Origin of the sequence: Hafnia sp. HMSC23F03 (assembly GCF_001816025.1) — a bacterium.
Lineage (GTDB): Bacteria > Pseudomonadota > Gammaproteobacteria > Enterobacterales > Enterobacteriaceae > Hafnia > Hafnia paralvei.
Genome location: NZ_KV824222.1, coordinates 57,672 through 106,880 on the forward strand (window position 1 = coordinate 57,672; position 49,209 = coordinate 106,880).

General features: G+C 49.7%; 41 protein-coding genes and 1 pseudogene (1 of these 42 cut by a window edge). 27 read left to right on the forward strand and 15 right to left on the reverse strand.

Features of this window, described 5'->3' with window-relative positions; all coding sequences use genetic code 11:
- Positions 1–249, forward strand: the 3' portion of a protein-coding gene (gene pldA, locus HMPREF3091_RS10285) for a phospholipase A (RefSeq protein ID WP_004089309.1). Its footprint begins 630 nt before the window's first position; the window shows 249 of its 879 coding nt (coding positions 631–879); its start codon lies off the left edge, out of view; its stop codon occupies positions 247–249.
- 95 nt (positions 250–344) lie between these two features.
- Entirely contained in the window at positions 345–2,183 is a 1,839-nt protein-coding gene (gene recQ, locus HMPREF3091_RS10290; RefSeq protein WP_004089311.1) for an ATP-dependent DNA helicase RecQ, read from the forward strand.
- Positions 2,184–2,255: 72 nt separating this feature from the next.
- Here recQ and HMPREF3091_RS10295 read toward each other — a convergent pair whose 3' ends face one another.
- Positions 2,256–3,098, reverse strand: coding sequence for a 23S rRNA (adenine(2030)-N(6))-methyltransferase RlmJ (locus HMPREF3091_RS10295; RefSeq protein WP_008815858.1), 843 nt, complete (start codon positions 3,096–3,098; stop codon positions 2,256–2,258).
- 222 nt (positions 3,099–3,320) lie between these two features.
- Between HMPREF3091_RS10295 and prlC the strand changes: the two genes are divergently transcribed.
- The gene (prlC, locus tag HMPREF3091_RS10300; protein ID WP_070715671.1) at positions 3,321–5,363 is read left to right on the forward strand and encodes an oligopeptidase A; all 2,043 of its coding nucleotides are present in this window, start codon (positions 3,321–3,323) and stop codon (positions 5,361–5,363) included.
- Entirely contained in the window at positions 5,347–6,117 is a 771-nt protein-coding gene (gene rsmJ / locus HMPREF3091_RS10305) for a 16S rRNA (guanine(1516)-N(2))-methyltransferase RsmJ (protein WP_193763986.1), read from the forward strand. Before prlC ends, rsmJ begins: the two co-directional genes overlap by 17 nt.
- A gap of 55 nt (positions 6,118–6,172) precedes the next feature.
- On the opposite strand, the gene HMPREF3091_RS10310 is transcribed toward rsmJ, so the two are convergent.
- Positions 6,173–6,451 (reverse strand): hypothetical protein, encoded by a 279-nt coding sequence (locus HMPREF3091_RS10310; protein ID WP_004089325.1) that lies wholly within the window; start codon positions 6,449–6,451, stop codon positions 6,173–6,175.
- 186 nt (positions 6,452–6,637) lie between these two features.
- Here HMPREF3091_RS10310 and HMPREF3091_RS10315 point away from each other — a divergent pair, with 186 nt between their 5' ends.
- The 3 genes from HMPREF3091_RS10315 (at position 6,638) to rhtC (ending at position 9,519) form a co-directional block, all read left to right on the forward strand.
- The gene (locus tag HMPREF3091_RS10315) at positions 6,638–7,354 is read left to right on the forward strand and encodes a response regulator transcription factor (RefSeq protein WP_083321407.1); all 717 of its coding nucleotides are present in this window, start codon (positions 6,638–6,640) and stop codon (positions 7,352–7,354) included.
- The gene (locus tag HMPREF3091_RS10320; protein ID WP_070715673.1) at positions 7,355–8,824 is read left to right on the forward strand and encodes a sensor histidine kinase; all 1,470 of its coding nucleotides are present in this window, start codon (positions 7,355–7,357) and stop codon (positions 8,822–8,824) included. It abuts the gene before it with no gap.
- Between the two features lie 71 nt (positions 8,825–8,895).
- Positions 8,896–9,519 (forward strand): threonine export protein RhtC, encoded by a 624-nt coding sequence (gene rhtC / locus HMPREF3091_RS10325; RefSeq protein ID WP_070715675.1) that lies wholly within the window; start codon positions 8,896–8,898, stop codon positions 9,517–9,519.
- Between the two features lie 109 nt (positions 9,520–9,628).
- Here the strand turns inward: rhtC and HMPREF3091_RS10330 are convergent, their stop codons facing one another.
- The 6 genes from HMPREF3091_RS10330 to HMPREF3091_RS10355 all read right to left on the reverse strand — a co-directional run bounded on the left by HMPREF3091_RS10330 (position 9,629) and on the right by HMPREF3091_RS10355 (position 17,178).
- The gene (locus HMPREF3091_RS10330; RefSeq protein WP_070715676.1) at positions 9,629–11,749 is read right to left on the reverse strand and encodes a tetratricopeptide repeat protein; all 2,121 of its coding nucleotides are present in this window, start codon (positions 11,747–11,749) and stop codon (positions 9,629–9,631) included.
- Positions 11,736–12,995, reverse strand: a complete 1,260-nt coding sequence (locus tag HMPREF3091_RS10335) for a DUF3142 domain-containing protein (RefSeq protein ID WP_246839977.1) — start codon at positions 12,993–12,995, stop codon at positions 11,736–11,738. The genes HMPREF3091_RS10330 and HMPREF3091_RS10335 overlap by 14 nt, the downstream gene beginning before the upstream one ends.
- Positions 12,996–13,197: 202 nt before the next feature.
- Entirely contained in the window at positions 13,198–14,535 is a 1,338-nt protein-coding gene (gntU, locus tag HMPREF3091_RS10340; RefSeq protein WP_004089336.1) for a gluconate transporter, read from the reverse strand.
- Positions 14,535–15,074, reverse strand: a complete 540-nt coding sequence (gene gntK, locus HMPREF3091_RS10345; protein ID WP_070715679.1) for a gluconokinase — start codon at positions 15,072–15,074, stop codon at positions 14,535–14,537. The genes gntU and gntK overlap by 1 nt, the downstream gene beginning before the upstream one ends.
- A gap of 188 nt (positions 15,075–15,262) precedes the next feature.
- The gene (gene gntR / locus HMPREF3091_RS10350; protein WP_004089340.1) at positions 15,263–16,258 is read right to left on the reverse strand and encodes a gluconate operon transcriptional repressor GntR; all 996 of its coding nucleotides are present in this window, start codon (positions 16,256–16,258) and stop codon (positions 15,263–15,265) included.
- 224 nt (positions 16,259–16,482) lie between these two features.
- Entirely contained in the window at positions 16,483–17,178 is a 696-nt protein-coding gene (locus HMPREF3091_RS10355) for a pirin family protein (RefSeq protein WP_004089341.1), read from the reverse strand.
- Positions 17,179–17,458: 280 nt separating this feature from the next.
- On the opposite strand from HMPREF3091_RS10355, the gene HMPREF3091_RS10360 reads away from it, so the two are divergent.
- The 5 genes from HMPREF3091_RS10360 (at position 17,459) to HMPREF3091_RS10380 (ending at position 24,415) form a co-directional block, all read left to right on the forward strand.
- On the forward strand, positions 17,459–19,789 hold the full coding sequence (locus HMPREF3091_RS10360) for a zinc/cadmium/mercury/lead-transporting ATPase (protein ID WP_070715681.1): 2,331 nt from the start codon (positions 17,459–17,461) through the stop codon (positions 19,787–19,789).
- Positions 19,790–19,979: 190 nt separating this feature from the next.
- Entirely contained in the window at positions 19,980–21,101 is a 1,122-nt protein-coding gene (locus HMPREF3091_RS10365) for a hypothetical protein (RefSeq protein ID WP_070715682.1), read from the forward strand.
- Entirely contained in the window at positions 21,101–22,243 is a 1,143-nt protein-coding gene (locus tag HMPREF3091_RS10370) for a BamA/TamA family outer membrane protein (RefSeq protein ID WP_070715684.1), read from the forward strand. Before HMPREF3091_RS10365 ends, HMPREF3091_RS10370 begins: the two co-directional genes overlap by 1 nt.
- Positions 22,237–23,376: a DUF4056 domain-containing protein gene (locus tag HMPREF3091_RS10375; protein WP_139146209.1), complete on the forward strand. Its 1,140-nt coding sequence runs from the start codon at positions 22,237–22,239 to the stop codon at positions 23,374–23,376. Before HMPREF3091_RS10370 ends, HMPREF3091_RS10375 begins: the two co-directional genes overlap by 7 nt.
- A 172-nt stretch (positions 23,377–23,548) precedes the next feature.
- Positions 23,549–24,415: a carboxylate/amino acid/amine transporter gene (locus tag HMPREF3091_RS10380; RefSeq protein WP_070715686.1), complete on the forward strand. Its 867-nt coding sequence runs from the start codon at positions 23,549–23,551 to the stop codon at positions 24,413–24,415.
- Here the strand turns inward: HMPREF3091_RS10380 and metR are convergent.
- Positions 24,327–25,334 (reverse strand): HTH-type transcriptional regulator MetR, encoded by a 1,008-nt coding sequence (metR, locus tag HMPREF3091_RS10385; RefSeq protein WP_004089354.1) that lies wholly within the window; start codon positions 25,332–25,334, stop codon positions 24,327–24,329. The genes HMPREF3091_RS10380 and metR overlap by 89 nt on opposite strands.
- A 271-nt stretch (positions 25,335–25,605) precedes the next feature.
- On the opposite strand from metR, the gene metE reads away from it, so the two are divergent.
- The gene (gene metE, locus HMPREF3091_RS10390; protein ID WP_070715689.1) at positions 25,606–27,882 is read left to right on the forward strand and encodes a 5-methyltetrahydropteroyltriglutamate--homocysteine S-methyltransferase; all 2,277 of its coding nucleotides are present in this window, start codon (positions 25,606–25,608) and stop codon (positions 27,880–27,882) included.
- 265 nt (positions 27,883–28,147) lie between these two features.
- Positions 28,148–29,002 (forward strand): AraC family transcriptional regulator, encoded by an 855-nt coding sequence (locus tag HMPREF3091_RS10395; RefSeq protein ID WP_035502141.1) that lies wholly within the window; start codon positions 28,148–28,150, stop codon positions 29,000–29,002.
- A 13-nt stretch (positions 29,003–29,015) separates the two neighbouring features.
- Here the strand turns inward: HMPREF3091_RS10395 and HMPREF3091_RS10400 are convergent, their stop codons facing one another.
- From HMPREF3091_RS10400 to HMPREF3091_RS10420, 5 genes are all read right to left on the reverse strand, one after another.
- Entirely contained in the window at positions 29,016–29,360 is a 345-nt protein-coding gene (locus HMPREF3091_RS10400; RefSeq protein ID WP_070715691.1) for a PTS fructose-like transporter subunit IIB, read from the reverse strand.
- A gap of 23 nt (positions 29,361–29,383) precedes the next feature.
- Entirely contained in the window at positions 29,384–30,271 is an 888-nt protein-coding gene (locus tag HMPREF3091_RS10405; RefSeq protein WP_070715693.1) for a [formate-C-acetyltransferase]-activating enzyme, read from the reverse strand.
- Complete coding sequence (locus HMPREF3091_RS10410; protein WP_070715695.1) at positions 30,237–32,534, reverse strand: formate C-acetyltransferase; 2,298 nt, start codon at positions 32,532–32,534, stop codon at positions 30,237–30,239. The genes HMPREF3091_RS10405 and HMPREF3091_RS10410 overlap by 35 nt, the downstream gene beginning before the upstream one ends.
- A 68-nt stretch (positions 32,535–32,602) precedes the next feature.
- Positions 32,603–32,923, reverse strand: coding sequence for a PTS fructose-like transporter subunit IIB (locus tag HMPREF3091_RS10415; RefSeq protein ID WP_004089362.1), 321 nt, complete (start codon positions 32,921–32,923; stop codon positions 32,603–32,605).
- 21 nt (positions 32,924–32,944) lie between these two features.
- Positions 32,945–34,027: a PTS fructose transporter subunit EIIC gene (locus tag HMPREF3091_RS10420; protein ID WP_070715697.1), complete on the reverse strand. Its 1,083-nt coding sequence runs from the start codon at positions 34,025–34,027 to the stop codon at positions 32,945–32,947.
- Between the two features lie 328 nt (positions 34,028–34,355).
- Between HMPREF3091_RS10420 and ptsP the strand changes: the two genes are divergently transcribed.
- Entirely contained in the window at positions 34,356–36,857 is a 2,502-nt protein-coding gene (gene ptsP / locus HMPREF3091_RS10430; RefSeq protein ID WP_070715700.1) for a phosphoenolpyruvate--protein phosphotransferase, read from the forward strand.
- 16 nt (positions 36,858–36,873) lie between these two features.
- Positions 36,874–37,536: a fructose-6-phosphate aldolase gene (fsa, locus tag HMPREF3091_RS10435; protein WP_070715701.1), complete on the forward strand. Its 663-nt coding sequence runs from the start codon at positions 36,874–36,876 to the stop codon at positions 37,534–37,536.
- 75 nt (positions 37,537–37,611) lie between these two features.
- Here fsa and udp read toward each other — a convergent pair whose 3' ends face one another.
- Positions 37,612–38,373: a uridine phosphorylase gene (gene udp / locus HMPREF3091_RS10440; protein ID WP_004089366.1), complete on the reverse strand. Its 762-nt coding sequence runs from the start codon at positions 38,371–38,373 to the stop codon at positions 37,612–37,614.
- Between the two features lie 338 nt (positions 38,374–38,711).
- Here udp and HMPREF3091_RS10445 point away from each other — a divergent pair, with 338 nt between their 5' ends.
- The 11 genes and pseudogenes from HMPREF3091_RS10445 to tatC all read left to right on the forward strand — a co-directional run.
- Positions 38,712–39,548, forward strand: a complete 837-nt coding sequence (locus tag HMPREF3091_RS10445; RefSeq protein ID WP_070715704.1) for a dienelactone hydrolase family protein — start codon at positions 38,712–38,714, stop codon at positions 39,546–39,548.
- A gap of 127 nt (positions 39,549–39,675) precedes the next feature.
- A complete protein-coding gene (locus tag HMPREF3091_RS10450) occupies positions 39,676–40,461 on the forward strand; it encodes a tyrosine-protein phosphatase (RefSeq protein ID WP_008815888.1) in 786 nt (261 codons plus the stop codon).
- Positions 40,462–40,618: 157 nt separating this feature from the next.
- On the forward strand, positions 40,619–42,427 hold the full coding sequence (locus tag HMPREF3091_RS10455; RefSeq protein ID WP_004089370.1) for a carbon starvation CstA family protein: 1,809 nt from the start codon (positions 40,619–40,621) through the stop codon (positions 42,425–42,427).
- 120 nt (positions 42,428–42,547) lie between these two features.
- Positions 42,548–43,078, forward strand: a complete 531-nt coding sequence (locus tag HMPREF3091_RS10460; protein WP_008815889.1) for a DedA family protein — start codon at positions 42,548–42,550, stop codon at positions 43,076–43,078.
- Between the two features lie 121 nt (positions 43,079–43,199).
- The gene (gene rmuC / locus HMPREF3091_RS10465) at positions 43,200–44,732 is read left to right on the forward strand and encodes a DNA recombination protein RmuC (RefSeq protein ID WP_070715705.1); all 1,533 of its coding nucleotides are present in this window, start codon (positions 43,200–43,202) and stop codon (positions 44,730–44,732) included.
- 102 nt (positions 44,733–44,834) lie between these two features.
- Entirely contained in the window at positions 44,835–45,590 is a 756-nt protein-coding gene (gene ubiE / locus HMPREF3091_RS10470; RefSeq protein WP_004089375.1) for a bifunctional demethylmenaquinone methyltransferase/2-methoxy-6-polyprenyl-1,4-benzoquinol methylase UbiE, read from the forward strand.
- Between the two features lie 13 nt (positions 45,591–45,603).
- Positions 45,604–46,221, forward strand: coding sequence for a ubiquinone biosynthesis protein UbiJ (locus HMPREF3091_RS10475; protein ID WP_070715707.1), 618 nt, complete (start codon positions 45,604–45,606; stop codon positions 46,219–46,221).
- The gene (gene ubiB, locus HMPREF3091_RS10480) at positions 46,218–47,852 is read left to right on the forward strand and encodes a ubiquinone biosynthesis regulatory protein kinase UbiB (RefSeq protein ID WP_004089378.1); all 1,635 of its coding nucleotides are present in this window, start codon (positions 46,218–46,220) and stop codon (positions 47,850–47,852) included. The genes HMPREF3091_RS10475 and ubiB overlap by 4 nt, the downstream gene beginning before the upstream one ends.
- Before the next feature lie 134 nt (positions 47,853–47,986).
- Positions 47,987–48,256, forward strand: a complete 270-nt coding sequence (gene tatA, locus HMPREF3091_RS10485; RefSeq protein WP_004089379.1) for a Sec-independent protein translocase subunit TatA — start codon at positions 47,987–47,989, stop codon at positions 48,254–48,256.
- Between the two features lie 3 nt (positions 48,257–48,259).
- Complete coding sequence (gene tatB / locus HMPREF3091_RS10490) at positions 48,260–48,814, forward strand: Sec-independent protein translocase protein TatB (protein WP_070715709.1); 555 nt, start codon at positions 48,260–48,262, stop codon at positions 48,812–48,814.
- A gap of 42 nt (positions 48,815–48,856) precedes the next feature.
- Positions 48,857–49,209: pseudogene (tatC, locus tag HMPREF3091_RS22875) on the forward strand (twin-arginine translocase subunit TatC); the annotation flags it as partial.

Sequence of the window (49,209 nt, forward strand, 5' to 3'; positions counted from 1 at the left end):
ATCACCAAATATATGGGCTATTACGAAGCCCAGATCGGTTATCAATGGGGGGAAAGCGTTTTGACGGCGAAGGGGCACTATAACTGGAATACCGGTTATGGCGGTGGTGAGTTGGGCTGGAGCTATCCGTTGACCAAGAGTGTCCGTTTTTATACTCAGCTATTTAGCGGCTATGGTGAGTCAATGATTGACTATGACTTCAATCAAACCCGCTTCGGCGTCGGTATTATGCTCAACGATTTTATGTAATTTGTAATCAGCACACATCCGCTAACGACAAAACCGGTGCATACGCCTAAAATAGCGCCGGTATTTACTATCACCCCCTTTGGTTGAGGAGCAGCGTGGCAACGGCAGCAGTTATCAACGCAGAAATGCTGGCAGAACAGGTTTTGCGCGATACGTTCGGGTATCAGCAATTCCGTCCTGGACAGCAAACGATTATCAATGCTGCGATCGCTGGCCGGGATTGTCTGGTTGTGATGCCAACCGGAGGCGGCAAGTCTCTGTGTTATCAGATTCCTGCGTTAGTCATGGAAGGTTTAACGCTGGTGGTTTCGCCGTTGATTTCTCTGATGAAAGATCAGGTCGATCAGCTACAGGCCAACGGTGTGAGCGCTGCGTGTCTTAACTCCACGCAAAACCGTGAACAGCAACAGGAAGTTTACGCTGGGTGTCGTAGCGGAGCGATAAAGCTGTTGTATATCGCGCCAGAGCGGTTGATGATGGATAACTTCCTCGATCAGCTCCCCCACTGGAACCCCGCGCTGCTTGCGGTCGATGAAGCGCATTGTATTTCGCAATGGGGACATGATTTCCGCCCTGAATATAGTGCGTTAGGCCTGATAAAACAGCGTTTCCCTGATATTCCGGTTATCGCGTTAACCGCGACCGCCGACGATGCAACGCGGAATGATATTGAGCGTTTGCTGTCGCTCAACGATCCTCTGGTGCAGGTCAGCAGCTTTGATCGCCCAAATATTCGTTACACCCTGATTGAAAAATTCAAACCGCTCGATCAACTGATCCGCTTTGTTCAAGAGCAGCGTGGTAAATCCGGCATTATCTACTGTAACAGCCGTGCGAAAGTGGAAGACACCACCGCCCGTCTGCAAAGCCGTGGTTTCAGCGTCGGAGCCTACCATGCAGGGCTCGATCACGAGCACCGCTCTTCCGTGCAAGACGCTTTTCAGCGTGATGACTTGCAGATTGTGGTGGCGACGGTGGCGTTTGGCATGGGGATCAACAAGCCTAACGTGCGCTTTGTGGTTCATTTTGATATTCCACGTAATATTGAAGCTTACTATCAGGAAACCGGTCGTGCTGGGCGCGATGGTTTACCTGCTGAAGCCGTGTTGCTTTACGATCCTGCCGATATGGCGTGGTTACGTCGCTGTTTAGAAGAGAAACCTGAAGGGCAGCAAAAAGAGATTGAGCGTCATAAACTCAATGCGATGAATGCGTTTGCCGAAGCACAGACCTGCCGTCGCTTAGTTCTGCTGAATTACTTTGGGGAAGGGCGACAGGAATCGTGCGGAAACTGTGATATTTGTCTCGATCCACCCAAGCGTTACGATGGTTTGGAAGATGCGCAAAAAGCGCTGTCGGCCATTGCCCGCGTTGGACAGCGATTTGGTATTGGTTACGTGGTGGAAATTTTGCGCGGTGCAAACAATACCCGTATACGCGAGTTTGGGCATGACAAACTCAAGGTTTATGGGCTAGGGCGCGATCACACCACCGAGCACTGGGTTAGCGTATTGCGTCAGCTCATTCATTTAGGATTAGTGACACAAAATATTGCTATGCATTCCGCGCTACAGCTGACGGAGTCTGCTCGTCCGGTGCTACGTGGTGAAGTGCCTTTACAGCTTGCTGTTCCGCGTGTGATAAATCTCAAATCACGCAGCAGCAGTAGCCATGCCAGTAAAAATTACGGCGGAAACTATGACCGCAAGCTGTTTGCCAAACTGCGTAAGCTACGTAAAGCCATTGCCGATGAGGAAAATATTCCACCATACGTGGTTTTCAACGATGCAACATTGTTAGAAATGGCAGAACAGATGCCGATTCGCGCCAGCGAATTGCTGAGTATTAACGGTGTGGGACAGCGTAAACTGGATCGTTTCGGTGCACCGTTTATGACGCTGATTCGAGAGCACGTCGACGGTGATGATGAGTAGTTTTGAGGGGTAATTTTGTCTCCCCCAGTTCTTCCGAGGGAGACTTCCGTTATTTCTTACGTCTTTCTTTTCTTACTCAGGCACAATCCATTCCACTTTCGCGTGGCCAGTACCTTCAGGCACCAATACCTTGTGTAGCCAAGGCAGCACGTCGCGCATTTGCTGTTCCAGCTTCCACGGTGGGTTAATGACAATCATGCCGGAAGCGGTCATGCCGCGCTGATCGCTGTCTGGGCGTACCGCGAGCTCAATTTGCAGAATGCGACGGATACCGGTGTCTTGTAAATCGCGCGTCATTCGTTTGATCTGCTGACGCAGGACAACGGGGTACCACAACGCATATACGCCAGTAGCGAAGCGCTTATAGCCTTCCTGAATGCCTTTCACCACGTCCTGATAATCGGTTTTCATCTCGTACGGCGGATCGATTAGCACGAAACCACGGCGCGACAGGGGTGGCAGCTGTGATTTCAACTGTTGGTAACCGTCAGCTTTCATCACTTTTGCGCGCTCGTCTTTAGCGAATTCATTACGCAGGAGAGGGAAATCGGTCGGATGCAGTTCGGTCAGATGAATTTTGTCAAAATCGCGCAATAACTGGCGAGCAATCAACGGCGAACCAGGGTAGTAACGCAGTTGCTCTCCGCGGTTAAAATGTTTTACCGCGCTAAGATAGGCTTCCAGCTCGGCGGGAATATCGTCGCGCTGCCAGATACGAGCAATACCTTCTAGGTATTCGCCCGTTTTTTCAGCATGCTCACCACTGAGCTGATAACGCCCTGCGCCGGAATGCGTGTCCAGATAAAGGAAAGGCTTATCCTTTTCTTTCAGCGATTCAATGATCAAACTCTGAACGGTATGCTTGAGGACATCGGCATGATTGCCGGCGTGAAAACTGTGGCGATAACTTAACATGTGAGGCTTCTCCTGCTCTGGGGTGGCATTATCTATCAAAGCGATTGAACCTGCCAGCCATTGATTTTCGCTACACTTAACCTCATCTTAGATCTAACGCGTATTTTATACCGGTTGCCCGTAGAATTGGGGGGCTGGTTGAATCTATTCATATGCCGCGTTGCTGCGGCTAAGACCGTTAACCTTTGTTGTTAATGGCAAAACTATACAGGACGCTTCCTTATGACCAATCCGTTACTGACGCCGTTCGAACTGCCACCCTTTTCTAAAATCAAACCTGAAGACATCGTTCCTGCGGTGAAAGCTGCACTGGCAGATTGTCGTGCTGAGGTGGAGCGCGTGGTTGCACAAGATGCGCCATTTACGTGGGATAACCTGTGCCAGCCACTGGCTGAAGTTGATGACCGTTTGAGCCGTATCTTTTCTCCGGTCAGTCATTTGAACTCCGTACAAAATAGCCCAGAGCTGCGCGAAGCCTACGAACAGTGTTTACCTTTGCTGTCTGAGTATGGCACGTGGGTTGGCCAACATGAGGGGCTATACCAAGCCTACCGTAGTCTGAAAGAGGGTGCTGGCTTTGCGGTACTCACCAAGCCGCAGAAGAAAGCGGTAGAAAATTCACTGCGCGATTTTGAACTGTCCGGCATCGGTTTGCCGAAAGAGAAACAGCAGCGTTATGGTGAAATCATGGCGCGTTTGTCCGAGCTGGGTTCAGCATTTAGCAATAATGTGTTAGATGCCACTATGGGTTGGAGCAAGCTGATTACTGACGAAAAAGAGCTGTCAGGCCTGCCTGAAAGTGCGATGGCTGCGGCGAAAGCGTTAGCAGAATCCAAAGAAAAGGAAGGGTGGCTACTTACTCTGGATATTCCAAGTTATCTGCCGGTCATGACCTATGCCGATAACCGTGAACTACGTCATGAGATGTATCAGGCGTTTACCACGCGGGCATCCGATCAAGGACCAAATGCAGGTCAGTGGGACAACAGCGAAATCATGGCTGAAACGCTGCAGTTGCGTCATGAACTTGCACAGCTGTTGGGCTTTAAATCCTATGCCGATAAATCATTGGCGACCAAAATGGCAGAGAGCCCACAGCAGGTTCTGGCATTCCTCAATGATTTAGCTGAACGTGCTCGCCCACAGGGTGCTCAGGAATTAGCTGAGCTGCGTGAGTTTACCCGCAAGCACTATGATGTGACTGAGTTGGAAGCGTGGGACATCACTTACTACAGCGAAAAACAGAAACAGCATCTGTATTCCATCAGCGATGAGCAACTGCGTCCTTACTTCCCTGAGCAGCGCGTATTAAGTGGTTTGTTTGAAGTAGTAAAACGCATTTACGGTATTACCGCTAAAGAACGCCATGATGTCGATGTGTGGAATCCTGAGGTTCGTTTCTTCGAGCTGTATGATGCGACGGGCGAACTGCGCGGTAGCTTCTATCTTGACCTCTACGCGCGCGAACACAAGCGCGGCGGGGCATGGATGGATGACTGCGTTGGGCGTCTGCGTCGTGCCGACGGCAGCTTACAAAAGCCGGTTGCTTATCTAACCTGTAACTTTAATCGCCCAATCGGTGATAAACCTGCGCTGTTCACTCACAATGAAGTGACAACGCTGTTCCATGAGTTTGGCCACGGTTTGCACCACATGCTAACCACCATTGAAACCGCTGGTGTTTCTGGCATCAACGGGGTGCCGTGGGATGCCGTCGAGCTGCCAAGCCAGTTCATGGAAAACTGGTGCTGGGAGCCAGAGGCGCTGGCGTTCATCTCAGGTCACTATCAGACCAATGAACCGTTGCCTCAGGAAATGTTAGATAAAATGCTGGCAGCGAAGAACTATCAGGCGGCGTTGTTTATTCTGCGTCAGCTAGAGTTCGGGATGTTCGACTTCCGTCTGCATACCGAGTTTGATCCTGCGCAGGGCGCTCGTATTCTTGAGACGTTGAAAGAGGTAAAAGCGTTGGTTGCAGTGATGCCATCGCCGAGCTGGGGACGTTTCCCACATGCCTTTAGCCACATTTTCGCCGGTGGTTATGCTGCGGGGTATTACAGCTATCTGTGGGCAGAATTGTTATCGGCTGATGCTTTCTCTCGTTTTGAAGAAGAAGGGATTTTCAACGTCGATACCGGTCGTGCATTCCTCGACAATATCCTGTCGCAAGGCGGCTCAGATGAGCCAATGAATCTCTTCAAAAACTTCCGTGGCCGTGAGCCTAAAATTGATGCGATGCTGCGTCATTATGGCATCAAGGGCTAATTCGTTGAGTATTCAGTTATTGTTGGAAGAGGGCGCCGATAGCGGCGCCTTATCGCATTTAGCCGAACGCTGGGGACTGGTTCACGATCCTGAAGCGGTGATGGCGTTGGTATTAACGCCGGAACATTTAGAACTGCGTAAGCTGGATGAACCTAAGCTAGGCGCGATTTTTGTCGATTTTGTCGCGGGAGCCATGGCTCATCGCCGCAAATTTGGCGGTGGTCGTGGTGAAGCCGTCGCCAAAGCGGTAGGCATCAAAGGTAGCTATGTGCCGAGCGTTGTGGATGCCACAGCAGGCTTAGGCCGTGATGCCTACGTGTTAGCTTCCGTGGGTTGCCACGTACGCATGCTAGAGCGCCATCCCGTGGTGGCGGCTTTGCTCGACGACGGCTTGCAGCGTGGCTATGCCGATCCAGAAATTGGGGGGTGGCTACAAGAGCGTTTAACGCTGCTGCATGCGTCCAGTATTGATGCGTTGAAAGATCTCACGCCCGCGCCGGAAGTGGTTTATCTCGATCCGATGTATCCGCACAAACAGAAAAGTGCGCTAGTGAAGAAAGAGATGCGGGTGTTTCAGTCATTGGTCGGGGCGGATTTGGATGCTGACGCATTGTTGGCGCCGGCGCGTGCTCTGGCCACGAAACGCATTGTGGTGAAGCGACCAGATTATGCGCCTCCGCTGGCAGATGTTCCTGCGCATGCGGCGACCACAACCAAGAACCATCGCTTTGATATCTATACGCCGCTAAAGTGAATCTGGCGATCATCTTTCTGCCTAGCCCCTTAATCGGGGCTAGGCCATTTCAGTTTTAGTATCCTGAACTCGTTTTTTTCATTGTATCTCCCGATTTCATCGGTTGCTTATCCATCTGTTCTTTACTCATTTCATCATGCTTTGGCGCTTCGCCTTTTTGCATGGCGTCCAGATGTTGCTTTTTCATTTCCTGCGGCTTTTTGCTGGTGTGATCCATTTTATGCGGATCGCTATGCGTGCTTTTGTCTGACGTGCTGGTTGAATCAGCGGCGAAAGCAAATCCAGTACCCATCAGCAAAGCGCTACACATCACGGTGGTAATGATTTTTTTCATGGTCAGATCCTTATCCAATTAGGGGCGAAGCCAGTATTGCCTTCACGTGTTCATTAAATCCTCACCGAGTTATAAATTATTTGTGATAACTCAGGACACAAACCCTGTGTAGACTGAATATATTCCCGTAGTCCTTCAAGATGCAGGTACTTGGGTATAAACCATCCAGCTTGGAGTGAGAACGCGATGGAAGGAATGAAGCGAATTCTAATTGTAGAAGATGACTCACATATTGCCGATCTACTGGCTTTGCATCTGCGCGATGAAGGCTATCAGATCGAACACGCCGCCGATGGTATTGCCGGGATGTCCATGTTAGAGCAAGGCGGCTGGGATGCGCTGATTCTGGATTTGATGTTGCCGGGAATTGATGGGCTCGATATTTGTCGCCGAGCCCGCAGTATGACGCGCTATACGCCGATCATTATGATCAGCGCACGTTCTAGCGAAGTTCATCGCGTTTTGGGGTTAGAACTGGGTGCTGATGACTATGTGGCTAAGCCTTTCTCCATGATTGAACTGGCTGCGCGAGTAAAAGCGCTATTTCGCCGTCAGGAGGCGATGAGCCGTAATCTCCAGATAGATGTAGGGCGTTTGGATATTGCCGGTCTAACAATCGACCCTATTGCGCGCGCGGTATGGATGAATCAGCAGCCTATCGATCTTACTCCGCGTGAGTTTGATCTCTTGTATTTTTTCGCCAAAAATCCAGACAAGGTGTTTTCGCGTTTGCAATTGCTTGATCAGGTCTGGGGTTATCAACATGATGGCTACGAACATACGGTGAACACCCACATCAACCGCCTACGAATCAAGATCGAAGCGGATCCCTCAGAGCCGCAATATATTCTGACTGTTTGGGGTTCTGGCTATAAATTTACGGCGTCGGGTGCGGGTAACTAAATGAATCGATTGAGTCTCTCTCAGCGTTTAACGCTCGTTTTTGCGCTGTTGCTGGTGGCTTGCTGTGCGGTATCTGGCTGGCTTCAGGTTCGCAGCAATACCCAATACAGTCAGCAGGTGATCCAGCGCTTATCGGTCAATCTTGCTCAGCACATCACTGAAAACAATACGCTTTTGGGACCACAAGGGCTGAACCCTACCTCGGTGAAAAAGCTGTTTGATCAGCTTATGTCGGTAAATCCGAGCGTAGAGGTTTATTTGTTAGATAAACAAGGGCACATCATCGGAGATGCCGCGCCGGAAGGGCGGATTAAACGCCGAGATGTGAATCTAGAACCTATCAATGCGCTGATGCAGGGGCAGAGCATGCCCGTTTTGGGTGATGATCCGCGCAGCATTGATGGGCAAAAAGTCTTTAGCGTCGCGCCACTGCAAGTCGATGGCAAAACCGAAGGATACTTATATGTTGTGTTACTTGGGGAAGACTATGCTCGACTAGCCGATGATGCCCGAATGGGATCGGCGGCGCTTACTGCGTTTTGGTCGATGGGGTTGATTATGCTGTTTGGTTCTCTGGCGGGGTGGCTGGCTTTCCGCTGGGTGACGAAGCCGGTGCGTCAACTCACCCGTCAGGTGATCAAACTTGAACAGGAAGGGTTGGATTATGCGCGGGTCATGGCGCTAAGCGTGCCAGACGCTGACGTAAAAAGTAATGAAGTTACTCAGCTTAGACGTGCATTTGTTTTGATGGCCAAACGTATTGCCGAGCAGTGGAAAACCTTGGCGGAACAGGATCAACAACGCCGTGAATTTATTGCCAATATTTCACATGATTTGCGTACGCCGCTGACGTCTTTACATGGGTATTTAGAAACCCTGTCGGTCAAGTCATCCAGCTTGAGTGACGCTGAACGTAAACGCTATTTAGATATTGCACTCGCGCAGAGCCTGAAAGTAGGTCGCTTGGCGCAAGAGCTGTTTGAGCTGGCGCGCTTAGAATATGGCGTAGTGAAGCCACAAAAAGAGCGCATGTCGTTTAGTGAGCTGTTGCAGGATGTTTTCCAGAAATTTGAGCTTACCGCTGAAACTCGCCAGATTAGGCTTAGTGCGGATGTCCCCAAAGGTTTACCTCTGGTCAACGCCGATATCTACATGATGGAGCGCGTATTGACCAATCTTTTGGATAACGCAATCCGCCATACGCCTTCAGGCGGGTATATTGCGGTGAAACTTTGGCATCAAGACGGACAGATGTGGGTTCAACTGACCGACAGTGGCACCGGTATTCCTGAAGAGCTAAAAGCGGGATTATTTGAGCGTCCATCGTTGCTTTCAGGCGTGCGTCGCCAGTCGGCTGGCGGGCTTGGCCTAATGATCGTGAAACGCATGTTGCAACTGCATGATGGGGACATCATGTTGGTCAATGAGAATGAGCAGGGCGCTTGTTTTCGTTTAATGCTGCCAGTGTGAATTGCTCCCTTAATTATTAACACACTTGGTGGTAGCATGAATTTCCCTTCTAATTATAAGAGTTCACTCCGATGATGTTGTTTTTGACGGTGGCATTGGTTCATCTGGTGGCCTTGATGGCTCCAGGTCCCGACTTCTTTTTTGTTTCTCAAACGGCGGTTAGCCGCTCTCGCGCTGAAGCCATGCAGGGTGTTGTAGGGATTACACTGGGTATTGTTATTTGGGCTGCGGTGGCGCTGATGGGGCTGCATTTGCTGCTCATGAAAATGGCGTGGCTGCACAGCATTATTACCGTTGGCGGGGGCTTGTACCTTACATGGATGGGGTATCAGCTCTTAAAATCTGCGCGAGCCAAAGGACAGATGGATAACAGTGATGAGGTCAACGTGACTTTACCTGCGCGTGGAAAAACCTTTTTACGTGGCTTCCTAACCAACTTATCTAACCCAAAAGCGGTTATTTATTTTGGCTCGGTGTTTTCCCTGTTCGTTGGTGACAACGTCAGCACGCCTGAGCGCGTGGGGCTGTTTGTGATGATTGTGGCAGAAACCTTCGTATGGTTCAGCATTGTGGCCTCCGTGTTTGCCCTGCCGGTAATGCGTCGTGGCTATCAGCGTTTAGCTAAGTGGATCGACGGCGTTGCGGGCGTTCTGTTTATCGGTTTCGGTCTACATCTAATTTTCTCGCGTTCATAATTCCATTGATTAATACATATAAAAAGGCGGGCTGATTGATCGGCCCGCCTTTTGTAGTTTCTATTGAATAGAAAATTGATACTCAAGAAGTTAAGCCCACGTAGTGCGATTATCCCTGATGGGTAAAGTCAGGCTTCGGGCACTTGAAGCTAGATTGAGAATGCACCACTTGGCTGTAATAAGTCCCCGTTTTTGTATAGCGACGATAGAGTTTTGCCCCTCCTTCGCGGTCTCGGTTCTTAATCCAACTCCGTGCGTGACATAATACTGCCGTATAAGCTTGGCTTTTTGGCGATAAAAGATCTGCGGACTTTGACGCTAACTCAGCAGCCTTCCAGCGGTAATGCAAAAATTGATTATTGGTTTTAGGCAATGCCGCTTTAGCCCTCGCAGCTTCATTTGGGGTAATCCAGCTTTGGGGCTGAATTCCATCATTCGGAATATTTTCATCCTGTTGCCAGCTAAGATCGTAGGTATCACCGACATAGGAATAGATAGAACGATAAATTGCATAGTCGGGCGTCATGGCATAGCTGGTTAATTCCAATCCCTGGTCTCGCAATATTAGCGCAGACTGATAATAAGCTTGAGCACGGACACGTTTTTCTATCTTTGGATTCTGAGCAGTATTGAGATTATCGATAAACTGCTTTGCCCACTGGCGATGTTGGGCTGTTTGGAAATAAGGTAGGGCTTCATCATAGCGTTTAGCGCGCATCAAGCGACGGGCTAAGACTTCACGCAGTTCAGCATCTGGCGTCATTATCGGACCGATATAATAGATTTTCTCATCCTCATTTATAGGTCTGGGCAAGATGTCAGCAGTGGTATGTACGTTCTTATCAACAAATCCTTTTAGCTCATCAAGGGTTAATACCCGCTCAGCAATATCCAGAAGATCCGCACGGTAAATATATTTTCCGCGATAAAATAGCGCCATTGCCTGCAAATAGTCACCGCGATTAAGAGCGAGAACACCTTGCTCACCAGATACCAGACATACTCGCCTTTCTAGAAGCGAAGGTTCATCAGCAGTCCCGCGATCTGACGGCGGGAAACTTTCTACCGCTTTAGCGTAGGCCGCAGCTGCGGCTTTCATGTCGCCGTTGCGCAGCGCCATTTTTGCCCGAAGCCACCAGCTTAACGCGCTGTCACCGGAGTTTTTCAGCAGTGTAGCTGCCATATCATATTTGCCAGAACGATAGGCTATCGCTGCCAGACTGTCACTGCCTTTAAAACCCGTTCCAGCCGATGAGTTTATTAACGCGAGTATTTTGGTGGTAATTTGCGATTTCTCATTACTATGTTCATCGTCCAGCCAGCTCCCGCTATCACTAAATAACTGAATAGCCAGTAGCTGCTGCACCAATGGGTCTTTAATCGCTTTTTTCAGTAATTTTTCATTCTGCGGTTTCATCAATATATTGGCGATAATACGCAGCGATGCGCTACCACTGGGATCGCCTTGCACAGACTGTTGGGCATAAAGATGTATTGAAGTAGCAATATCTCCCAGCCAGAAATAAATCTCTGCCTGTTGACCAAGGCTGCTGAGTGACAAGAGCGCATCATCAGGCTCGCCGCTCTTAACGCGATCGATCACTTTTTGGAATGCGGCTAGCGCAAGTTTGAGCTGAACGTGATCGGCAGAATCAGCTCTAGACAAAAGGGAGCTTTCTTGGGTGTCGGTGATGTAGTCATCCATCAGAGCTCGACCTAAAGAATATTGCGCAGCCAGTCCGTAAACCCGTTGTTCATTTTCCGGTAGAGCCAGTACCTGGGTGAAATAATCAGCAGCACTTGAAGTATCCACCAGGCTGAAGGCTACGGCACCGAGGGTATATAGCCGCTCTTCGGGGGTTAATCCTTTGCTGAGAGCGTCAGCTTGCTCAAGGCTAATACTGGCTCGCATTTGGGCGATAATATTAGCCGTGCGCAGCTCCTTCTCGCTCATCTGGGCTTTGATTTCTTCCTCTGTGGCGATCTCTGCGGTTTTTTTCCAGATGGGGAGCGTTTTATCAAAATCGGCGAACAAACTAGTCTCAAAAGCAAAATTCCCTTCGGGCATATCAAGCAACGTTTTATTGCGTTCGACTAATAAGCGGTTATAAAAATGAGGGCCGCAGGCATTCGCAGGGGCGAAAGGCATCAGCGTGGTTGCGAGTGCCAGACTTAAGGAAAGCAGGGTTTTGCAACGCCTTTGCCGAGCAAATAGCCTAAGGTGCAACATGAATATCTCCTTGATCCAATAGAGTACAACGAGCCCATCCTATAGCCTGACTCCGGCTTGCTCGCAGTTGCTGAGAGTGAATACGAATAAAACGTAGCGGCTGATCGCCGCTGTCTAAACGATAATTTCCGATGGCGTCCGCTATCTGGCAACGATCGCTGGAAATGGTAATCTCTTTGGGCATAACGCTATCTATTTGCCCCTTGTTACGCAGTACCAAATTATATAAAGCGTCAGTCTGACCAGGCTCCGCAGGTTGGGGCTGCACATCAATAATCCATTGAACGGTCAACGGCTGTTGCAGGATCACCGCTTTCAGCGTTGGCATGGACCAAGCTCTACGGTCGCCCTCGAGAGGCAAGCGAAACCAGATTAGCCCTTTTAAATGGGGGGTATGCTGCAACTTAAGCTGAGATAAAAAATCAGCCATAGTCTGAGGCTGCACCGAGATCTCTTGCATTTGGCCTGCAATGTAGAGGGAACTTTCACTCTCTACCACGGGCTGTTGATCCTGAAAACCCGCCAGTCCTATGCCATAGGCCGGTAATGCGACATAAAATGGTTTTTGTGTCACTTTGCTATAACGTTTGATCCAGCTAGCCGCTAATTCAGCATCGAATAACCCTTTCTCTGGCGAAAGGACGGCATGCACCTGTAACACGGATAGGTCCGCCTGCTGAACTAACGCAGGTAAATAAGGGGAGTCTAGCCATGTAGGTAACAGCGTTAGGCTGAGTTGCAGATCCTGCGGTAGCCTAGTTCGCAGTAGCTTAAGAAATTGTTGATAAACCACCAGTTTTGAACTGGGGGAATCATAGTCAATTTCAACACCCGTGACGCTTAGACCACTCTGTTGCCACTGGTGTAGCTGGCTCAGTAGATTTTCAAACACCAACGACGAATCAATATGCTGTAGTTGCCCATCAAGGCGAACCACTAACCAGACGGGACGTCCATCTTGCCGCAGCATTTGGGTATCTACGGCGATTTTTCGTAAGCCTTCATCGCGATTGAGCTGTAGCCCCAACACCCGTAGGCCAGAAAATAGCTCATGGCTTTGCAAAAGTGCGTCTTGATGCTGCGGGGTCCAGACTCTTTGCCAAACATAGGCTTGCTGATCCCATGGCGTGAGATTTCCCCCCGCTGTTTCTGATGAGGGATTTCGATAAAGACTAAAAAGTATGCTGCAAAAAAGCGCCACCATACCTATTACAATCCATGTCCGTTTCATGTCCGTTAGCTTCATTCCCATCGCCTAAATAACTTGGTTCGGTCACATTATGTGAGATCGCGTCTATGAATACTGATCCAGTACAAGCTTGGCATCAAGGATGAATAAAGGGTATAGGGATTTTTAAAAAGGCGGGTTTTCGCTTCCCACAAAAAAACGCCTGATGAGAGCATCAGGCGTTTTCAGGCTGGAAAGGATTGATTATCGCAGGGACAAATTACATCGCAGCGAAGAAGATCATACCAACGACTGCGCCCGTGGTACCCAAAATGGTTTCCATGATTGACCAGGTTTTCAGCGTTTGTGCTTCGGTGGCACCGGTGAATTTACCAAACAGCCAGAAGCCGGAGTCGTTTACGTGGCTCAGTACGATGGAACCCCCCGCGATACAGATAGACAGTGCAGCCATCTGTGCGCCGTTGTAACCCAGCTCGCCGATTACCGGAAGAACCAAACCTACCGTCGTTAAACACGCAACGGTAGCGGAACCCTGAATCACACGAACCGCAGCGGCGAGTACGAAGCAAGCCACAGCAATTGGCAGACCCGCACCAATCAAAGAGTTACCCAGAGCTGGACCTACGCCGGAATCAACCAAGATTTGTTTGAAGACGCCGCCCGCACCGGTCACCAGAAGGATGATACCTGCAGGCTGGATCGCCGCGGAACACACTTCCATGACTTTCTCTTTGCTCATGCCCCGACGGATAGCCAGACCATAAATGGCAACCAGACAAGCCAGCAGAATTGCGGTGAATGGGTGGCCGATGAACTCCAACCATTTGTGCAGTTCGGAACCTTCTGCTACGAAGCGAGCACCGATGGTTTTCATACCAACCAGAACCAGCGGGAATAAAACCAGCGCTAAGCTGAAGCCGAATGAAGGCAGTTTACTCTTATCTAAGCTTGGCTCTTGGATATCAGCAGGCAGATCCAGAGTGACATACTTGCTGATGAAGTTACCAAACAGAGGACCCGCTAGAATCATGCCAGGAATAGCAGCACACAGGCCGATTAGAATCATCCAGCCATAGTCTGCACCCATCTGAGAGGCCAGCAGCATAGGCGTTGGACCTGGTAACAGGAACGCTGCGGCACCCGCAACACCCGCAAACAGAGGGATAGCCAGTTTAACCACGTTACCGTTGGTACGACGAGCAACGGCGAAGACTACACCAATCAGCAGAACGATGGCGACGTCGAAGAAAAGCGGCAGCGCGCATACTAGACCCGCGATACCCAGCGCATAGTGCGCACGTTTTTCACCGAAGCTATCAAGCAGTTTGGCCGCGATCTGATCCAACGCGCCGGTTTCATGCAGGATTTTACCGAACATGGCACCCAGAGCGACGACGATAGCGAGGAAGCCTAAAGTGCCCCCCATGCCTTTTTCCATGGTCTTGGCAATCATATCCAGCGGCATTCCAGAGAAGATGCCTGCGCCGATAGATACCAGCATCAGAGCAACAAAAGCGTGCATACGTGCTTTCATTACCAGGAACAACAACAGTAGGACGGAGCCGACTGCGGTAAAGACGAGAGTGAAGGTGCTCATTATGACCCCTGAGAAATCACAGATTTAATGGTTGTAATTGTATTTTCAACAACACCGTCCAGTGGGAGGCTGATGTCGACAGCATGAACGTCATGTTCATCGCTGGTAGGTTCTTCTAACGCTTCAAATTGTGAAACTAGCATCTGCGGTTTAAAGAAATGGCCTTTACGCGCTAACAGGCGGCTTTCGATCAAATCGAAATCGCCTTTTAGATAGATAAAAGAAACGTTTTTATTGCCGTCGCGCAGCATGTCGCGATAGCGCTTTTTCAGTGCAGAACACACGATCAGAGAGACGTCGTTGGTACGTTGCATAGCAAAAATGGCGTCGTTAACCGCTTTCAGCCAAGGCGTGCGGTCTTCGTCATTCAGCGCATGGCCTTCGGACATTTTTTGGATATTAGCGCGGGGGTGTAAGAAGTCTCCATCTAGGAAACCTGCGCCAAGCTGTTGGGCTACGGAAGTTGCAACAGCAGATTTACCGCTGCCAGATACGCCCATCAGGATAAAAACGTGGTGTTGTGGTTTTTGATCGCTCATTTCTACTCCAGAGAGGGGACAGAAGACTATCCGCTAAACGTAATGTTACTGGTAACTTGTTATGGGTAACATTGTCTGAGCAGAGATAATAATTAGCAAGAACCGTGACAAAGTAGCTTCAATAACTGTGAGGTTACTCTCAGTTAGTAACGGTAATTAACTATATGTGAGTAGTTGCTTATGCGGTTTTAGATGCTGCCGCCGTAGAGAAGTGTGAAACCAACGTCAACCATTTGGGACGAAATGGTTTCGCCACGTAGGCGTGCGAGCATGCGCTCTGCGGCAATTTGCCCCATGCGCTGGCGAGGTGTTAATACGCTGGCGAGTTTCGGGGTCATGACCTGACCAATATCGTGGCCGTGGAAACCGGCGATCGCCATATCTTGAGGAATACGCAGACCCAAACGCTGACATTCAAAGGCAGCACCTGCGGCTAAGTCATCGTTGGTGCAGAAGATACTATCCATGTCTGGATAGCGTTCTAGCGCTTCACGCAGTAGCTCACTGCCGACGGAGTAAGAGGAACCTCGTGGGATCATGACACTACGAGGCTCTAAGCCGGCATGATTCATTGCCGCTTCATAGCCATGCTGTTTGATGACCGTACGCTCATCTTGGCGAGCGCCAAAATAAACCACTTTGCGATGACCGCGATCGATGATGGCCTGAGTCATTTGGCGAGCGGCTTCGAAGTTATCGAACCCAACCGCGATATCAATACACGGCGTCACGCAGTCCATCATTTCCACGACGGGTACGCCTGACACTTCGATCATCTTACGGGTGCGAGCAGTGTGGCTGCGTTCAGACAGGATTAGCCCATCGACGTTGTAAGAGAGCAGAGACAGTAAGCGCTCTTCTTCTTTTTCTTGGCGATAGCCATAGTGCGCTAGCATGGTTTGATAGCCATGCGCGTCGGTGACGCTTTCTATGCCACGAATAACATCGGCGAAAACTTGGTTGGTCAGAGAAGGCAGAAGCACGCCAATCGCGCGGCTCGTTGAGTTGGAGAGAATGTCCGGTGCGCGATTAGGGATGTATCCCAATTCGTCCAAGGCCACTGCAATTTTTGTTTGAAGTGCGGCAGAGACTTGCTCAGGGTTACGCAAATAACGGCTTACCGTCATTTTTGTCACACCAACTTTGTCTGCGACATCTTGAAGTACAGGGCGTTTTTTCTTCATTTTCAATGAAATAACTAATGTTCGGACGAATGTAGACAGTTTAGCAAAAAAACAATGTCACGTATAAAACAAATGTTACGCATATCATGCGAAACATCGCGCTTTGGGGGATCTCTTGTGAGACTTTGGCAAACCATTAATTGTGGAAAAAATAGTCTGACAAAGAATTTCAGGCATAAAAAATGCCAGCCCTTAGGCTGGCATTGAACACGTTATCTAATGGGTCATACAGCTGGCAGATCGAACAGCAGGATTTCCGCTTTATCATCAGCATGGATAGAAATTGCCGCTTCATCCCAGATGGCAACGCCGTCGGCGGTGCTAACGTGTTGGCCGTTGATGGAAACGTTGCCTTTGACAACCTGAATCCAAACGCGGCGATCTGCCTGCATCTGATAGACGCTCTGCTCGTCTTTCAGCAGCGCCCAACGGGTTAGTGTCATGTCTTGGAACACTTTCAATGACCCGTCGCGAGCATCAGGAGAGAGTACCAACTGGCGCCCTTGTGGCACGTCGAACGCTTTTTGCTCGTAGCGAGGTGTCAGGTTTTTCTGATCGGGAATGATCCAAATCTGATACAGATGTAAGTCGCGATCCTGATGAGCATTGAATTCAGAGTGGCGAATACCGGTACCGGCGCTCATGATCTGGAACTCACCGGCGTTAACCTGCTCTTTATTGCCCATGCTGTCTTGGTGAGCAACGGCGCCTTCCATTACATAGGTCAGGATTTCCATGTCTTTATGCGGATGAGTTGGGAAACCTTCACCTGCAGCGATTCTATCGTCGTTAATCACGCGTAACGCTGAGAATCCCATAAAATCGGGATCGTAGTAATCAGCGAAAGAGAAAGAGTGCCAGCTATCGAGCCAACCATGATTTGCGTGACCACGGTCATTTGCTTTACGGATATAAATCATAATCAAAATCTCCTATGAGCCAGCCAATCAGGCTCTTGTCGTTGAAATTTAGTTTAGACCTAAGCCGATAATAAGAAAGCGTAAAAAACTCATCCCTCTGTTCAAAAAATCAGAACAAGATCTAGATTTATCATGAAAGTTGTTTCATCTCCGGAATATGCAAAACAAGAATTTATCTCATTTAAACCCTTGACTCTGGAGTCGACTCCAAGGTGTAGACTTCCCTAAAATCTTGGAAATCCATCTTCATCCGTTAGCGGAAAACACCACGGAGGTCAGCATGTCTGAACACATTCATCACTCCCATGAGCCGAATCATGCTCACGGACACTCTTCATGTGGCTGTGGCCATAGCCATAGCAAAACGCAGCACGGCTGTTGTTCGACAGCTCATGAGCATCAGGATACACAAACCGATTCGGCAGGATCCAAATCGGGTGGGGACAGTTGCTGTAGCAGCGGTCATTGCCATGACAATGATGATGAGGATGAACACCCCTCAGGTTCCTCTCTGACTCCACCACCGGTTGGCAGCCAACGTTTTAGCTGGAAAGTTCGTGGGATGGACTGCCCAAGCTGCGCTAAGAAAATAGAAACCGCAGTGAGTGGGATCCCCGGTGTTAATCATGCCGCCGTGTTATTTGCCACAGAAAAGCTGGTGGTCGATGCGGGTCATGACGTCAGTAAAAAAGTACAGACTGCGGTTGAAAACGCGGGCTTCGTTCTCCTTGGCGTGAATGGCACGACGCCACCGCCAGAAAATAGCTTTTGGAAAGAATACGGCCTGCTGATCTCTTTGGTTGTTTTGATGATTGTCAGCTATGGCATTGAACAGTTTAGTCCAGCATTAGGGCGTATTGCCTTTATTGCGACGACCTTGGTGGGTTTAGCGCCAGTGGTACGCCAAGCGTGGAAACTCACTCGCAGCGGCACGCCATTTGCGATCGAAACGCTCATGAGTATCGCCGCGATTGGCGCTCTGTTTATTGGCGCGACCGAAGAAGCAGCCATGGTATTGCTGCTGTTTATGATCGGTGAGCTATTAGAGTCTTATGCAGCTAACCGTGCACGCAAGGGCGTGAGTGCATTAATGGCTCTGGTGCCCGAAGAAGCCATCGTGATTGAAAACGGTCAGCGCAAAACGGTTGCCGTCTCTTCGCTGTTGCCGGGGCAGATAATTGAAGTTGCGCCGGGGGCGCGTATGCCAGCAGACGCTGAGCTACTGGCTGATGGCGTGAGCTTCGACGAAAGTGCATTAACCGGTGAATCCGTACCCGTGGAGCGCCAAAGCGGTGAGAAAGTTGCGGCGGGTTCTCTGGTGGTCGATCGTGTTTGCCAGCTACGTGTGGTGTCGGAGCCGGGCAATAATGCAATTGATCGCATCCTACAATTAATTGAAGAAGCTGATGAACGTCGTGCGCCTATTGAGCGTTTTCTGGATCGCTTTAGCCGCTATTACACGCCGGCGATCATGCTGTTCTCGCTACTGGTGATTGTGGTTCCACCGCTCTTTTTTGCTCAGCAGTGGGATACGTGGATCTATCGCGGTTTAACAATGTTGTTGATCGGCTGCCCTTGTGCGCTAGTTATTTCTACTCCAGCAGCGATCACTTCAGGTTTAGCCGCCGCAACACGCCGTGGCGCTTTGATTAAAGGTGGCGCAGCGCTGGAACAGTTAGGGCGAGTCACCACGATTGCGTTCGATAAAACCGGAACGTTGACGCAAGGTACTCCGCAGGTCACCGACGTGGTGGCTCTGGGCGACGTGGATTCGGAGCGAGTTCTCACGCTTGCAGCCTCGGTGGAAGTGGGTTCTCATCATCCGTTGGCGCAGGCCATCGTGCGCAAAGTGACTGAACAGAAGTTAGCGCAACTGACGGCAGATGAACGCCAAGCTAAGGCGGGCATTGGCGTCGAAGGCTATATCAACGGTGAACTGATTCAGGTAATGGCACCTTCTAAGCTGGCGCAAAATGCGTTGTCAGAAGTGGCGTTAGCGCAGGTGCATGAGTTGGAAAGTGCAGGAAAAACGGTGGTGGTAGTGGTTCAGGCTCAGGTGCCGGTTGGCCTGATCGCATTAAGCGATACGCTACGCGCTGATGCGGTGGAGGCGATTGCACAGCTTAAGCGCATGGGGATCAGCGGAGTAATGCTTACAGGCGATAACCCACGCGCCGCGGCGGCGATTGCCAGCCAGCTCGGTATTGATTTTCGTGCAAGCTTACTGCCTGCGGATAAAGTTGAAGCCGTCACGGCATTGAGCCGAAAAGCAGACACGGCGATGGTGGGCGACGGCATTAATGATGCGCCAGCGATGAAAGCGGCCAGCATTGGGATAGCCATGGGCAGTGGCTCGGATGTCGCGTTAGAAACCGCCGATGCGGCGTTGACGCATAACCGCCTAACGGGATTACCTGAGATTATTGCTCTGTCTCGTGCGACTCATGCCAACATTCGGCAAAATATCACTATTGCGCTGGGCCTGAAGGCTATCTTTATGGTGACGAGTTTATTAGGACTTACCGGTTTGTGGCTAGCGGTTCTGGCTGATTCTGGTGCTACCGCATTGGTAACGGCTAATGCTTTAAGATTATTAAGAAAGGCGAAGTAGTTACATAACTACATGTAAAATAGTAAAAATTAATCGCGGCTAAGAGGCATCTTAGCCGCGATTCGCATTTTATGACGCGCTAAACCCCCATCGTTTGCTGGTATACTCGCGCGGTTTCTGCTCGTAATTATTCGTTTTACACACATATTCGAGTATTCAATTCATATTTCAAATAAAAGCTAAACCTAAAATGAAGAATTCAACTCTGCTCGCGCTGATCCCGGTAGCGATGATGTCCTCTTTCGCCTTTGCTGATTTGCCAGAGTCTGATGATGCCACTCAAGCGATGATCGATCAGGCTGCCGCACCTAAGTTTCTCTTGCCGCAACAGAATGTGAGTGGGGGGCAGACAGTCTCTGCAACAGCAATAAAACAGGGCGAGAAAAAGCCTGTTTCGTCAGCGTCCTCATCCTATTTGCCTTTCTGGGGCGATGAGGCTAGAGCTCTGGGTTACGAATTGCCGGAGCCTTTTGGTGTTAGCGTTAGCTACATGAATATCCGACAGAATATTAACGTTGATAGTATTGCATTTAATGGTCTGGGCTTAGGTTCAGGAAGCAATTTCATCGCTTTACCGTCCAATCTGTTTGATATCAAGGTGGGTAAGACTCGCCAGAAGAGTGAAACTGAGACAATGAAATTGGATGCATGGGTGCTCCCTTTCATGAATGTCTATGGAATTATTGGCCATACCAAGGGTAGTTCAATATCAAATGTTTCCGTTGATTCCGATCCTTCTAATTTCAAAGGATTAAGCAATACATTAAATAGAATAATTTCAAACGTTATTCATGGAATGAATCAGAACGGAACACTGAAAGATATTGATTTTAAACTGGATTTTAAAGGCACCACCTATGGTGCTGGTACTACGCTGGTGGGGGGATATGGTGACTGGTTTAGCATGGTGGACATCAACTATACCCAAACACGTTTTGATATTCTTGATGGCAGTATCGATGCATTCACTCTTTCACCGCGTGTAGGTTACCGTTTCTCTATTCCTGCAATTGATGCGTTGCACATGGGTCCCAGTAAGCTCAACGTTTGGGTGGGGTCGATGTATCAGGATGTTCAGCAAGAGTTTAAAGGCAATCTGAACGATTTAAATATGCCCGCAGAGTTGCAAAAGCTTATGGCGATGGCCAACGAAGATGGTAAAGGCCGCTTTGACGTTAAACAGCATCTGCAATCGCCGTGGAACGTTTTGCTCGGGGCGCAGTATGAAGTTACTCGTAATTTCAATCTGATCACTGAGTTTGGCTTTGCCGAACGTAACAGTTTCTTTGTTTCCGGTGAGTATCGCTTTTAATGCGAGGTATAGCAGGGCTTTGTCTGGCGAGCTGCCTCAGTATATCGACCTTGGTTCAGGCGGGGGATCTCCTGCCTTCACGCCAACAAGTTGATAGCTGGTTGGTGGGGTTAGGCGCAGATAACCAGTTCGATCCTAGTAAAGGTATCGACTGGGGCGTTATGCCGGGGCCCTTCTATACACCTGAGTTAGGCCTTGGCGTTGGCGTAGCCGTTGTTGGGATGTACCGACCCGATGAAACCGATCACGTTAGCCAAAACTCCACGCTTTCGCTTAGCGGATTTGCCAGCTCTACGGGCGCCTTTGGCATAGGTCTGGATAATTATAGTTTTTTTGCCGACGATGCTTGGCGCTTCTACTTGAGCGGTGCTCTCAATGATATGCCGACCTACTATTGGGGCTCAGGATTCAGTGCTGGCCGCAATGATAGCGACAAACAGAAATACACCTCGCAGGAATTCAGTGCTAAACCCGATCTTCTGTATCGCATTGCGGCGAACACCTATTTAGGTGTTGGCTGGTCTTTCTCTTCGGTGCATGCGGCTTCAATTCAGGATAAAGACAAAGGCACTTTGGAAAGCGAAAAGGCGGGCACGTCGGTGCTCAGTTCAGGCGCGAGTGTTACGTTTACTTACGACACCCGTGATTTTGTCGCTAATCCACGGCACGGGCAGCTGGTGAATCTCACCTACACCCATTATGCGCCGGGGCTGGGGAGTGATACCCGTTTTGATGCGCTGGATAGTCGTTATGCCCTTTACCATGCGCTGGATGAAAAAAATATTTTGGCATGGGAAGTGGATGGCCGCTTTACACAAGGTGATGTACCGTGGAATATGTTGCCTCTTCTGGGAAGTAATAACCGCATGCGTGGTTATTATGAAGGGCGCTATCGCGATAGAAACGTGGTAAGCACCCAAGTTGAATACCGACGTAAGCTAGACTGGCGCAACGGCGTTGTCGGCTGGCTGGGGACGGGCACCATGGGACCCAGAGCCAGCGATCTAGGGCAAAGTCGTTGGCTGCCGTCCGTGGGCGTTGGCTATCGTTTTGAATTCAAACCACGCATGAATGTACGCCTTGATCTGGGTGTTGGTAAGGGAAGTACCGGATTTTATTTTCAGGTAGGGGAAGCATTTTGAACATCGTAAAATATGGACTATTTTCTCTCATCTTGCTGTCATCTTCCTGTTCCTCTCAAGTTAAACTCCCCATTGTGCCAGATTTATCCACCTCGCCGATTCAGCAAGCAACGCGCGCATGGCCGACGGTTGAAAGGCTTTCTGCTCCGGATGGTTTGCGGCCATGCTGTGCTTTTGGCTATAATTTAAAGGCACAGGCGCTAGGTATTCCGGTGCCGCTTTACCAGCTAAACAACGTGGTTGAAGCTGATGAGTTGGGCGAGCATCACTATAACGACAGCTTATTGGGTGCCGTCGCTAATCTAATGGGGATCAGCAGCGAGCAAGATGGTTTGGTCTATACCGTTCATGGCGGGTTTATTGATATCGCGCATGTGCGTGATACGGCCGATATGACGCTCTTTCTGTTCAGCCACATTTGGCCACGGTTGGGTCAAGAACAAACTATCGTGCTAAGTGAAGAGCTCGCACAGCGTCAAATTCATTTATTCGCATTTACCCCACCGCAAAATGAAGCTGAGCGATTTACGCTGGCGGTCTATCTTTCAAGCTATTTGGCATTTCAGGTTGCCGCGTGGCATGAGATTGCTCAATGGTATGGTTTCGAATCTGTTCCCGGATTTTCAGAGGGAATTTCGGCATTTTCGCCAGAAGATCTCTACTCCAATCTGTTAGGGGCGCGTTTGGCCTCGTCACTTATTTTGCAGGGACATTCGAGTTCGGTTGAGCAATTTAATCTGTCCATGCAGGCCATTTTGCCAACGGCCTTGCAGCAGTTAGGAGCTGTATCGGCCAAAGATACGCGTTTTCAATTCGACATGCTGGATGGCAACTGGTGGGATAGCCACCGTGCCGTGCCGGAGAAGTTTTTGGTGTTAAAACGTAACTATCAAACGGAAGACGATCGCGTTCCTACGCCGGTGCCGGATGAGCAGGCGCAGCCGCTGCGTTTACAGCTTCCCAGCGCATGGGCTGGCTTGCAGATGTCTGCGTTGGGAGAACTTCAGCTTTGGCCTGGTCGTTCCATGAAGCAGCTCCCTAAGCCCGTCAAGTACTACACGTTCCGTGATTTTCCTGCCTTGGCGCTTCATGCTCGGGTTGAGGACGCGGGGCAGATGGCCGAAATGAAGTAAGGCGTATATACCTGTCAGACTTCAAGTTGCGGGGGGCTAGCGACATTCACTTGCTCCAGCCATTTCAAATTGTTTGGTTGATTATAAGTCACTTGTAAACCGACTTCGTCCAACATTGCTCGTCATCCTTCAGTAGAATTGCCCTCTAAATCGGCAATGGACGAAAAATTTCGTGATTCTATTACTTCTCACCACGGTGTTGTGGGCATTTTCATTCAGCTTGATCGGCGTTTACCTTGCCGGTCAGGTTGATGGTTGGTTCGCGGTATTGGTGCGTGTCGCGTTAGCTGCGTTGGTATTCTTACCTTTCCTACGTTTTCGCGGTGTGCAGGTCAAACAGGCGCTGCTGTATATGGCGCTCGGAGCCTGTCAGTTAGGCGTGATGTACCTGTTTTATTATCAGTCGTTCCTGTACCTGTCGGTGCCAGAAGTTCTGCTGTTCACCATCATGACGCCGATTTATGTCACGCTGATTTACGATCTTATGCAAGGAAATCGCCTGCGCTGGGGATACTTATTTAGCGCATTGCTCGCTGTTTTGGGGGCTTTGATTATCCGCTATAACCCTTTGAGCCCGCAGTTTTTACTGGGGTTTGGTCTGATTCAGGGAGCAAATATTTGCTTTGCGATTGGGCAGGTTGGCTACAAGCGTTTGATGGAAATCAGCCCGATGCCGCAGCGTAATGCGTTTTCATGGTTTTACTTGGGCGCGTTATGCATTGCCCTACCGGCATGGCTGATATTTGGGCATCATCAAATGATGCCAACGACCAGTTTGCAGTGGGGGATCCTGATTTGGCTTGGCGTTGGCGCTTCTGGCATGGGGTATTTCATGTGGAACTATGGTGCCACTCAGGTGGATGCTGGAACCTTAGCCATCATGAACAATGTGCTCATTCCGGCAGGGCTGCTGGTTAATCTGGCGATTTGGCAGCAGCACCCTGACTGGATCAGGCTGATTGCTGGTGGCGCGGTGATCGCGCTTTCGCTATGGGTGCATCGGCGCTGGATTGTTCGTCGTGAGGAGACAGTCCGTTAGCAATTTTACTGTGATAGATTTCCGCGTCGCGTACGAAGGGCAGATGTTCGCAGGCATGGCGGCGCGCCGAATGAATAAAGGCTTCTGTCACGGGCTGGTTTTGTTCCCCATCGCGAACCGCAGAGTACAAACGGCTCCACAACCCTTCTCCCAGCGGCTTAGTCACCACTAAGCCCTGACGTTCCACATTCTCCACGACCCAATGCGGTAATGCAGCAATACCCATGTGTGCGGCAACCATCTGAATCAGCAGCAAGGTGTTATCCACGCTTTTCAGCGCAGGGGTAATGCCAGCCGGTTGTAGGAAATGTCTCCACACATCTAGGCGCTGACGCTGTACCGGATAAATCAACAAGGTTTCCTCTGCCAGATCCTGCGGCGTGATTTCAGCTTTATTCGCCAGAGGGTGATCCGGTGCGAGTACTAGGCGCACTTCATAATCAAACATCGGCGTGTAGTGCAAATGACTACGCGGCAAAATATCGGACGTCATCACTAAATCCAATTCGCCCTGTTGCAACGCTGGCTGAGGATCGAAGGTCACTCCGGAGTGAAAATCGACGGATACGTCTGGCCAATGTTCGCGAAATTTATCTAACGCTGGCGTCAGCCATTGGATACAGCTATGGCATTCAATCGCTATACGCAGAGCGCTTTGATGGGGCTCGTTACAGGCTTTTAAGGCTTGCTGGATCTGTGGCAGCACCTGCTCCGCTAATCTCAACATAATCTCACCCTGCACGGTAAAACGTAGCGGCTGGCTTTTTCTCACAAATAAGCGATAGCCCAGACGTTCCTCTAAATCACTGAACTGATGAGAAAGGGCTGACTGTGTTTGATGCAGCTGTGCTGCGGCTGCAGCTAAAGAGCCTGTATTCCTCAGTGCTTGCAGCGTCCTTAAGTGTTTCAGTTCGATCATGAGAGTCTTTCACCTTGAGTGTGAATAATTTGCGCTTGTTCGATACACAGTACCTGTGGATTATGGATGTGTAAACATCTAGATGGCTATATCCTTCATAATTAAAGTTGCTGATGTGTTGACCATGTTTGTTCACCCTACTGACAGCGCTGTTTGTGCACTTAGGGATCCACTCACGTGTCGCCTTTCTTCAACCCAGATTATCTAGAGTATAACCATAATAATTCAGACGCCGAGCGCGGTTATATCGGGTCATAATGAGGTAACAATAATGAGCGTAATCAATCACACTTTAGGTTTCCCGCGTGTCGGCCTGCGTCGCGAACTGAAAAAAGCACAAGAAAGCTATTGGGCGGGCAATATCTCGCAAAACGAATTGTTGGCCGTAGGTAAAGAGCTGCGTGCACGTCATTGGCAGCAACAGCAAGACGCGGGCGTTGATTTATTACCTGTGGGTGATTTCGCATGGTACGACCATGTGCTGACAACCAGCCTGCTGCTGGGGAATGTGCCAGCACGTCATCAAAATGCTGACGGTTCGATTGATTTAGATACGCTATTCCGTATCGGCCGTGGTCGTGCACCAACCGGCGAACCGGCTGCCGCTGCCGAAATGACCAAATGGTTTAACACTAACTACCACTACATGGTGCCTGAGTTTACTCAGGGTCAGAGTTTCTCTCTGGGCTGGCAACAGTTGCTGGATGAAGTTGATGAGGCGTTAGCGCTGGGTCATAACGTAAAACCGGTACTGCTTGGCCCCGTAACCTATCTCTGGCTCGGCAAAGTGAAAGGTGCTCAGTTTGATCGTCTGGAACTGCTGAAAGATATTCTGCCGGTTTACCAGCAGGTGCTAAAAGCGTTGGCCGATCGCGGCATTGAGTGGGTACAAATCGATGAGCCTGCGCTGGTTCTGGAACTTCCTCAGGAGTGGCTGGATGCGTATCAACCCGCTTATCAGGCGTTGGCAGGGCAGGTAAAACTGTTGCTGACGACCTATTTTGAAGGTATCAGCCATAACCTAGACACAATCCGGGCGTTGCCGGTTCAGGGGCTGCACGTAGATGCGGTACATGGCAACGATGATTTATCTGCATTGCACAATGCGCTACCGCAAGAGTGGGTGCTGTCCATCGGTGCGATTAACGGTCGTAACGTATGGCGTGCTGATGTCGGCCAGTGGTTTGAACGCATTCAACCGTTGGTGTCTCAACGCCAAATCTGGATCGGTTCTTCTTGTTCGCTGCTGCATAGCCCAATCGACCTGAATGTTGAAACGCGTTTAGATGCAGAGGTAAAAAGCTGGTTTGCTTTCGCATTACAAAAATGTGCAGAGCTGGCTCTGTTGACGAAAGCGGTCAACGATCCGACAGCAGAAAATCTACAGTCGCTGACCGATTACAGCGCACCGATTCGCGCTCGTCGTCGCTCAACCCGCGTACACAATGCGCAGGTAGAGAAGCGTCTGGCGGCAATCACCGCCCGTGACAGTGCGCGTAATCAGCCTTATGAAGAGCGAGCGAAAGCTCAGCGCGCGCGCTTTAATCTGCCAGCATGGCCAACGACAACCATCGGCTCATTCCCACAGACGACCGAAATTCGTGGGCTTCGTCTCGACTTCAAACAGGGGCGCGTGGATGGTAATAACTATCGCACAGGGATCAGCGAGCACATTAAACAGGCTATCACTGAACAGGAGCGTCTTGGTCTGGATGTGTTGGTCCACGGTGAAGCAGAGCGTAATGATATGGTGGAATACTTTGGTGAACACCTCGATGGCTTTGTATTTACCCAAAACGGTTGGGTACAGAGCTATGGCTCCCGCTGTGTAAAACCACCGGTCATTATTGGTGATATCAGCCGCCCAGAGGCGATTACCGTAGAGTGGGCCAAATATGCTCAGTCACTGACAGACAAACCAGTGAAAGGCATGCTGACAGGGCCTGTGACCATCCTGTGTTGGTCATTCCCTCGTGAGGACGTGACACGTGAAGTCATCGCTAAGCAGATCGCCTTAGCGCTGCGCGATGAGGTGGAAGATTTGGAGAAAGCCGGTATTGGCATCATTCAGATTGATGAACCTGCTTTGCGTGAAGGTTTACCGCTGCGTCGCTCGGATTGGCAGGCATACTTGGAATGGGCGGTTGATGCGTTCCGCTTAAATGCCGCTGTGGCTCAAGATGACACTCAAATCCATACCCATATGTGTTATTGCGAGTTCAATGACATTATGGATTCTATAGCAGCACTGGATGCGGATGTGATCACTATCGAGACTTCTCGTTCGGATATGGATTTGTTGGAAGCGTTTAAAGCGTTCGAATATCCCAATGAAATTGGCCCAGGCGTCTATGACATTCACTCGCCAAATGTGCCAAGCGTAGAATGGATTGAAGACTTGCTGCGTAAAGCTGCGCAAAACATTCCTGCGGAACGTTTGTGGGTTAACCCAGACTGCGGTTTGAAAACACGCGCATGGCCGGAAACTCGTCAGTCACTGGCGAATATGGTGAAAGCAGCGCAGCGACTGCGTGAACTAGAAGCGTAATCAAGACGTTTCTTGGCTATAAAACCAACGGCTACTGGATTTCCAGTAGCCGTTTTGTGTATTTAAAGGAAAGGTCAGCGGTGAGAGAAATAGTCTGTGATATTCTTTTAAGCCGTTAGCTCGACATTTATGCCCACGATGCTTGCCGCGTGACTCGGCTTTGCCTCGCCCCGTTGGGGCCAGCGCAAGCGCTGTTCAAAAGGCTAAATCCTTCTTGTGTTGCAACGGCAATTATTGGGGTATATCACCAAAGGGTTTGGATCTCATGAGAGAAATTACACATGCGTTAACGTTATGGCTACAGCAGCCGGATCGGCAGGGGCAGGTGTATTTTGCTGGGAATCAGCAACCCGCGCCTGAACTTGCATATCAGGTGAATTTCCCTCGTTTGGAGCTAGTGCTGGAAGGCCAACAGAAAATGAAATGGGAGGATGTGCAGGAAGGCGCTGCTGAGCATATTCTTCAGGCTGGTGATGCTTTGTTTGTTCCCGCGGGTGGCTGGAATAGCCCCGAATGGAAGATGCCGGTGACCACACTCAGTATTTTATTTGGTAAGCAGCAGCTAGGATTCAGCCTGTTGAGCTGGGATGGTGAGCAATACCAAGATCTTGGCAAACAAAATGTAGCGCGTCGTGGCCCGCGGGTGGGGTCATTTTTGCTTCAGGCGCTAAATGAACTGACATGGAATCAGCGTGACCAGAGCACAGCATGTTTTATCGTGAAAAGCCTGATCAGCCACTGTCTGGATTTACTCGGAAGTCAGGTGCAAACGGCTTCCCGCAGTCAGGCTCTGTTTGATGCGGTACGTGAACATCTTGATGAGTTTTACCGTGAACCACTGACGCGTGAATCTGTGGCGCAGGCGTTTTATATATCACCGAATTACCTTTCTCATCTGTTTCAGAAAGCTGGGGGGATCGGTTTTAATGAATACCTGAACTATACGCGGTTGGAACAGGCAAAACATTTGCTTAAACGCTATGACATGAAGGTAAAAGAGGTTGCACACGCCTGTGGGTTTGTTGATAGTAACTATTTTTGTAGACTGTTTCGTAAAACCACCGAACGATCGCCTTCTGAATATCGTCGCCAGTATCGAAGCCAACTGTTGGATAAGTAGATAATCGACTGTTTTAGCTGATTTTAACGTGAGTATCCTGCGGGGATGTGATGATTTTTTTCACAGCAGAGAGCGTTTTCTCTGGGAAACGTAGGAATGTGCTGATGCTGCTGTGCACACAGCGGCAGTGAACAAAACGTTCCGCGCCTTCTAGCTCAATATCGGCAATGAGTAACACAACGTCAGCCGAGCGAATATCATGCTCTGTCAGCGGGTTTTCGATACCGAGAGCGCCTTGAGTTTCGATTTTCACCTGCCATTTTTCGTGCTGGCAGATTTTCTCTAATCTCTCTGCGGCCATATAGGTATGAGCAACACCGCTAATGCAGCCTGTCACTGCCACCAGTTTTATTGCCATCTCAGTCTCCTTCCGAATATGACTTATCCACCCGTTATAACACGATAGCCTGCGTTTATAGCCAGTTGTCGTATGAGTTCAATATCCTGTTCGCTTGGTGTTGCAACATTTTTCATCGCATAAGGGCGATTTAATAGCTGATACTTAGACTCTCCAAACTGATGGAAAGGTAATAAATGTATTTCCGGTAGATTGAATGGAGCTAAGAAGTCGAGGATTGCGTGAAAATTGTTGTGCTCCAGTGTGTAACCGGGAATGAGCGGTACACGCGGTATCACTGTTATTCCCGCAGCAATAAGACGAGCGAAGTTTTTTAAAACCCGTGGCTGATGCATATTCAGCACATTTTTTGCCTGTTCCGTATCCATTATTTTGAGATCGAAAAGCACTAAATCACATCGTTGAGCCACTTTGAGCAGCATTTCTTCGTTGGCGTCGCCTGCGGTTTCTATCGCGGTATTTATCCCAAGCTCTTTAAGGCGGGTAAGAAACTGTAGCGCAAAGGGAGCCTGCATAAGTACCTCGCCGCCTGACAGAGTGACTCCTCCCCCAGACGTGCGAAAAAATACGTCGTCTTTGAGCACTTCCTTAAGCAGATTCTCTAACGAAATATCGCGACCAATACGCTCCATTGCCGTGGCCGGACATTCATCCGCGTTGTTAAGGCAAGGCTGGCAGTGCAAGCATTTTGCTTCTCGGCGCACGGTGTGAATGCGGCTCGACATTGACTCGGGGTTCGCACACCACGGGCAGGTGTGCGGACATCCCTTGAAAAAGACGACGGTGCGGATCCCGCCGCCGTCGTTGAGCGAATAGCGCTGTATATTAAAAATCCGCGCCATGTTGTCTGACAAGCGCCCAGCAGATATCGGCTTACTAGAGCTGATGTGCCGTACGGCGAATGATGTCATCCTGAATTTCCTTTGAAAGCTCGACAAAGAAAGCACTGTAGCCAGCAACACGAACGACAAGCCCAGCATAGTCTTGTGGCTTCGCCTGAGCTGCTCGCAATGTTTCAGCATTTACAACGTTAAATTGGATATGCTGAAGCTTGAGCTTGGTAAAGGCACCAAGAAAATCTGCCAGCTTATTGAGGCCGGATTGTCCTTCAAGCGTAGACGGCGTGAATTTGACGTTTAGCAGTGTGCCGTTAGAAAGTAGGTAGTTATCCAGCTTGCTGACCGACTTAAGTACTGCCGTCGGCCCTTGAGCATCTTGACCAAGCATTGGGGATAATCCGCCGTCGGCCAGTTGTTCCCCTGAGTAGCGTCCGTCGGGCGTCGCGCCCACTACGGCACCCAGTGGGACATGTGCTGAAACCGTATAAGAACCCGGTGTGAACTGGCCTCCGCGTGGGTTGCGATAGGTTTCTACTTCCTTACAGTAGAAGCGCAGCAGGTCGGCGCTAATGTTATCCACGACGTCGATGTCATTGCCGTATTTTTCAAAACGGTTGATAAGGCGAGCGCGAATTTGTTCACCCTCAGGGGTGGCGAAGTTGGCCTTTAGCGTTGCGATAAGTTCATCAAAACTGAGTCTCTGTTGATCAAAAACGATCCCTTTCAACGCATGCAGTGAGTCGCTGAGGTTAGCGATGCCAATCCCTTGTACGCCAGAGAAGTTGTAGCGTGCGCCGCCTTCAGTAATGTCTTTGCCGTTATGGAGGCAGTCGCTGATAAAAGAGGAAAGCAAAGGAACAGGAGCCCAATCGCGGTGGCCAATATCACAGATGTTGCTACCCTGTGCCATTAGCTTCACGTAATGACAAATCTTATGGCGGATTTGTTCTAGCAGATCGTCATAGCTAAGATTGGCGTTACCTTCATTCTCAAGTAGAACGATTTCCATCACCTTAAGCAGGTTAAACATGGCGATGTCATGTAAACCGTAGGTTTTGCCGGGGATAGACAGTTCTACGCAGCCAACCACAGAATAATCGCGCGCATCTTCCAGAGAAACTCCGCGGTTCAAAAATGCCGGTACGACGACTTCATCATTGAATATCTGTGGGATCCCCGTACCAATACGGATGGTTTCAGCCGTTTTTAAGAGGAAAGGCCGGTCGATCAATTCATTTACGCGCACGCCGAGATTCGGTTGCGGTAGTTGGGTATTTTGGTAGGCGTCCAAACATAAAAACGACAGCGGGTTAACGGCACTGCGTCCGGTTTCGGTAAGCCCCCCTAACAAAATAGTGTAACCCGTCGGGAATCCGGCGAAGTAGCGGGCACTGGAGGTTGAACGAAGTAAGACGATATCGTTGCACTTGATCCATAGCGACTCTAAAAGTTCCTGTAAGAACTGTGGATCCTCTCCTTGCTGTAGCGATGCCTGATAAAACGGCAACATGTATTGATCGAAACGTCCTAGCGAGAGCGAGCTGGCATTCGATTCATACTGAAGAATGATATTCATGTACCAAAACAACTGGCAGGCTTGATGGAAGCCTCGTGGTCGTTCAACGGCAATAGTACGAGATATCTCCGCAATATTTGCTAGTTCTTCCCTACGCAGTGCATCTGAGCAGGCGAAGCTCATCTCCTGCGCCAACGCGCTATAGCGCAGAATATGGCGCTGTGAGGCCTCGAGCAGTAAAAGGGCTGCCTGGTAGAACGCATTATCTGGATGCCGAGACGTAAGCGATCGCATCTCATCCACTAACTGGCCAAGACCATTTTCGAGCAGGCGAGGGTAATCAATGATGATATGTCCCTGACCTTTGTCGGTCTGGTTGATGCTGAAAATCTGCGTTTTAACGGCCGTTTTGACTTCATCGGTCATCTGCTCATTGATGAAATCTTTCATGGAGCGCTTTTCCCAATATGGGAATAGCTGCTCACGATATATCTGCTTATCCTCGTTGGCGATCTCAAAGCGATCCTGTGGGCGCGTCGGGAACTGTTCCAACTCCTTTAGCAGCCAATAGGGATCCATTTCAGGCGAAACGATCCCCGCGCGCGGCTTAACGGTGCGATTGCCTGCGATAAGTTCATCAGCTCGAATCGAAATCTCGACGTGATCGAGTATGTAAGCCGTCGCTTTAGCGCGCCGCAAAATGGTTGGCTCACCTTCTGTCTGCTGGTGGCTGGCGGTATAGAGCAGGGCGCGCTCCAGAGAAATTTCTCTTGGATTTGCAAACATCGCTGCTTTAAGGCGTTCGATACGAGCGGTCATAATGGACTCCGATTCGAGAATTCAGCGCGGTAATCGAGAGCAGCAATGACGCCACTCTCGTTAGGCAATCAGGCAGTTTGTGAAAGATGCGACTCAATTTTCCCCATAATGACATCAGCGCGTTTTACCGCATCGCTGATGTTGACGCGTACGATGGTTTTACCTTGGAATCTTTCCTCAAATTTGATGCCGATGTCTTTGGTTAAGATCACCATATCCGCCGATGCCACGTCTTCAGCCGTTAATTCGTTTTCTAGTCCGATTGAACCTTGAGTCTCTACTTTGCATTCCCAGCCTTTGGCTAGGGCCGCACGTTCTAAGGCTTCGGCAGCCATGTAAGTATGGGCAACACCGGATGGGCAAGCGGTCACAGCAATAATTTTGGTCATAATGATGTCCTCAAAGCAGAATTAATTGATTTCAAAATCTAGGTCTAAATCGTCTTCTTTGTTTTCTGTTTTCTCAGCCTGCTTTTTAGCGGCTAGGCTTTTTAACACGTTGACGCAAAGGGCTGTGACGACCATGCCTACGGCTAATGCCACGATATAGCCGAGTTTGCCTTCCACGACGGGCAGGACGATAAGTCCTCCCCAGCCTGCATAGCATTGAGCGCCTAACAGCGCAGCGGTTACCGCGCCACAGGCGGAGCCGATCATAATGGACGGAATTACACGCAGTGGGTCGGCGGCGGCAAAAGGTATCGCACCTTCTGTAACCCCCACGCAGCCCATCAGCAGTGCGGCTTTGCCCGCTTCTTTCTCTTCGGCGTTGTAATATTTGCGACCAATCAGAGTGGCGAAACCTAGCCCAAGAGGTGGCACTGCAATCGCCACGGCGGCGATGGCTACCACGCTATACACCCCTTGAGCGACGCAGATGAGCATAAATGCATAGGCAACTTTGTTGACGGGGCCGCCCATATCAAAGGCCAGCATTAGCCCCATGATGATCGCCAGCACCACAATGCTCCCTTGCTGCATGCCTTGCAGCCAATGCGTAAGGCTAGACGTGAGAGCACCTACAGGTTCGCCTAATCCCCACATCATGATCCCCGCGGTCAGCAGCGTGCCAATAATTGGGATAACAAAAATAGGCATGACGGAACGCAGGATCTTGGGAACCGGTATCTTCTTGAGATAGAACACAATGATGCCGCCGATAATGCCGGCGATGATGGCTCCAAAAAAACCTGCGCCAAATGAGTTGCCTACCCAAGCCCCAATTGCACAGGGCGCTAACGCAGAGCGGTCGGCAATTGAATAACCGATATAGGCCGCAAGAAAAGGCACCATCAGCGTTAGACCTGCAACGCCGATATCAAACAGCTTTTTCAGATTGGGATCGGTTGCTGCATTCGGTACCGCACCTTGACCGTACAGCATGACGGAAACGGCAAGCAATATACCGCCGGCTACCACGAAAGGAATCATATGTGATACGCCAGTCATCAAGTGCTGGCGGGTATTTTTGAGTATCTGAACCAACTCTTTCATAGCGTTCTCCAGTGCATGGACTTTGTTTGCCGCGGTGGGGGCATGACAGGAAATAGGTTTCCACAATAGGCAATCTGGCGTAAGGCAGACAGTGGAGAAAATTGACATTTACTGGATATTTGTACGATATGTGGAAAAATGCGATCGGGCGCAAACTTGTCGATGATAGATACATATTTCCCATCATAATTTGGGATGTGAGCATCATCCCACTTTTGGCTTATGATTACATTTGTCCAGTGTTTGGCATTTTTGTCCCATAGCCGCATAGGGGAGACCGCTTTTATCCTGTTAGCCATCATCCAGTTTTGGTTCAGGAGAACGCGTCATGCCGCAAGTGCTGAAATTTACCTGTGATTTACCGAACGGTGTCCATGCCCGTCCCGCCAGTCATATTGAAACCTTATGTAACCAGTTCACTGCGCGTATTGAGTGGTTCAACTTGCGTACTGGTAGGCAAGGGGATGCTAAAAGCGCCTTATCTTTAATTGGTACGGATACACTGCAGGGTGATGAATGCCATATCAGCATTGAAGGTGCTGATGCTGAGCAGGCTTTTTTACGTATTTCTGCCTTTATCAAAGATGAATTTCCTCACTGTGATGCGCCTTTGCCACAGCTTTCGGAAAGCCAAGAGGAAGCATTGCCGCAGTCACTGACTCATCTAAATCCTAACGTTGTCCGTGCTCGTTCGGTGTGCGGTGGGATTGCTCAGGGGATTTTACTGCGCCTATCGACGATGGATTTGAAGCATCTCGGTGAACTGCCCGCATCACGCGGTGTGGAAGAAGAGCAGGAGGCGCTAGATTTGGGTTTAAGCCGTTTGCTGAAGTCTTTGGATCTGCAACTGTTGGATGATAACGGTACGACGAGCGCGGTGTTGGAGGCGCATCGCTCTTTGCTCAGCGATCACTCATTGCGCGCTCAGATTTTAGATCAGGTGGTAAAAGGCGCTAGCTGTGCGCAGGCTATCGTCGCGGCTGAAGAGCATTTCTGCCAGCAGTTTTCCTCATCGGCGAGTGAGTATCTGCGCGAGCGGGCACTTGACGTGCGTGATGTTTGTTTTCAGCTATTGCAGCAAATTTATGGTAGTCAGCGCTTCCCTTCACAGACCGCATTGCAACAAAGCTCAATCTGTATGGCTGATGAGTTAACGCCAAGTCAGTTTTTAGAACTGGATAAATCACTGCTGAAAGGATTGCTGTTGAGCAACGGAGGCAGCACTTCACATACGGTGATTTTGGCTCGTTCATTCAATATCCCGACGCTGGTGGGCGTGGATGCAGAGGCTCTTGCTGTGTATGTCGGCCAGGAGGTGCAAATTGATGGGGATTTGGGGCTGGTTGCTGTCAATATGTCGCCTGAAGTGCAGCGTTATTACCAGCTTGAGGCACAGGTTCAGCAGCGCATCCGTGAGCAGCAGAGGGCATATCTCTCCACGCAGGGGCGCAGCGCAGATGGGGTTCGTTTGGAAGTTGCCGCAAATATTGCCCACTCCATTGAAGCCGCACCGGCATTTAGTAACGGCGCTGAGTCGGTAGGGCTATTCCGCACTGAAATGCTGTATATGGATCGTGCTCATGCACCATCAGAAAACGAACTTTACAATATTTATTGTCAGGCCCTTGAGGGCGCCGAGGGGCGTAGCATTATTGTGCGTACCATGGATATTGGTGGGGATAAGCCCGTTGAGTATCTAAAAATCCCTGCAGAAAATAACCCTTTTCTCGGATATCGCGCGGTACGAATCTATCAGGAGTTTATCTCTCTTTTTCATACCCAGTTGCGCTCAATTTTACGTGCGTCGGCGCATGGCTCTCTGAAGATCATGATCCCGATGATCTCTTCGATGGAGGAGATCTTGTGGGTTAAAGATCAACTTGCCGAAGTGAAGCAAAAGCTCCGTACCGAACAGATCCCTTTCGATGAAAAGATCCCGTTGGGCATCATGCTGGAAGTACCATCGGTGATGTTTATCATCGACCAATGCTGTGAAGAGATTGATTTCTTTAGCATCGGCAGCAATGACCTGACGCAATATCTGCTCGCCGTTGACCGCGATAACGCTAAGGTCACCAAGCATTACAACAGCCTCAACCCTGCGTTCTTACGAGCGTTAGATCACGCGGTGCGCGAAGTACATCGGCAGGGGAAATGGATTGGGCTGTGCGGAGAGTTAGGAGCCAAAGGTTCGGTGCTGCCGTTGTTACTTGGACTGGGGCTGGATGAAATCAGCATGAGTGCTCCTTCTATTCCAGCCACAAAAGCGCGGCTTGCACAGTTGGACAGCCGCGAATGCCGCTTGTTATTAAATCGTGCCATGGCTTGCCGGACTTCTTTAGAAGTGGAGCACTTACTGGCTCAATTCCGTATGACGCAGCAGGATGCTCCGCTGATTAGTGCTAACTGTATTTCACTCAATAATGATTGGCGCAGCAAAGAAGAGGTCATCAAAGGAATGACCGATAATCTTCTGCTCGCCGGGCGCTGTCGCTATCCGCGTAAGCTCGAAGCTGACTTATGGGCGAGAGAGGCTGTATTTTCCACCGGGCTCGGTTTCGGTTTTGCGATTCCCCACACTAAATCTGAACACATTGAGCAATCCACAATCAGCGTTGCGCGATTGCCGCAGCCAGTCATCTGGGGAGATGAAGAGGCTCAATACATCATTATGTTAACCCTAAACAAACATGCCGCTGGGGATCAGCATATGCGCATCTTCTCTCGCTTGGCGCGTCGCATCATGCATGAGGAGTTTCGTTCCGCGCTGGTTGGCGCTAGTGATGCCAGCGATGTGGCTAACTTACTGGCTCGTGAGCTAGACATTTAATCTAAGGAAACAGGCTATGGAACTCTATTTAGACACGTCAGATATCGCGGAAGTAACACGCTTAGCACGTATTTTTCCTCTGCAAGGGGTAACAACTAACCCCAGTATTATCGCAAAAGGTGGGCAGCCCATTTGGGATGTCTTACCACAGCTGCGTGATGCGCTTGGCGGCAGCGGAATTTTGTTTGCACAGGTCATGGGACGTAATGCTGAACAGATGGTTACAGAGGCTAAACAACTGACGGAGCGGGTATCAGGGCTGGTGGTGAAAATTCCGGTAACGCCCGAAGGATTAGCGGCGATCAAACAGTTAAAAGCGTTAGGTATCCCAACGTTAGGCACCGCTGTTTACAGTGCGGCACAAGGGTTATTGGCTGCACTCGCGGGGGCAGACTATGTTGCACCTTATGTGAATCGCATTGATGCTCAAGGCGGTGACGGGATTAAAACAGTGCAAGAACTTCAGTCATTGCTGGAAATGCATGCTCCACACGCGAAGGTGCTGGCGGCTAGCTTTAAAACGCCGCGTCAGGCATTAGATTGTCTGCTGGTGGGCTGTGAAGCGATAACGTTGCCGTTGGATGTTGCTCAGCAATTCTTGGCGTCACCAGCCGTGGATGCGGCGGTTGTTAAATTTGAGCAGGATTGGCAGGGGGCGTTTGGTTCTCTCTGCTTATAGCTGTCTTGAGAGCTACCATGGAAAAGGGAGGCATAAGCCTCCCTTTTGATATTGAGCGTTGTCTGAATCGAACGATTACAGCAGACGACGTGCTGCTTCTACTACGATTTTCACCGCGTGAGATTCGGTTTTCTTCATAGTTTCTGCGTTTGGAATTTCTTGCTGCGTGCGGTTAACAATAACGCCTGCAACCATACCTGCGCGCAGACCTTGGCTTGCACACATGGTAAGCAGAGTCGCTGACTCCATCTCGAAGTTCATCACGCCCATTTCCTGCCACTCTTTCATAGAGCCTTTGAAACGGCTAACTACGCGGCCAGAGAAGGTGTCATAACGTTCTTGACCTGGGTAGAAGGTGTCAGAAGATGCCGTTACGCCAATGTGAGTCGTTGCGCCAACCGCTTTAGCTGCATCAACCAGTGCGGTCGTACAGGTAAAGTCGGCAACGGCAGGGAATTCCATTGGTGCGAAGTGCAGACTAGCACCGTCTAAACGTACAGAACCCGTAGTGACCAGTACGTCACCCACGTTGATGTGCGGCTGAATTGCGCCAGTGGTGCCGACACGCAGGAAGGTACGAATGCCTAGCTGCGCCAGTTCTTCAACGGCGATAGAGGTTGATGGACCACCGATACCGGTTGAGCAAACGATGACAGATTTACCGTCTAGCTCTGCGCGCCAAGAAGTGAATTCGCGATGTGAAGCCAATTTGACTGGGTTATCCATCAAATTAGCAATTTTTTCTACGCGCTCAGGGTCACCAGGGACGATAGCCAAGGTTGCGCCTTTCAGATCGCTTTTTACTAGGCCGAGGTGGAAAACATCAGAATTAGACATACGGACTCCTCTGTCATTGCTATAAGTTGTTAAGGAGGAACAAAAACGCACTCTACTGAAATTCATCGGTGAAATGCGTGACTCAAATCACTAGATATGAAGAAACAATAACAAGAACGACAAATAATTGTGATTAAAATCACACAATGTGGCGAGTTAGCGGTTTTTTTCACCGCTCACAGTGTGACATGTACACTTTATGTTCGCTAGTTGGGAGCGCGTTTGTTGGCGATAAAGTGTTGTTTAGGGCTTCCGGGGAATTGTTTGATTCTCATGCAAACAAATTATTGCTATTTATACTTAACATTCTTGCAATATATTCAGACAGGGAGCTTTACATGAAGACCGAAGATCTCATTACGCTGGTAACCTCACCGTCATCGTTCTCCCCCGCCGCTGGCGCTATCTCCTCTACCACGGTACATACCGATAGCGAAGGTTTGCATGCAGGATTTACTACCATCCCATCTCAGGGCGACGATCTCCCTGCATATTTAGCCAAGCCTTTGCACGCAGAAGGGCCATTGCCCGTTGTGCTGGTGGTGCAGGAGATCTTTGGCGTGCATGAGCATATTCAAGATATTTGCCGTCGTCTGGCAAAACAGGGCTATTTGGCGATTGCCCCCGAGCTTTATTTCCGCCAAGGGGAAGCCAGTGACTACACTGATATTCCCTCGTTATTTCAACATCTAGTCAGCAAAGTACCTGATAAACAGGTTTTGGGGGACTTAGATCATGCAGCTCACTGGGCCACTCGCCACGGTGGTGATGCGAGCCGCTTGTTTGTCACCGGCTTTTGCTGGGGGGGACGTATTACTTGGCTTTATGCAGCGCACAATCCTCAGCTTAAAGCGGGGGTTGCATGGTATGGTCGCTTGGTGGGCGATAAAACCTTAGCGTCGCCAAAGCATCCCGTTGATGTCGCCGCTGAGCTCAGTGCGCCGATGTTAGGCTTGTACGGTGGTCTGGATGACAGTATTCCGCAAGAAACGGTAGAGACGATGCGACAGTCTTTGCGAGCAGCTAATGCAATCGCAGAAATTATCGTTTATCCAGAGGCTGGGCATGCATTTAATGCGGATTATCGCGGTAGTTACAACGCTGAAGCAGCCAAAGATGGTTGGGAGCGAATGCTTGCGTGGTTTGCTGCCTATGGTGGAAATAAGGTGGAATAACGCCTAACCGTGACTCATTTGATGGCGCGATTGCCGTGCTCATAAGGATTCGGTGCGATGCGGTTTTACCGCTTTTCACTGAATCTGATAAGGTGGGAGCGATAACCTAAAATAATAAGAGGTCATGATGACAGCCACTATTTTTTTGCATCCCTCCCTTGCCCCCTTGGAAGGTGGCGTTAACTTTCGCGATATGGGCGGTTATCTCGCTGCCGATGGCCGTCGAGTTAAGCGTGGTAGGTTATTCCGATCAGGGGCGTTAGATCGCCTAACGGATAAGGATTTAAGCTACCTGCAAGATGTACCTATCAAAAATATCCTCGACTATCGTGATGCCGACGAGGTGTCTACCAAGCCAGATGTGCTTTGGGATGCGGTACGTTATATCAATTTGCCCGCTAATCCACTGAGTACCGAAGTTAACGCTAATCTGGAGAAACTCACTAGCGAAGCGCTAGAGTCTTTCGACGCCAACGCTTTTATGTTGGAGCTCTACCGTCGCCTACCTTTTAGCAATCACGCTTACCAACTGTTAAGCACCCTGTTACAGAGCGGTGAAGAAGGCGCCATCGTGCAGCATTGCGCAGTCGGTAAGGATAGAACCGGCGTTGGTTCAGCACTGGTACTGTTTGCCTTAGGCGCCGACGAAGCCACGGTGATGGAAGATTATCTTTTAACTGAAACCACGCTAGCGCCATTCCGTAGCCAAATGCTGGATTATCTGTCTGTTAAACTGAATGAAAAGGCGCTGGGTCAGTTTTCGTATGTACTGTCTGCTCGCGAAGAGTTTTTGGTCACGGCGTTGGATGCGATCAAAGCCAGATACAGCACAATCGATAGCTGGCTAGAACAGGAATATGGCCTAAATATGCAGGTGAGATCACAACTTCAGCAACAGTTCCTAGAGCCGTAACTCCCCGATATTTAATGAAAGTGGAGTCGATGGGCTCCACTCAATCCACTTTTCATACCGCTTACTGAGCCAAAACACCGCTTAATCAAATTCAACCCCTTCCCCAAATAGCCCTCAAGTATGTTAACGCCTGAGAAATCCTCAGGAGATAATAACTATGCAACACGCAATTACATTCGTTATTGCTACGCTGTGTATCCTTACGATCTGCTACCGTTTGTACGGTATCTTTTTCGTAAAAAAGGTACTGCGTGCTGATGATAACGAAGTGACTCCATCACATACCTTTGAAGACGGGAAAGATTACGTACCTACCAAAAAGTGGGTTAACTTTGGTAGCCACTTTGCAGCAATCGCTGCTGCTGGGCCTTTGGTTGGGCCGGTTCTGGCAGCGCAGTTCGGCTACCTGCCGGGCTTCCTCTGGTTGTTGATTGGCTGTGTGGTCGGCGGTGCGGTACATGATACCGTGGTGCTGTTCGCGTCCATGAAACATCAAGGTAAATCCTTATCTGAAGTAGCTAAATCCGAGCTAGGGCCGATTGCAGGCTGGTGTACGGGTTTAGCAATGCTGTTCATTATCACGATTACCATGGCCGGTTTGTCGATGGTGGTAGTGCACGCGCTGGAACGTAACCCTTGGGGGACTTTCGCCGTGTTTATGACCATTCCTATCGCTATTGGTGTGGGATTGTGGGAACGCGTTACCGGCAGCATGAAAGGCGCGACTTACGTGGGTATCGCTGCGATCATGGCCTGCGTATTCTTCGGTCCTCATATCCAGAACACCACTTTTGGTGAGTGGCTGACGTTTAAAGCGACGACGGTAAGCCTGTTGCTGCCAGCGTATGCATTCTTTGCTACCGCGTTACCTGTATGGATGCTGCTGACGCCGCGTGGTTACCTTTCTAGCTTTATGAAAATCGGCGTGTTCGGGGCGTTGGTTATCGGTGTTATCTTCATTAACCCAGAAATTCAGTTCCCTGCGGTGACTCAGTTCATTCACGGTGGCGGCCCGGTTCTTGCTGGCCCAGTTTGGCCATTCATCTCGATTACCATTGCCTGTGGCGCAATCTCTGGTTTCCATGCGTTTATCGGCTCTGGCACCACGCCAAAACAGATCGATAAATGGAGCGATATTCTGCCGGTAGGTTTTGGCGCAATGTTGGCGGAGTGTGTGGTTGGTGTGATGGCGCTGATTGCGGCAACGTCTCTGCATCCTGCTGACTACTTTGCGATTAACTCAAGTGCGGAAGCGTGGGCGGGATTAGGCATGGATGTGGTTAACCTGCCTAAGCTAAGCGAAGAAATTGGTCTGGATCTTTATGGCCGTACCGGTGGTGCCGTTACGCTGGCTGTGGGTATGACCGATATCTTCATCCGTGTGCCATGGTTTAGCAGTTTGGCGTCTTATTTCTTCCAATTTGTCATTATGTTCGAAGCGGTGTTTATCCTGACCGCCGTTGACTCTGGTACTCGTGTAGCACGTTACCTGCTGCAAGACTTCCTTGGTGACCTGTGGGCTCCACTGAAGCGTACTGACTGGCTGCCTGGGTCCATCTTCTGCTCTGTCATCGCCTGTGCGCTGTGGGGCTACCTGCTGAACTCTGGTGACATTAACTCGGTATGGGCGCTGTTCGGTGTATCTAACCAACTGATGGCTTCTGTTGGCCTCATTATTGGTGCCACTATCATCCTGCGTTTAGCGACTAAACGAGCTTATATGCTGACCTGTGTTATCCCGTTGGCGTACCTGTTTGTCACCGTAAACTATGCCGGTTATTGGATGATTAAGAACGTGTACTTCAACTCGGCGGCGAAAGGCTACAATATTTTCAACGGAACTATTTCTATTATCATGATGGTTCTGGGCGTGATTATCCTTATCTCTGCACTACGTAAATGGCGTGAGCTGTGGTCTGTACGTGGCAAGGAGCTACGTGCTGAACAGACAACGGCAACGGCTTAATCGTTAGCGTTTCATCACTGTTTAAAACGGCCGATTTATCGGCCGTTTATTTTTGGTTAATCTACAACGCCACGTTATGCCGTATCCTGCCTGTTTAACCTCAATCGAGAGAGTTGCATCGTGACGTTAGATAGCATCATCCAGATAGTGGTTGAGTTTGTCCGCAACCATGAGCATTGGGCCATCCCGATCGTTTTCATTTTGGCTTTTGGCGAGTCGCTGGCATTTCTGTCTCTGTTACTCCCTGCTACGGTAATTTTGTTGGGGTTGGGTGCCCTCATCGGCGAGAGTGGAATTGCTTTTTGGCCGCTATGGATCGCAGCTAGCACAGGTGCGTTTATTGGCGATTGGGTTTCATACTGGGTTGGTGACCGCTACCAGCATCAGGTTGAGCATATGTGGCCGCTATCCCGCCATCCACAGATGATGGCTCGGGGTCACACTTTCTTTGAACGTTGGGGAACGTGGGGCGTGTTTATCGGCCGTTTCTTTGGCCCACTGCGTGCGGTTGTCCCTTTGGTTGCGGGGATATGTGGCATGCCGCAGCGCTATTTTCAGCTAGCCAATTTGCTGTCAGCGATTCTTTGGGGATTTGCCATGTTAGCACCCGGTGCATTTGGCATTCAGTGGCTCAATGGCTGGCTGGACTAAGTTCTCATTCTATTTCATACAATTTTGCGTACTGTTTCGCAGCCTTTGCGTATTCGCTCTGGACATCCATACAGTATATTATTACCGTGACGATCAGAAAGCGTTATAAGGCGGAGGCAGGGTGGATTCCAGCATATTTTATGGTGTAGCAGGTGCCGTCGTTGGCATGCTGGTGGGGTGGTTGATCGCGAGTTTACGAATGCAACAGCAGCGGCTAACACTGGAAGGTGATTTGCGTCTGCACCAGCAAGAGATTGCCCAGTATCAGCAAGAGCATCAGACGCTGATACAGCAACGCCAACAGCAAGAGCTACAGCAGCGCGAGAAAGATCAAGAACTGCGTATGCTGCACAGTCAGCTTGCCGCAACGCAGGAGAAGCTGAATCAGCAATCTGTGTGGCGTAACGAGTGTGAGCAGCTAAATCAGGAGCTGCGTGCGCTGCGTGAGGTCAACAGTGCGCAAGAGGCTGAATTACGAGAAGTGACTATTCGTCTGGAAGAGACACGGCTGGGAGCTGAAGAGAAACAGCGCTTGCTGGTCAACAGTGAGCAGCGCCTTAGTGCTCAGTTTGAAAATTTAGCTAATCGTATTTTTGAACATAGTGGAAAACGGGTTGAAGAGCAGAATCGCCAAAGTTTGAATAGCTTATTGAGCCCATTACGTGAACAGCTAGATGGGTTTCGCCGTCAGGTGCAGGATAGCTTTGGGCAAGAGGCGCGTGAAAGGCACACACTGGCGCATGAAATCCGTAATCTTCAGCAGCTAAACGCACAAATGGCGCGTGAGGCGGTAAACCTGACTAAGGCTTTAAAAGGGGATAACAAAACACAGGGTAACTGGGGTGAAGTTGTCCTCAGCCGGGTCTTGGAGGCCTCTGGCCTGCGCGAGGGGTACGAATACCAGACGCAGGTGAGTGTCCAGGTTGGTACTAACAGCCGTATGCAGCCCGATGTTGTTGTGCGTTTGCCGCAGGGTAAAGACGTGGTGGTCGATGCGAAAATGTCGTTGGTGGCCTATGAGCGCTATTTCAACGCCGAAGATGACATGGTGCGTGAGCTGGCGCTGCAGGAACATGTGGCTTCGGTGAAAGGGCATATTCGTCAGCTTGGGCGTAAAGATTATCAGCAGCTTCCGGGACTGCGCTCTTTGGACTATGTCCTGATGTTTATCCCGGTCGAGCCTGCTTTTTTAGCTGCCATCGACCGCGAGCCTGAACTGATCAGCGAAGCCCTAAGACATAACATTATGCTGGTGAGCCCAACAACTCTGTTAGTTGCGTTGCGTACTATTAGTAATTTATGGCGCTATGAACATCAAAGTCAGAATGCGCAGAAAATCGCCGAACGTGCGTCGAAATTATACGATAAGATGCGTTTGTTCGTTGATGATATGGAATCTCTTGGACAGAGTCTGGATAAATCACAGGCAAGTTATCGTCAGGCAATGAACAAACTGGCACAAGGCCGTGGTAATCTGATAGGACAAGTCGAGAGTTTCCGCACTTTAGGGGTGGAAGTGAAAAGGCCGATAAGTCCTTCGCTTGCTGATGAAGCCCGACTGGAAAATGAACCCGAAGATGAGGAGTTTGCTGATCCTGCCGAGCAGGCGATACAGCAACCTACCATAAGAGTCGCTAACGGACTCGATGATTAAACACTGCTCCTTGCTTCGATAAGGCCGAGCACTGTTCGCACCAACGGGCAGCGCTTAATCGCGTAGATTCACAATCAATTAGATTAAAAGCAGGCTTAGAAAATGGTAGATCAAACGCCAGAAACCACTCATTTTGGTTTCAAAACCGTCGCCACAGCTGAAAAAGCGGGCAAAGTTGCTCAAGTATTCCATTCCGTAGCGGCAAAATACGACTTGATGAATGATCTCATGTCATTTGGTATTCATCGTGTCTGGAAGCGTTTTACCATTGATTGCAGCGGCGTGCGCCGTGGGCAAAAGGTACTTGATCTTGCTGGTGGTACAGGCGATCTTGCAGCGAAATTTTCTCGCATTGTTGGCGAGCAGGGTGAAGTGGTTCTGGCAGATATCAACGACTCAATGCTTAAGATCGGGCGCGAGAAACTGCGTAATCTTGGCGTTATCGGCAATATTAACTACGTACAAGCCAACGCAGAAGCTCTGCCTTTCCCCGACAACCATTTTGACTGTATCACCATTGCTTTTGGTCTACGCAACGTCACCGATAAAGATAAAGCGTTACGCTCCATGTATCGCGTGTTAAAGCCAGGTGGACGCTTGCTGGTTCTTGAGTTTTCCAAGCCATTACTCGAGCCGCTCAACAAAGCCTATGATGCGTACTCATTCCATATCCTGCCGAAAATTGGTGAATTAGTGGCGCATGATTCTGAAAGCTATCGCTACTTAGCCGAATCGATCCGCATGCATCCCGATCAAGAAACGCTGAAGTCCATGATGGATGATGCAGGTTTCGAAAACACGACGTATTTCAACCTGACTGGTGGGATTGTTGCTCTACATCGTGGCTATAAGTTTTAACTGAAGGATCGTTATGCTGACCCCATTGCTAAACCCATTATTTACCGGTGCGATTGAAACGGCACTTAATCGAATGTTGTATCGTGACCGTGCGCTCAACAATGCGCGCCAGCGCCTGACGGGCAAAGTGCTGGGCGTTTTCGTCAATGAGATAAATTCACCGCTCTATCTGGTTTTTAGCGATAACCGTCTGGATGTTTTGGGCGCGTGGGAAGGCGACACGGATTGCAGCGTCAAAACGCGATTATCCGTGTTACCGGAGCTGCGTGACCGTCAACAGCTTACCGCGCTTATCCGCTCCGGCGACTTAGTCGTAGAGGGAGATATTCAGATTGTGCAGCAATTTATTGGTTTAATGGATTTAGCTGAATGGGATCCTGCTGAGTTGTTAGCTCCCTATACGGGGGATGTCGTTGCCCAGGGCATGAGTATGTTCATACGCAAAGGTGCCCGTTTTGTGGTGACTGGCAGCCAGCGCCAGCGACAATACATCGGCCAAACTGTGACTGAAGAGTGGCGTCTAGCGCCAGGGGTTTTGGAAGCGGCTTGGTTTTCTGAAGAAGTTGATGCCGTCAGCCATCAGCTCGAAAGTCTGGAAAAGCGACTTTCTCAGCTTGAGGATAAAATATGACGCCATCGGAACTGTGCCGATTTTATTTGATTGTTCGGGTTTTCCTTGCTTACGGACTAGATGAACTGATCCCGAAAATGCGCATCACGCTTCCGTTACGAATGGGGCGTCATCTGCTGTTCTGGATGCGTAACAAGCATAAAGATAAGCCTTTGGGTGAGCGCTTGCGCTTAGCGTTACAAGAGCTAGGACCGGTCTGGATTAAGTTTGGCCAGATGATGTCTACCCGTCGCGATCTTTTCCCTCCGATGATTGCCGATCAGCTTGCATTGCTACAGGATCGCGTTGCGCCATTCGATGGTGCTTTAGCCCGTAAGCAAATTGAAGACTCAATGGGTGGCCCGCTTGAGCAGTGGTTTGATGATTTCGACCAAAATGCATTAGCATCGGCGTCGATTGCGCAGGTGCATACCGCTAAGCTGAAAGAGAATGGTCAGGAGATCGTTCTGAAGGTCATTCGGCCTGATATTTTACCAATCATCAAAGCCGATGTTCGCCTGATGTATCGACTTGCAGGCTGGGTGCCTAAGCTCATGCCTGATGGTCGTCGTTTACGCCCGCGTGAAGTGGTGCGCGAATATGAAAAAACGCTGCTGGATGAGCTTAATTTATTACGAGAAGCGGCAAATGCGATTCAGCTGCGTCGTAATTTCGAAGGCAGCCCAATGCTGTATGTGCCAGAAATTTACTCCGACTATTGCCGTGAAAACGTGCTGGTTATGGAGCGGATCTACGGTATTCCGGTTTCTGATTTACCTGCTTTGCATGCGCAGAATACCAATATGAAACTGCTGGCCGAACGAGGCGTGCAGGTGTTCTTTACGCAGGTGTTCCGCGATAGTTTCTTCCATGCAGATATGCATCCTGGCAATATTTTTGTCAGTTTTGAACACCCTGAAAACCCACAATATATCGGTATTGATTGCGGGATCGTGGGGAGTTTGAATAAAGACGATAAACGTTATTTGGCTGAAAACTTTATCGCATTCTTCAACCGTGATTATCGCAAGGTTGCTGAGCTGCATGTTGACTCTGGTTGGGTTCCTCGCGATACCAACATCGAAGATTTTGAATTTGCGATTCGCACCGTTTGTGAGCCGATTTTCGAAAAGCCATTGGCTGAGATTTCTTTTGGACATGTGCTGCTGAACCTTTTTAACACTGCGCGCCGCTTCAATATGGAAGTGCAGCCACAGCTGGTGCTGCTGCAAAAAACGCTGCTGTATGTCGAAGGTTTAGGACGTCAGCTCTATCCACAGTTAGACTTGTGGACCACGGCTAAGCCCTTCCTAGAAACATGGCTACGCGATCAGGTGGGTATACCCGCGATTATTCGTGCGTTAAAAGAGAAAGCGCCGTTTTGGGCTGAGAAGCTCCCAGAGCTCCCAGAGCTGTTTTATGATAGCTTGCAACAACACAAAGTTTTGCAACAGAGTGTTGATCGGGTATTCGTTCAGCTAGATAAGCAACGTAATCGCCATGGCCGTTCACGATATTTGTTTGGGATTGGCGCTACACTATTACTGAGTGGTACGATCTTGGTCGCTGCGAAGATACCTGTTTGGCCAGCTTGGATTATTGCTGGCGGCTGTGTTGCTTGGATTGTTGGATGGCGTTATACCCGTCAGTAGATACCTCTTACGAGTGTTATATCGTTCTCAGCGCATAGTTTTAATTAATAGTTATTGGTTAGTAGTTCAATATTTCTGCGTGACTACCGTATAATGCGGCGCACGAATAACCCCTATCAATAGAGGTGATTAAAATGGGTGGTATCAGTATTTGGCAGTTATTGATTATTGCAGTGATCGTGGTGCTGTTGTTCGGCACTAACAAGCTGCGTACTCTGGGCTCCGATCTCGGGGCGTCTATCAAAGGTTTTAAAAAGGCGATTGGCGACGAAGATAAAACGCCTCCATCGACTAACGCAAACAATAGTGCAGCGCCACAGGATGCAGACTTTAAGTCTCTTTCTGAGCAGCAGCCAGAAGTGAAGAAAGAAGAATCTAAGAGCCAGAACAAAGAGCAGGTGTAAACCGTGTTTGACATCGGGTTTAGTGAGCTGTTGCTGGTAATGGTGATAGGCCTGGTCGTTCTAGGGCCTGAGCGGTTACCTGTTGCAGTGCGTACAGTGGCAGGATGGATTAGGGCGCTGAGATCTCTTGCGGCCTCTGTTCAGAATGAACTGTCGCAGGAATTAAAGCTGCAGGAGTTGCAGGATAGTCTGAAGAAAGCGGAAAGCGCAGGTCTTCAAAACCTCACGCCTGAGCTAAAAGCCTCAATGGATGAGCTAAAAGAAGCCGCAGAGTCGATGAAGCGTAGCTATCAGACTCAGGTGACTGAGCCTGTAGCAAAAGCGGCTGAAACCATCCATAAACCGGATGTGTCGGATCCTGAAGCGTTCCACGATGAAGTCGATGCAGACTTAAGAGAAGATGAACGCAAACGTGCGGAAGCCGTTAAAGTGGATGCGACAAATGCAGCTTCGGTTGAGCCGTTAGCCACAGAGGACGTTTTGGTAAGCACTGAGCAACAAGCAGTGAAAGCACCAGAGCAGCCTGTTCCCTCTCACTCTACAACAAGCGATCGTTAAAGCATGGCCGTTGATGATACCCAGCCGTTGATTAGCCATTTAATCGAGCTACGTAAGCGACTCTTAAATTCGATTATTTGTATTCTGGTGGTATTTCTGGCGCTGGTTTATTTTTCCAACGACATTTACCACCTGATTGCATCGCCGCTCATTAAGCAACTGCCTCAAGGCGCGAGCATGATTGCCACCGATGTCGCATCGCCGTTCTTCACGCCGATCAAGCTGACAATGATGGTATCCGTATTCATCTCTGCGCCGATGATTTTGTACCAGATTTGGGCTTTCGTTGCGCCTGCGCTTTATAAGCATGAACGCCGCTTGCTCATGCCGCTATTGTTCTCAAGCTCTCTGCTGTTCTATTTAGGCATGGCGTTTGCGTACTTTATCGTGTTCCC

What these genes read in the sequence shown, in the direction of transcription:
- HMPREF3091_RS10295 (WP_008815858.1), bottom strand. Translation starts at nt 3,098, where the DNA reads ATGTTAAGTTATCGCCACAGTTTTCACGCCGGCAATCATGCCGATGTC.
- prlC (WP_070715671.1), top strand. Translation starts at nt 3,321, where the DNA reads ATGACCAATCCGTTACTGACGCCGTTCGAACTGCCACCCTTTTCTAAA.
- rsmJ (WP_193763986.1), top strand. Translation starts at nt 5,347, where the DNA reads ATGGCATCAAGGGCTAATTCGTTGAGTATTCAGTTATTGTTGGAAGAG.
- HMPREF3091_RS10310 (WP_004089325.1), bottom strand. Translation starts at nt 6,451, where the DNA reads ATGAAAAAAATCATTACCACCGTGATGTGTAGCGCTTTGCTGATGGGT.
- HMPREF3091_RS10315 (WP_083321407.1), top strand. Translation starts at nt 6,638, where the DNA reads ATGGAAGGAATGAAGCGAATTCTAATTGTAGAAGATGACTCACATATT.
- HMPREF3091_RS10320 (WP_070715673.1), top strand. Translation starts at nt 7,355, where the DNA reads ATGAATCGATTGAGTCTCTCTCAGCGTTTAACGCTCGTTTTTGCGCTG.
- rhtC (WP_070715675.1), top strand. Translation starts at nt 8,896, where the DNA reads ATGATGTTGTTTTTGACGGTGGCATTGGTTCATCTGGTGGCCTTGATG.
- HMPREF3091_RS10330 (WP_070715676.1), bottom strand. Translation starts at nt 11,749, where the DNA reads ATGTTGCACCTTAGGCTATTTGCTCGGCAAAGGCGTTGCAAAACCCTG.
- HMPREF3091_RS10335 (WP_246839977.1), bottom strand. Translation starts at nt 12,995, where the DNA reads ATGAAGCTAACGGACATGAAACGGACATGGATTGTAATAGGTATGGTG.
- gntU (WP_004089336.1), bottom strand. Translation starts at nt 14,535, where the DNA reads ATGAGCACCTTCACTCTCGTCTTTACCGCAGTCGGCTCCGTCCTACTG.
- gntK (WP_070715679.1), bottom strand. Translation starts at nt 15,074, where the DNA reads ATGAGCGATCAAAAACCACAACACCACGTTTTTATCCTGATGGGCGTA.
- gntR (WP_004089340.1), bottom strand. Translation starts at nt 16,258, where the DNA reads ATGAAGAAAAAACGCCCTGTACTTCAAGATGTCGCAGACAAAGTTGGT.
- HMPREF3091_RS10355 (WP_004089341.1), bottom strand. Translation starts at nt 17,178, where the DNA reads ATGATTTATATCCGTAAAGCAAATGACCGTGGTCACGCAAATCATGGT.
- HMPREF3091_RS10360 (WP_070715681.1), top strand. Translation starts at nt 17,459, where the DNA reads ATGTCTGAACACATTCATCACTCCCATGAGCCGAATCATGCTCACGGA.
- HMPREF3091_RS10365 (WP_070715682.1), top strand. Translation starts at nt 19,980, where the DNA reads ATGAAGAATTCAACTCTGCTCGCGCTGATCCCGGTAGCGATGATGTCC.
- HMPREF3091_RS10370 (WP_070715684.1), top strand. Translation starts at nt 21,101, where the DNA reads ATGCGAGGTATAGCAGGGCTTTGTCTGGCGAGCTGCCTCAGTATATCG.
- metR (WP_004089354.1), bottom strand. Translation starts at nt 25,334, where the DNA reads ATGATCGAACTGAAACACTTAAGGACGCTGCAAGCACTGAGGAATACA.
- metE (WP_070715689.1), top strand. Translation starts at nt 25,606, where the DNA reads ATGAGCGTAATCAATCACACTTTAGGTTTCCCGCGTGTCGGCCTGCGT.
- HMPREF3091_RS10395 (WP_035502141.1), top strand. Translation starts at nt 28,148, where the DNA reads ATGAGAGAAATTACACATGCGTTAACGTTATGGCTACAGCAGCCGGAT.
- HMPREF3091_RS10400 (WP_070715691.1), bottom strand. Translation starts at nt 29,360, where the DNA reads ATGGCAATAAAACTGGTGGCAGTGACAGGCTGCATTAGCGGTGTTGCT.
- HMPREF3091_RS10405 (WP_070715693.1), bottom strand. Translation starts at nt 30,271, where the DNA reads ATGACATCATTCGCCGTACGGCACATCAGCTCTAGTAAGCCGATATCT.
- HMPREF3091_RS10410 (WP_070715695.1), bottom strand. Translation starts at nt 32,534, where the DNA reads ATGACCGCTCGTATCGAACGCCTTAAAGCAGCGATGTTTGCAAATCCA.
- HMPREF3091_RS10415 (WP_004089362.1), bottom strand. Translation starts at nt 32,923, where the DNA reads ATGACCAAAATTATTGCTGTGACCGCTTGCCCATCCGGTGTTGCCCAT.
- HMPREF3091_RS10420 (WP_070715697.1), bottom strand. Translation starts at nt 34,027, where the DNA reads ATGAAAGAGTTGGTTCAGATACTCAAAAATACCCGCCAGCACTTGATG.
- ptsP (WP_070715700.1), top strand. Translation starts at nt 34,356, where the DNA reads ATGCCGCAAGTGCTGAAATTTACCTGTGATTTACCGAACGGTGTCCAT.
- fsa (WP_070715701.1), top strand. Translation starts at nt 36,874, where the DNA reads ATGGAACTCTATTTAGACACGTCAGATATCGCGGAAGTAACACGCTTA.
- udp (WP_004089366.1), bottom strand. Translation starts at nt 38,373, where the DNA reads ATGTCTAATTCTGATGTTTTCCACCTCGGCCTAGTAAAAAGCGATCTG.
- HMPREF3091_RS10445 (WP_070715704.1), top strand. Translation starts at nt 38,712, where the DNA reads ATGAAGACCGAAGATCTCATTACGCTGGTAACCTCACCGTCATCGTTC.
- HMPREF3091_RS10450 (WP_008815888.1), top strand. Translation starts at nt 39,676, where the DNA reads ATGACAGCCACTATTTTTTTGCATCCCTCCCTTGCCCCCTTGGAAGGT.
- HMPREF3091_RS10455 (WP_004089370.1), top strand. Translation starts at nt 40,619, where the DNA reads ATGCAACACGCAATTACATTCGTTATTGCTACGCTGTGTATCCTTACG.
- ubiE (WP_004089375.1), top strand. Translation starts at nt 44,835, where the DNA reads ATGGTAGATCAAACGCCAGAAACCACTCATTTTGGTTTCAAAACCGTC.
- HMPREF3091_RS10475 (WP_070715707.1), top strand. Translation starts at nt 45,604, where the DNA reads ATGCTGACCCCATTGCTAAACCCATTATTTACCGGTGCGATTGAAACG.
- ubiB (WP_004089378.1), top strand. Translation starts at nt 46,218, where the DNA reads ATGACGCCATCGGAACTGTGCCGATTTTATTTGATTGTTCGGGTTTTC.
- tatA (WP_004089379.1), top strand. Translation starts at nt 47,987, where the DNA reads ATGGGTGGTATCAGTATTTGGCAGTTATTGATTATTGCAGTGATCGTG.